Annotated in this window: 58 protein-coding genes and 2 tRNA genes (2 of these 60 only partly in view); 14 read left to right on the top strand and 46 right to left on the bottom strand. The window is 46.7% G+C overall.

All coding sequences use genetic code 11. The features are described 5' to 3' along the window. A protein-coding gene (locus tag EK374_RS03710) for a hypothetical protein (protein ID WP_127020250.1) crosses the window boundary here: on the bottom strand, positions 1–46 show its 5' end (the start). The gene continues 680 nt to the left of window position 1, outside the view; 46 of the gene's 726 nt are visible here — the first part of the coding sequence; it begins with the start codon at positions 44–46; the stop codon falls past the left edge of the window. Positions 47–400: 354 nt separating this feature from the next. Here EK374_RS03710 and EK374_RS03705 point away from each other — a divergent pair, with 354 nt between their 5' ends. Beyond that, on the top strand, positions 401–1,303 hold the full coding sequence (locus tag EK374_RS03705; protein ID WP_127020248.1) for a LysR family transcriptional regulator: 903 nt from the start codon (positions 401–403) through the stop codon (positions 1,301–1,303). An 81-nt stretch (positions 1,304–1,384) separates the two neighbouring features. Here the strand turns inward: EK374_RS03705 and EK374_RS03700 are convergent, their stop codons facing one another. The 3 genes from EK374_RS03700 to EK374_RS03690 all read right to left on the bottom strand — a co-directional run bounded on the left by EK374_RS03700 (position 1,385) and on the right by EK374_RS03690 (position 4,310). Then, positions 1,385–3,145: an amidohydrolase gene (locus EK374_RS03700; RefSeq protein ID WP_127020245.1), complete on the bottom strand. Its 1,761-nt coding sequence runs from the start codon at positions 3,143–3,145 to the stop codon at positions 1,385–1,387. A 28-nt stretch (positions 3,146–3,173) separates the two neighbouring features. Continuing rightward, positions 3,174–3,521 (bottom strand): c-type cytochrome, encoded by a 348-nt coding sequence (locus EK374_RS03695; protein WP_127020244.1) that lies wholly within the window; start codon positions 3,519–3,521, stop codon positions 3,174–3,176. Positions 3,522–3,590: 69 nt separating this feature from the next. Continuing rightward, entirely contained in the window at positions 3,591–4,310 is a 720-nt protein-coding gene (locus EK374_RS03690; protein ID WP_127020242.1) for a hydrolase, read from the bottom strand. Between the two features lie 264 nt (positions 4,311–4,574). Between EK374_RS03690 and EK374_RS03685 the strand changes: the two genes are divergently transcribed. After that, positions 4,575–5,492: an alpha/beta hydrolase family protein gene (locus EK374_RS03685; protein WP_127020240.1), complete on the top strand. Its 918-nt coding sequence runs from the start codon at positions 4,575–4,577 to the stop codon at positions 5,490–5,492. A gap of 147 nt (positions 5,493–5,639) precedes the next feature. On the opposite strand, the gene EK374_RS03680 is transcribed toward EK374_RS03685, so the two are convergent. The 8 genes from EK374_RS03680 to EK374_RS03645 all read right to left on the bottom strand — a co-directional run bounded on the left by EK374_RS03680 (position 5,640) and on the right by EK374_RS03645 (position 15,655). Then, entirely contained in the window at positions 5,640–7,442 is a 1,803-nt protein-coding gene (locus EK374_RS03680; protein WP_233280327.1) for an ABC transporter transmembrane domain-containing protein, read from the bottom strand. Positions 7,443–7,445: 3 nt separating this feature from the next. Continuing rightward, on the bottom strand, positions 7,446–7,844 hold the full coding sequence (locus EK374_RS03675) for an MAPEG family protein (protein ID WP_127020238.1): 399 nt from the start codon (positions 7,842–7,844) through the stop codon (positions 7,446–7,448). Between the two features lie 82 nt (positions 7,845–7,926). Beyond that, positions 7,927–8,214 (bottom strand): hypothetical protein, encoded by a 288-nt coding sequence (locus EK374_RS03670; protein ID WP_127020236.1) that lies wholly within the window; start codon positions 8,212–8,214, stop codon positions 7,927–7,929. Positions 8,215–8,221: 7 nt separating this feature from the next. Continuing rightward, positions 8,222–9,333, bottom strand: a protein-coding gene (locus tag EK374_RS03665; RefSeq protein WP_407691850.1) for an IS3 family transposase whose coding sequence is annotated in 2 segments (ribosomal slippage) — positions 8,222–9,072 and positions 9,072–9,333 — 1,113 coding nt in all. Because the reading frame shifts where the segments join, the coding sequence is not laid out codon by codon here. A 367-nt stretch (positions 9,334–9,700) separates the two neighbouring features. Next, a complete protein-coding gene (locus tag EK374_RS03660; protein WP_164731813.1) occupies positions 9,701–10,846 on the bottom strand; it encodes a tyrosine-protein phosphatase in 1,146 nt (381 codons plus the stop codon). Positions 10,847–10,865: 19 nt separating this feature from the next. Then, entirely contained in the window at positions 10,866–13,490 is a 2,625-nt protein-coding gene (locus EK374_RS03655) for a TonB-dependent receptor (protein WP_127020230.1), read from the bottom strand. A 91-nt stretch (positions 13,491–13,581) separates the two neighbouring features. After that, the gene (locus tag EK374_RS03650) at positions 13,582–14,778 is read right to left on the bottom strand and encodes a hypothetical protein (RefSeq protein ID WP_127020228.1); all 1,197 of its coding nucleotides are present in this window, start codon (positions 14,776–14,778) and stop codon (positions 13,582–13,584) included. Position 14,779: 1 nt separating this feature from the next. Next, complete coding sequence (locus EK374_RS03645; RefSeq protein WP_127020226.1) at positions 14,780–15,655, bottom strand: hypothetical protein; 876 nt, start codon at positions 15,653–15,655, stop codon at positions 14,780–14,782. Between the two features lie 160 nt (positions 15,656–15,815). On the opposite strand from EK374_RS03645, the gene EK374_RS03640 reads away from it, so the two are divergent. Further along, positions 15,816–16,697, top strand: a complete 882-nt coding sequence (locus tag EK374_RS03640; RefSeq protein WP_127020224.1) for a bile acid:sodium symporter family protein — start codon at positions 15,816–15,818, stop codon at positions 16,695–16,697. On the opposite strand, the gene glpK is transcribed toward EK374_RS03640, so the two are convergent. From glpK to EK374_RS03625, 3 genes are all read right to left on the bottom strand, one after another. Further along, the gene (glpK, locus tag EK374_RS03635) at positions 16,656–18,134 is read right to left on the bottom strand and encodes a glycerol kinase GlpK (protein WP_127020222.1); all 1,479 of its coding nucleotides are present in this window, start codon (positions 18,132–18,134) and stop codon (positions 16,656–16,658) included. The two genes, EK374_RS03640 and glpK, sit on opposite strands and share 42 nt — an antisense overlap. A gap of 319 nt (positions 18,135–18,453) precedes the next feature. Further along, positions 18,454–20,091, bottom strand: coding sequence for a chaperonin GroEL (gene groL / locus EK374_RS03630; RefSeq protein WP_127020220.1), 1,638 nt, complete (start codon positions 20,089–20,091; stop codon positions 18,454–18,456). Between the two features lie 47 nt (positions 20,092–20,138). Further along, complete coding sequence (locus EK374_RS03625; protein ID WP_053423916.1) at positions 20,139–20,429, bottom strand: co-chaperone GroES; 291 nt, start codon at positions 20,427–20,429, stop codon at positions 20,139–20,141. A 231-nt stretch (positions 20,430–20,660) separates the two neighbouring features. Between EK374_RS03625 and cutA the strand changes: the two genes are divergently transcribed. The 6 genes from cutA (at position 20,661) to prmA (ending at position 26,444) form a co-directional block, all read left to right on the top strand. Further along, positions 20,661–20,981 carry a divalent-cation tolerance protein CutA gene (cutA, locus tag EK374_RS03620; RefSeq protein ID WP_206099277.1) on the top strand — a complete coding sequence of 107 codons (321 nt, stop codon included), beginning with the start codon at positions 20,661–20,663 and terminating at the stop codon, positions 20,979–20,981. Then, positions 20,974–22,812: a protein-disulfide reductase DsbD gene (locus EK374_RS03615; RefSeq protein WP_127020218.1), complete on the top strand. Its 1,839-nt coding sequence runs from the start codon at positions 20,974–20,976 to the stop codon at positions 22,810–22,812. The genes cutA and EK374_RS03615 overlap by 8 nt, the downstream gene beginning before the upstream one ends. Positions 22,813–23,065: 253 nt before the next feature. Then, positions 23,066–23,524, top strand: a complete 459-nt coding sequence (aroQ, locus tag EK374_RS03610; protein WP_127020216.1) for a type II 3-dehydroquinate dehydratase — start codon at positions 23,066–23,068, stop codon at positions 23,522–23,524. A 15-nt stretch (positions 23,525–23,539) separates the two neighbouring features. Next, positions 23,540–23,995 carry an acetyl-CoA carboxylase biotin carboxyl carrier protein gene (gene accB / locus EK374_RS03605; protein WP_127020214.1) on the top strand — a complete coding sequence of 152 codons (456 nt, stop codon included), beginning with the start codon at positions 23,540–23,542 and terminating at the stop codon, positions 23,993–23,995. 16 nt (positions 23,996–24,011) lie between these two features. Continuing rightward, entirely contained in the window at positions 24,012–25,355 is a 1,344-nt protein-coding gene (gene accC, locus EK374_RS03600) for an acetyl-CoA carboxylase biotin carboxylase subunit (RefSeq protein ID WP_127020210.1), read from the top strand. A 204-nt stretch (positions 25,356–25,559) separates the two neighbouring features. Next, the gene (gene prmA, locus EK374_RS03595) at positions 25,560–26,444 is read left to right on the top strand and encodes a 50S ribosomal protein L11 methyltransferase (RefSeq protein ID WP_127020208.1); all 885 of its coding nucleotides are present in this window, start codon (positions 25,560–25,562) and stop codon (positions 26,442–26,444) included. Between the two features lie 67 nt (positions 26,445–26,511). On the opposite strand, the gene EK374_RS03590 is transcribed toward prmA, so the two are convergent. From EK374_RS03590 to EK374_RS03575, 5 genes are all read right to left on the bottom strand, one after another. Further along, entirely contained in the window at positions 26,512–26,721 is a 210-nt protein-coding gene (locus EK374_RS03590; RefSeq protein WP_127020206.1) for a PspC domain-containing protein, read from the bottom strand. Between the two features lie 721 nt (positions 26,722–27,442). Beyond that, complete coding sequence (locus EK374_RS20990) at positions 27,443–27,568, bottom strand: hypothetical protein (RefSeq protein WP_260394360.1); 126 nt, start codon at positions 27,566–27,568, stop codon at positions 27,443–27,445. 2 nt (positions 27,569–27,570) lie between these two features. Then, a complete protein-coding gene (locus tag EK374_RS03585; RefSeq protein WP_127020204.1) occupies positions 27,571–27,837 on the bottom strand; it encodes a hypothetical protein in 267 nt (88 codons plus the stop codon). Between the two features lie 194 nt (positions 27,838–28,031). Next, a complete protein-coding gene (gene dusA / locus EK374_RS03580; RefSeq protein ID WP_127020202.1) occupies positions 28,032–29,033 on the bottom strand; it encodes a tRNA dihydrouridine(20/20a) synthase DusA in 1,002 nt (333 codons plus the stop codon). A gap of 145 nt (positions 29,034–29,178) precedes the next feature. Continuing rightward, a complete protein-coding gene (locus EK374_RS03575) occupies positions 29,179–29,994 on the bottom strand; it encodes a glycosyltransferase family 32 protein (protein WP_127020200.1) in 816 nt (271 codons plus the stop codon). 306 nt (positions 29,995–30,300) lie between these two features. Here EK374_RS03575 and EK374_RS03570 point away from each other — a divergent pair, with 306 nt between their 5' ends. Then, the gene (locus tag EK374_RS03570) at positions 30,301–30,750 is read left to right on the top strand and encodes a transcriptional repressor (protein WP_127020198.1); all 450 of its coding nucleotides are present in this window, start codon (positions 30,301–30,303) and stop codon (positions 30,748–30,750) included. Positions 30,751–30,928: 178 nt separating this feature from the next. Then, complete coding sequence (locus EK374_RS03565) at positions 30,929–31,393, top strand: chemotaxis protein CheX (protein WP_127020196.1); 465 nt, start codon at positions 30,929–30,931, stop codon at positions 31,391–31,393. A 53-nt stretch (positions 31,394–31,446) separates the two neighbouring features. On the opposite strand, the gene alr is transcribed toward EK374_RS03565, so the two are convergent. From alr to rpsF, 6 genes are all read right to left on the bottom strand, one after another. After that, positions 31,447–32,532 (bottom strand): alanine racemase, encoded by a 1,086-nt coding sequence (gene alr, locus EK374_RS03560; RefSeq protein ID WP_127020194.1) that lies wholly within the window; start codon positions 32,530–32,532, stop codon positions 31,447–31,449. Continuing rightward, on the bottom strand, positions 32,532–33,923 hold the full coding sequence (dnaB, locus tag EK374_RS03555; RefSeq protein WP_127020192.1) for a replicative DNA helicase: 1,392 nt from the start codon (positions 33,921–33,923) through the stop codon (positions 32,532–32,534). The genes alr and dnaB overlap by 1 nt, the downstream gene beginning before the upstream one ends. A 190-nt stretch (positions 33,924–34,113) precedes the next feature. Continuing rightward, complete coding sequence (rplI, locus tag EK374_RS03550; protein WP_127020190.1) at positions 34,114–34,566, bottom strand: 50S ribosomal protein L9; 453 nt, start codon at positions 34,564–34,566, stop codon at positions 34,114–34,116. A 39-nt stretch (positions 34,567–34,605) separates the two neighbouring features. After that, a complete protein-coding gene (gene rpsR / locus EK374_RS03545) occupies positions 34,606–34,833 on the bottom strand; it encodes a 30S ribosomal protein S18 (RefSeq protein ID WP_008899548.1) in 228 nt (75 codons plus the stop codon). Positions 34,834–34,843: 10 nt separating this feature from the next. Next, the gene (gene priB, locus EK374_RS03540; RefSeq protein WP_127020188.1) at positions 34,844–35,149 is read right to left on the bottom strand and encodes a primosomal replication protein N; all 306 of its coding nucleotides are present in this window, start codon (positions 35,147–35,149) and stop codon (positions 34,844–34,846) included. Positions 35,150–35,156: 7 nt separating this feature from the next. Then, positions 35,157–35,534: a 30S ribosomal protein S6 gene (gene rpsF, locus EK374_RS03535; protein ID WP_046520104.1), complete on the bottom strand. Its 378-nt coding sequence runs from the start codon at positions 35,532–35,534 to the stop codon at positions 35,157–35,159. A gap of 232 nt (positions 35,535–35,766) precedes the next feature. Between rpsF and EK374_RS03530 the strand changes: the two genes are divergently transcribed. After that, a complete protein-coding gene (locus tag EK374_RS03530; protein ID WP_127020186.1) occupies positions 35,767–37,131 on the top strand; it encodes a class II fumarate hydratase in 1,365 nt (454 codons plus the stop codon). A 43-nt stretch (positions 37,132–37,174) separates the two neighbouring features. Here the strand turns inward: EK374_RS03530 and rlmB are convergent, their stop codons facing one another. The 15 genes from rlmB to tsaE form a co-directional block, all read right to left on the bottom strand. Beyond that, positions 37,175–37,909 carry a 23S rRNA (guanosine(2251)-2'-O)-methyltransferase RlmB gene (rlmB, locus tag EK374_RS03525; protein ID WP_127020184.1) on the bottom strand — a complete coding sequence of 245 codons (735 nt, stop codon included), beginning with the start codon at positions 37,907–37,909 and terminating at the stop codon, positions 37,175–37,177. 93 nt (positions 37,910–38,002) lie between these two features. Beyond that, on the bottom strand, positions 38,003–40,420 hold the full coding sequence (gene rnr, locus EK374_RS03520) for a ribonuclease R (protein WP_127020182.1): 2,418 nt from the start codon (positions 40,418–40,420) through the stop codon (positions 38,003–38,005). 57 nt (positions 40,421–40,477) lie between these two features. Then, a complete protein-coding gene (locus tag EK374_RS03515) occupies positions 40,478–41,110 on the bottom strand; it encodes a tetratricopeptide repeat protein (RefSeq protein WP_233280326.1) in 633 nt (210 codons plus the stop codon). Positions 41,111–41,167: 57 nt separating this feature from the next. Continuing rightward, positions 41,168–42,475 carry a S41 family peptidase gene (locus tag EK374_RS03510; RefSeq protein WP_164731812.1) on the bottom strand — a complete coding sequence of 436 codons (1,308 nt, stop codon included), beginning with the start codon at positions 42,473–42,475 and terminating at the stop codon, positions 41,168–41,170. Positions 42,476–42,558: 83 nt separating this feature from the next. Next, on the bottom strand, positions 42,559–43,857 hold the full coding sequence (locus tag EK374_RS03505) for an adenylosuccinate synthase (protein WP_127020178.1): 1,299 nt from the start codon (positions 43,855–43,857) through the stop codon (positions 42,559–42,561). Positions 43,858–43,990: 133 nt separating this feature from the next. Further along, positions 43,991–44,179 carry a DUF2065 domain-containing protein gene (locus tag EK374_RS03500; RefSeq protein ID WP_127020176.1) on the bottom strand — a complete coding sequence of 63 codons (189 nt, stop codon included), beginning with the start codon at positions 44,177–44,179 and terminating at the stop codon, positions 43,991–43,993. Continuing rightward, positions 44,180–45,343, bottom strand: a complete 1,164-nt coding sequence (locus tag EK374_RS03495) for an aminotransferase class V-fold PLP-dependent enzyme (RefSeq protein WP_127020174.1) — start codon at positions 45,341–45,343, stop codon at positions 44,180–44,182. 105 nt (positions 45,344–45,448) lie between these two features. Continuing rightward, positions 45,449–46,333 (bottom strand): protease modulator HflC, encoded by an 885-nt coding sequence (gene hflC, locus EK374_RS03490; protein WP_127020172.1) that lies wholly within the window; start codon positions 46,331–46,333, stop codon positions 45,449–45,451. A gap of 3 nt (positions 46,334–46,336) precedes the next feature. Continuing rightward, complete coding sequence (gene hflK, locus EK374_RS03485; RefSeq protein WP_127020170.1) at positions 46,337–47,497, bottom strand: FtsH protease activity modulator HflK; 1,161 nt, start codon at positions 47,495–47,497, stop codon at positions 46,337–46,339. A gap of 71 nt (positions 47,498–47,568) precedes the next feature. Further along, a complete protein-coding gene (gene hflX, locus EK374_RS03480) occupies positions 47,569–48,855 on the bottom strand; it encodes a ribosome rescue GTPase HflX (RefSeq protein ID WP_206099276.1) in 1,287 nt (428 codons plus the stop codon). Positions 48,856–48,871: 16 nt separating this feature from the next. Then, the gene (hfq, locus tag EK374_RS03475) at positions 48,872–49,129 is read right to left on the bottom strand and encodes an RNA chaperone Hfq (RefSeq protein ID WP_053423891.1); all 258 of its coding nucleotides are present in this window, start codon (positions 49,127–49,129) and stop codon (positions 48,872–48,874) included. Positions 49,130–49,225: 96 nt separating this feature from the next. Continuing rightward, positions 49,226–50,146 (bottom strand): tRNA (adenosine(37)-N6)-dimethylallyltransferase MiaA, encoded by a 921-nt coding sequence (gene miaA / locus EK374_RS03470; protein ID WP_127020168.1) that lies wholly within the window; start codon positions 50,144–50,146, stop codon positions 49,226–49,228. Then, positions 50,136–51,881 carry a DNA mismatch repair endonuclease MutL gene (gene mutL, locus EK374_RS03465; protein WP_127020166.1) on the bottom strand — a complete coding sequence of 582 codons (1,746 nt, stop codon included), beginning with the start codon at positions 51,879–51,881 and terminating at the stop codon, positions 50,136–50,138. Before mutL ends, miaA begins: the two co-directional genes overlap by 11 nt. Next, positions 51,881–53,335 carry an N-acetylmuramoyl-L-alanine amidase gene (locus EK374_RS03460; RefSeq protein WP_127020164.1) on the bottom strand — a complete coding sequence of 485 codons (1,455 nt, stop codon included), beginning with the start codon at positions 53,333–53,335 and terminating at the stop codon, positions 51,881–51,883. Before EK374_RS03460 ends, mutL begins: the two co-directional genes overlap by 1 nt. After that, positions 53,332–53,817, bottom strand: a complete 486-nt coding sequence (gene tsaE, locus EK374_RS03455) for a tRNA (adenosine(37)-N6)-threonylcarbamoyltransferase complex ATPase subunit type 1 TsaE (protein WP_127020162.1) — start codon at positions 53,815–53,817, stop codon at positions 53,332–53,334. The genes EK374_RS03460 and tsaE overlap by 4 nt, the downstream gene beginning before the upstream one ends. Positions 53,818–54,004: 187 nt before the next feature. On the opposite strand from tsaE, the gene queG reads away from it, so the two are divergent. Then, positions 54,005–55,171 (top strand): tRNA epoxyqueuosine(34) reductase QueG, encoded by a 1,167-nt coding sequence (queG, locus tag EK374_RS03450; protein ID WP_407691849.1) that lies wholly within the window; start codon positions 54,005–54,007, stop codon positions 55,169–55,171. Here queG and EK374_RS03445 read toward each other — a convergent pair. The 5 genes from EK374_RS03445 to orn all read right to left on the bottom strand — a co-directional run bounded on the left by EK374_RS03445 (position 55,140) and on the right by orn (position 56,895). Beyond that, positions 55,140–55,343, bottom strand: a complete 204-nt coding sequence (locus EK374_RS03445; protein ID WP_127020160.1) for a DUF1289 domain-containing protein — start codon at positions 55,341–55,343, stop codon at positions 55,140–55,142. The two genes, queG and EK374_RS03445, sit on opposite strands and share 32 nt — an antisense overlap. A 51-nt stretch (positions 55,344–55,394) precedes the next feature. Next, the gene (locus EK374_RS03440; RefSeq protein ID WP_127020158.1) at positions 55,395–55,889 is read right to left on the bottom strand and encodes a DUF4442 domain-containing protein; all 495 of its coding nucleotides are present in this window, start codon (positions 55,887–55,889) and stop codon (positions 55,395–55,397) included. A gap of 123 nt (positions 55,890–56,012) precedes the next feature. Continuing rightward, positions 56,013–56,088: transfer RNA gene (locus EK374_RS03435), tRNA-Gly, on the bottom strand. A gap of 51 nt (positions 56,089–56,139) precedes the next feature. Next, positions 56,140–56,215 (bottom strand) — tRNA-Gly (locus tag EK374_RS03430). A gap of 128 nt (positions 56,216–56,343) precedes the next feature. Then, positions 56,344–56,895 (bottom strand): oligoribonuclease, encoded by a 552-nt coding sequence (gene orn, locus EK374_RS03425; protein ID WP_127020156.1) that lies wholly within the window; start codon positions 56,893–56,895, stop codon positions 56,344–56,346. Between the two features lie 129 nt (positions 56,896–57,024). Here orn and rsgA point away from each other — a divergent pair, with 129 nt between their 5' ends. Further along, a protein-coding gene (rsgA, locus tag EK374_RS03420) for a small ribosomal subunit biogenesis GTPase RsgA (protein ID WP_127020154.1) crosses the window boundary here: on the top strand, positions 57,025–57,396 show its start. The gene runs 672 nt beyond the window's last position; only the first 372 of its 1,044 coding nucleotides appear in the window; the start codon lies at positions 57,025–57,027; its stop codon lies beyond the right edge, outside the window.

Raw genomic sequence — 57,396 nt, 5'->3', positions numbered from 1 at the left:
CAGGACTGGCACTTAAAGCCAACATCAATACTGCCGAAAATTTCATCACTACCCTCCAGTTGCCGCGCCATTGTAGGAGAACAACATCATTTTGCAACCATTCATATTGTCTGTTTCGCCTGACTGGCTGCTGAATTCAGGGAGAATGTGCAACTAAAATCTGCGCCGGAACTTCAGATTCATTATCCGGACAATAGTTTCAATACTTTTACCTGTTCAGCCTCCTGTACCCAACAACAATGGCAAAGGCCTAACATAATCAACGGATCACAGACAGGCCAATTCATGCCATGACCTGAGTGACAAATCGCTACAGGACTGTAAACTGTCTGACTGCTTGCCGTACTTTGATTTCATCTTACGGCTCTGATGACCTAGCGAAACACGGGATACGCACTACATGTTAAAAGTGACTCTGGAACAGTGGCGAATGTTTAAAGTGGTGGCCGATCATGGAGGCTTTAATCAGGCCGCTGCGGTGATCCATAAAAGCCAGTCCAGCATTCACACTGCGGTACAAAAAATTGAAGCGAGCTTAGGAGTGGCGTTATTTCGGGTAGAAGGCCGAAAAACCTTACTGACAGCAGAAGGCGAAATGATATTGCGCCGGGTCAATTATCTACTGGACGAAGCCTCGCGGGTTGAAGATATAGGCCTGACACTGGCCGAAGGCATAGAAACTAAATTACGCATCGCTGTGGATGAAATATTCCCGCAGCATTTATTGTACAAAGCGTTGGAAAACACCTCTGCGGCTTACCCTATGCTGCGGATTGAGTTGAGTGAGTCTATTTTATCCGGCGCTAAAGAGTTGCTGGAAAATTTTCAGGTGGATATTGCAGTCTCACCACTGACCATTAAAGACATTTTCAGTGAGGAGTTATGCCAGATAGAATTTATGGCAGTCGCCTGCCCCACTCACCCACTGTTTACCATAGAACGCGATTTAACTATTGAAGATTTAAAATCTTATCGGCAAATAGTAGTACGGGATTCAGCTATATCGCGGCGCAATGACGAAGGTTGGCTTGGTGCGAACCAACGCTGGACTGTCAGTCATATGCGCACTTCTATAGATATGATTAAAAAAGGGTTGGGTTTTGCCTGGTTGCCTTTATCTTCGATAGTAGACGATTTGGACAAAGGTTTACTGAAACCTTTACCGCTTTGTAACGGCCGAACCCGCAAAGTGAATCTGCATCTGTTGTTTTTAGACGCCGACAAGCTAGGCCCTGCCGCCCGCACTTTTTTAGGTGAATTGCGTTATCAGAGTATGGACTTGCCTACGTCAGAAGATATGTAAATCATTGATATTCAATTTAATTGTAGGGGCAGGGTTTATCCCTGCCCGCGAGGTCAATCCTAAGTCAACAATTCAGCAGCTTCACCGATGATTGATATTTACCGGCGACCAGGCTGGAGTAGCAGCCTCCGGCTTTTTATACAAAGCCGGATAAGCAGTTTGGCTGGCGTACTGCACTTCACCATCTACTACTGTCAGCTCTGCTTCTGTTAGCAATAACTTATCTTCTGCCACTTTTAAAATATCCTGATTCAACACTACAAAGTCTGCATACATCCCTGGCTGAATTTGGCCTTTCACCAGCTCTTCACCGGAAAAATAGGCACTGCCAGAGGTAAATACTTTTAAGGCTGTTAATCTGTCCAGCGTGTTTTCTTTACCGTATAAACGAGTACCACCTACAGTTTTACCTGACACAGCCCAATAATAGGTTGCCCAAGGGTTAAAGCTGGCAACACGGGTGCCGTCTGTACCAAAACCTACCGGAATACCCAGCTCCAGCATCTTTTTAAAAGGTGGGCTTTGTTCTGTTTTGGCTTTGCCATAACGCTGTAAAAAGTCTTCACCGGCAAAAGCCATCCTGCCCTGCACTGCAATAGCGCCACCTAAAGCTTTGACACGTTTCAGGTTTTTATCTGAAATAGTTTCAGCATGATCGATAATCCAACGCACTTTATTCAGCGGCTGAGTCTGGTTTATCGTTTCAAACACCGTCAGCATACGTTCAATCGACTCATCGTAGGTGGCGTGAATACGGAAAGGCCAGCCTTGCACTAAATGTAATCGTACTATTTGCTCTAACTCAGGATCGGCGTCCGCATCCAGTTCTGGTCGTGCCGACATAAAGTTTTCGTAATCCGAAGCTTTCCAGGCCAACAACTCACCGCCGCCTTCCACTACATACCCATTATCCAGATGCAAATGCAGGTTCTGGTTGTTTTTGTAGTTACTCATCCACTGGCTAAAGCTGCTCAGTTCCTTGCCCGGGGTTTGCGGAAACAAGTAGTTCGACACCCGGATTGGTAATTTACCTGTCACAGCCAATACGGTAGAAGCTTGATAGTTATCGGGAAAATCATGACCACCGCCGCCAGCGTCCACCACACTGGTTACACCTAAACTCAGCAGTTTGCTGTAAAACTGTTTACTGGAGTTCAGCTGGTCTTCCTGCGACAACTGCGGCAGCGCAGCTATGGTTTTGTACAAAATGGTTGGGTTAGGGTCGGCAATTAAGCGGCCTGTTAATTCACCCTGCGCGTCTTTTTCATAATAACTGTCTTTAGGCGCCACTGAATCTTTGCTGATCCCCAGCACTTGCATGGCTTTTTTATTCAGCACAGCACCAGAATACAAATGCAATACAAAAACCGGAGTATTGGGTGCTATTTCCGTCAGCTCAGCCGAGGTAGGTAAACGCTTTTCTTTAAACTGATAAGGACTGAATCCGCCTACAACTCTGGCCCACTGGCCTTCTGGTGTCACTTCAACATTCTTTTTCAGCAAAGCTAAAGCGTCTTTTAATGAGGTTAAGCCTTCCCAGCGGGTTTCTAAATTGTAAAAGCGACCACCACGCACCACATGCAGGTGAGAGTCGTTGATGCCAGGGATCACCCGGCGACCTTTTGCATCAATCAGCTGGGTGTTGGCTGTTTTTTGCGCCAGCAGGCTTTGGCTGTCTGTAGTTAATTGTTCAAAGCGGCCATTAGTCACAGAAAAAGCCGAGTATTCTTTGCCATCGAAGGTTTGAATTTTTGCGTTGTAGACTATTAAGTCTGCTGCCATCAGGCTGAATGACAAACCAGAGGCCACTGCCGCTGCTACGAGTTGTTTCACCAGTTTCATAAAATTTTCCTTTTAATTCAGTGTTCGATTACTGCTGAGCAGCGGCTTGTTTGCCACTTAGAGATGAAAAAAATACCGCCAGAGATTCAATATCCTGATCCGATAGCGCACTGGCATTGGCCTGCATGATAAAAGCCAAACCGCCTTTACGTTTACCGTCGCGATAGGCCTTTAAGGCGTACTGCAAATACTCTTTATTTTGTCCGGCCAGATTAGGGTTGGTGGCGACAGGCGCTATACCAAATTCACCATGACAACCTAAACACTGCTGGGATAACACCTGACCTTTGGCATACAACTGCTCGCTGTTGGCTGCAGAGTGTTGACTGAATGTAGCTGCGACTATCAGTAAAGCTAAAGCTGTTAAAGTTTTCATCTTCGCCTCCTCACTCTTTCGATAAAAAGGCCACGTATCGTGGCCTTGTGCTATCAAGTTGCTGACCTGTTATTGGCCTTCTTTGGCATGGAACATTTCAGTGGCATAAATCAAACCTAAGCCATAACCACCCGCATGTTCTTTGGCAATATCAGTCACAGCTTCGTAAGAGGCAGTGCGAGCCCAGTCACGTTGCAGCTCTAACATGTATTGCAACCAGGTCACAGGACGGGCACCGGCCTGGATCATGCGTTGTACGGCCATATCGTGAGCTTCTTTGCTGACGCCACCTGAGGCATCAGTGACAAAATACACTTCGTAACCTTCATCTATGGCCGACAACACAGGGCCTACACCACAGACTTCAGTCCACAAGGCAGAAATCACAATTTTGTTCTTTTTGAATTTCTTCACCAGGTCCGTCACTCGTTTGTCTTCCCAGGTATTCATGGTGGTGCGGTCTATCGGCGTTTGCTCAGGGAAGACCTTTTGTAATTCAGGAAAAATCGGACCGCTGAACGACTTAGCTGCCACTGTCGTCAGAATAGTTGGCACCTCAAAAGCTTTAGCCGCTTTGGCTAAACCAGTGACGTTATTACGCACTTCTTCCACTGTATGAGAGCGGGTGGCAAAAGCCATTTGTGGCTGGTGGTCGATCAAAATCAGCGTGTGGTTGGTTGGCGTTAACATCGTCTTACCAGGCTCACCCGCTAAAGCAGGAGCACTGATAGCAGCAAACAAAGAAACACCAGCGATAACAGATTGTAAGGTTTTGTTTAATTTGAACATTTTAAAATTCCTTCTGGATAATTGAGTTTTGGTTTTGTTAATGGACGACTGCGTAACCAGTCCATGAGTCATATAATAGAGAATTAAAAAAGAATGAAAATTAGTGAAAAACGCAACTTTCATTCTGTTTTTGGGAATTTTAAAATGAAAAAAATAAGCTACTGGCTAAAATTCAATTTGACGTCGCTTTCACATTTGCTGCTTTAAGCTCTGTGCCACAGATGCAGGAACTCCGTTTCCCTGACAGAAAAACAGGACAAAGTGATGGCACAAACAAAAGGAAAAAAGGCAATGTTGACTATGGGTGTTGTGGTCGCAGGAGTAGCTGCGCTTTGGTATGGCGTATTTGGCTTAAAACCTTATAGCTTAAGTGCTGAAGAGCTGACAGCACGTTATGCTTACCCTATGAAACAGCAGGTGCAACTGGCGCTCAAAGAACTAAGCCCACAAAGCTTCGAATTTACCTACCAAAGCTTTGATGGCATGACTGTCAATGGTCGTATCAGCTACCCGCAAGATCCAAAAACAATTCAAAGCCCTGTGCCAGTGCTGATTGGTGCTCATGCTATGGGCAGAAGTCAAATCCGCTGGTGGCAAGACAGTTATAAAGACAGAGCTACCTTTGAGCAAACCGACAAAATCACAGCTATGGCGCTGGAGAAGGGTTATGCAGTAGTCGCCATTGATGCCCGTCATCACGGTTTACGCAAAGATCCGAATTTAAGCATTGTTGATATTATTGATAATTTACATTGGTGGGGAGAGCGTGAGCCGTACGAAACCATGCTGGTGGATACTGTGCGGGATCATAGAGTGTCGCTGGATTGGTTGGTACAACAACCTATGCTTGATAAAAACAACATTAAACTGGCGGGTTACAGCATGGGCGCACAAATCAGCTTATTGTTGGCTGGAGTCGACTCTCGTATCCACAGCGTTGCTGCCATAGTACCGCCCCATATGAACAGCACTACCGCCTTGGTAGCGCCGCTTACTGTGATGGCAGGTCTGGCAGACAATCAGGTCTGGCTTTTCACTGCAGATGACGATGAATACGCCAGCATCAAACAGAATCAACAGCTGTTTGATGCGTTGCCAAACGCCGATAAAAAGCTATTCCGTTTCGACAGTGGCCATCTTTTGCCAGCAGATTATGTGACCAAACTAGAACCCTGGTTATAATACCCTTCGTACTTGGAGCTGCAGCTTTGTTGACTGCGCGCTTTAGCCCCAGTCACATAGGTAAACTATGCTCCTGAGGTCAAAGGCTCTTGTCGCCTCGCTGCAACTCCAATTACTTTGGGTATTCAGTTCGCTGAATAACAGCTTTTAATGGCTAAACTGCAGCGCCGCCAAACGGGCATACAACTCACTGCTTTGCAAAAGCTCTGTATGGGTGCCCTGAGCGACAATTCGCCCCGCTTCCAGCACCACAATACGGTCGGCGGCCAGTACTGTTGCCAGCCGGTGCGCTATCACTAAGGTCGTGCGGTTTTGTGCGGCGTTATCTAAAGCTTGCTGCACTTGCCGTTCGCTTTCAGCGTCTAAAGCACTGGTGGCTTCATCCAATAACAACACCGAAGGGTTACTTAAGATGGCTCTGGCAATGGAAATACGCTGGCGCTGACCACCGGATAAACGCACACCACGCTCGCCTAAATAAGTGTTGTAGCCTTCAGGTAAAGCCAGAATAAAGTCATGCGCTGCTGCCATTTTTGCTGCATCCTGCACCTCTTGCTCTGAAGCTTCAGGGCGGGCATAACGAATATTATCCAGCACAGAACCGGCAAATATCACAGTGTCCTGCAGCACTATGCCAAAAGGCTGGCGGGCATCTGTTAAACGTAGATCTTTTAAATCCATGCCGTTAAATTTCACCTGGCCTTGTTGTGGATCGTAAAAGCGCAGTAACAGCTGGAACAAGGTGGTTTTGCCAGCGCCTGAAGGGCCAACTAAAGCTATATGTTCACCGGGTTTAATCTGCAGTGAAAAGTCCTGCAAGGCCAAAGTATCAGGCCGCGATGGGTAGCTGAAATTCACGCCGCTAAACTCAATACCAATGCCTGCCAGATTATGTTCAGGCAACACAAAAGGCAGAGGATCTGCTCTTTCGATGACAGGAGACTGCACATTTAACAACTGCATTAAACGTTCGGCCGCACCAGCTGCACGTTGTAAATCGCCCCAAACTTCGGCAATAGCGCCAATAGCACCAGCTGTTAATACCGCATATAAAATAAACTGCGACAACTCGCCGCCTGTCATTTCATTGGCCAGCACCGCCTGAGCACCTAACCAAAGCACAAAAGAAATAGCACCAAACACCAGCACTATCGCCACTAAGGTCAGCATAGAGCGGGCGCGAATACGGGATAACGCTGTGGTAAAGGCATTTTCAACCGAGTCAGTAAAACGCAGCGTTTCACGCTGTTCCTGCCGGTACGACTGCACTGTAGGAATAGCATTTAACACTTCACCTGCGACAGCGCTGGCATCGGCAATACGGTCCTGACTGTCGCGTGACAGCTTACGTACTTTGCGGCCAAATAAGAAAATCGGCAAAATAACCAGCACTAAAGTCAGCAGAATATAAGCTGCTAATTTAATGCTGGTGACAAATAACATGACCAAACCGCCGAGCAACAAGAAGCTATTGCGTAAGCCCATCGACAAACTGGTGCCTACCACAGCCTGAATTAAGGTGGTATCAGTGGTTAAACGCGACAATACTTCGCCGGTTTTAGTCAGTTCAAAAAACTGCGGACTCATTTTCACCACGTGGGCATAGACAGCACTGCGTAAATCCGCAGTGACCCGCTCGCCCAGCCAGGACACATAATAAAACCGCAACGCAGTGGCCACAGCTAAGACGACAGAAAGGCCAAATAACGCCAGAAAGTATTTGTCGATATGACCAGCTTGATCGGTAGAAAACCCTGCATCAATCAAGTACCGAAAAGCCACAGGCAAGGTCAGAGTGGCCACAGCAGCTACTGTTAAAGCGATAAAAGTCAGCAACCAACGGCTGGCATAAGGCGTTAAAAACGGAATTAAGCTAAAAAGCGGACCAATTTTTTTGGCTGAAGCCTGAGTTTCATTTTCTACTTCGGTGGTCATAGCTGTGCTACTCATCGCTTATAATCCAGCCACTATGCGCATCACTACAGCCACAGAAGTACCAAGGATCAGCACTAAGGTGGCAAGAAAACTAATGATAAAACCAGGACCCCGACTTTTAGGCTCTTTGATATAACTGGCAGAATACAACACACGCCCTGCTAACCAGACGAAACCTAAAAGCCCGGCCCAGAGTGGGCTGACGTAGTCACTGAATAACCAAAGAGCAGGTAAAAATAGCACCAGTTGCTCCAGCGTATTCATCTGCACTCTGTACAAGACCTCAAAGCCCGCATGCCCAGTCGTAGCGGGGGCTGCCACACCATATTTCGTCCGCGCCATACCAACGGCCAGAAAGCTGTAGATAAATAATAAAAGGGCGAGCAAGGTGACGATAGCAGGAAGATGTAAAGCCATGATAAACCTTCATTAAGGTAAGGCGGATTGCCTTCGAAGGTTATGGGGCTGTTGAGTGATGAATTCAACAGCTTCCCCAGACTTAGTTCAGACGCTTTAACCTGAGCAGATCCCTGACCACTTCATAGCCAGGGAAACAGGCGGTGATCAACAGGCCATTAGTAAAGACTTTTTCCAGCTGTACAACTGTAAACAGGCTATTCAGCTCGGCTGGACCGGCCTGTAACAAAGGACCATTAAAAGCCAGCAGCACTAAAAACACTGTAAATGCAGCATTGACTAAAAGATTGCTCAGCAGCAGACGGCGGCTCCAGATGCGCTGCTGTAACTGCCATAGGCTCAGCAGTACAGACAGCACTATGGTAATCATCCCATTTTTAATGGACGCTTAAAGTAGAAGCCTGTGTTACTAAGTTGTCCTTGTACTTCGGTGGTATGCCACCCAAAGCTTTGTTTGGCCGTTCATTGTTATAAAACCACAGCCATTCTGTCGCATAGTCCTGAACTTCGGCAATACTGCTGAATAAATATTGGTTTAGCCAGTCGTAGCGAACTGTACGGTTATATCGCTCCACATAGGCATTTTGCTGCGGATTGCCTGGCTGAATATACTTCAGGGCCACTCCGTTTGATTCTGCCCAGTTTTTGAGGACAGAACCAATGTATTCAGGGCCGTTGTCGCTACGGATTTCCTTGGGTTTGCCTCGCCACTCAATGACTTGATTGAGCACTCTGACTACCCGTTCTGCCGGTAGCGAGAAGTCGACCTCAATGGCTAAGCCTTCCCGGTTAAAATCATCAATGATATTCAGCAGCCGGAAACTGCGGCCATCCTCGAGCTGGTCATGCATAAAATCCATCGACCAGCATTGGTTCTTCATCTCTGGCACCGCCAGCGGTTCAGGCTTTTCACGGGTGAGCCGTTTCTTGGGTTTTATCCTTAAGCTCAGCTCCAGCTCGCGGTAAATCCGCAGCACACGTTTATGGTTCCAGCCAAAGCGTTTCACATTACGCAGGTAATAGAAACACATGCCAAAGCCCCAACTCCGGTAAGTGGAGGTTAAGCGCAGCAGCCAGTCCGCAATTTCCGCGTTCTCATCCCTCAGACGGGCCTGATAGCGGTAGCAGGTTTCACTGATGCTAAACACCGCACAGGCCAATGTGACAGAAATGGATTTCTCGCGCACCGCCTTTTGCGCCAATTCCCGTCGGCGCGACGGCTTTACCACTTTTTTTCGATGGCCTCTTTGAGGATTTCGGCTTTGAGCCGTTCTTCGGCGTACATCTTTTTCAGCCGGGCATTTTCCGCCTCCAGCTCTTTAAGCCGGGCCATCATGGATGCATCCATGCCGCCAAATTTGGCGCGCCATTTGTAAAAGGTGGCCGAACTCATACCGTGCTCACGGCAGAGTTCGGGAACCGGAGCTCCAGCTTCCGCTTGTTTTAAAATTGCCAGGATTTGGCTGTCACTAAATTTTGATGTTTTCATGCAGAATCTCCTGCGTTTATATTACGAGAAAATTCTACTTTTAGCGTCAGTTAATTTAAGGGATGATTACCCAACGACCTCTCATTATCGTTAGCTTAATGACAAAGTTGAGCGGATTTACCAGCTCCAATGACAGAGTTGAGTGAATTTTTAAACGACGCCGAGTGTACATTTGAAGCTAAGTCTCTGAAAAATATAAACCTCAAATTCCAAAGTTGAGTGGTCCCTACACATTGTAAATAAAGAATTTTCAATCTGTGACTAGCGAAAAATAGCAGACAAAGAACAGCAAAAAGCAGAAGTTGAAAAGAAAAAAACAGTGGAACAGACTTTAGCAATTCTCTGCCAAAGTCTGTTTTTATAAGAGTTATGCCTCCAGATACATCTGGCGTAACTGTTGTAGTTTGCTCTGATCCAGCCCCAGTTTTTGCTGTAAATAGGCATCGACTGAGCCGTAATCTTTTTCCAGTTGATCAAACATGGCACGGATCAAAGCCGGATCTGTGCCCATCATTACCTGGATCACTTCTGGTTTCATCGACTGCATAAACTGATTATGTGGCGAGTCTTTTTTATCCCCTGCTTTGGCGCGTTTTTGCATTTCCCGCAAACCAAAGTTGTAGACCTTTTCCGACATAGCATAGTCGTCCACCACCAGTTGGCGAGGTACATTCAATGCCGACAAAATCAACGCCGACGCCATGCCTGTTCTGTCTTTCCCTGCAGAACAGTTCACCGCCAGCGGCGCTTTACCTGCCAGTAACTGTTCAAACATTTGTTTAAACTGCTCAGCAAAACGTTCAGGCCCTTGCCGGTAAAAACCAGAAAACACTTCGATGGCTTGCTCTCTGGAATTGATTTTGCCAAAAGCATGCATATTGCTGCCTGCCATCATCTCCTGCATTGAATAATCACGCATCAGCATTTGTGCTTCAGGTGCGAAGTTTTTGTATAGAGTAGGTTCAGTAGCCAGCTCTTCACGGGCACGAAAATCACAAAAAGTACGAATGTTCAAAGCACTCAGGTACTGATAATCGGCAGAAGTTAAATCTGTCATGGTGCCACTGCGAAACAACTTGCCCCACACCACTGTACCGCCACTCTGGCTTGGATAACCGCCCAAATCACGGAAATTCACCCCACCCTGCAGCGGTAATATCCGCTCAGCCACCCAATGTCCAGGTTGATCTTTTGGTTTTACATAGACATAAGGCCGGCTTTGGGTAGGCTGCTGGATCAGGTAACTATTTCCTTTTACATCAGACGCAATCTTTTTCATCACTTTTGTATCCGCTTTATCTGCTACAAAAATATCCACAACAGCAGCCTCTGCAGTCCAGTGCACCAGCAAAGCATCAGGTAACAACGCCTGAGTCTGGCGCACCAGGTAAACAGCAGGCGCAGACTGTTGCACTACTGACGGGGTGGTCGCTGCCGACAGGGGCAGAGCACAAGTAAATAATTGGCTCATCACCAATAGAGTAGCTAAAGCAGTTTTTTGTATATGTTTCATTGTCATTTGTCCTTATCTGTTAAAAGTTAGCCCGTACGCCCATCAGGAAACGGCGGCCATAACCTTCCACTTCCACTGGCTTGTTTTCGCTGCCCTGGAATCGTACGCCCAGTTCATCCGTCATATTGTTCAGGTCGGCATACACCGAAAAGGTGTCGTTCAGTTGGTAACGTACCGACAAATCCAGCCGCTCGCTGTCTTGCCAATACAGATCGCCACTGGAATCCGGCGAAATATCATCCAGCCATTGATCGCGCCATTGCCAGTTCAACCGTACAGACCAGCCATGGTTTTCATAAAATAACGAGGAGTTAATCACACGATCCGAGGTGCCGGGTAAAGCCACAGTGCGGCCGTCCGGTGTGGTAAATTCACTATCCAAAAAGGCCATATTAAATTGCAGACCAAAACCACGAATAGATTCGGGCAGGAAATCCCATTGTTGGATATAACTGAATTCCAGCCCTGTCAGCTTGCCGTTATCACCGTTTAATGTGGTGTTATAGTCATAACCAGAGCGGTCAAAACCCGGCGTATCAAAACGGTTGTCGCCCACTTCGGTGACCGAATCAAACAACACATTGTCCACTTTGCGCTGGAAGAAATTCACCGCAGCCAAAGCAGCATCAGCGAAATACCATTCCAATGAAGAATCCACCCCGACAGCGGTTTCGGCTTTTAGGTTCGGGTTACCACCTGATACCGCGTTATCTGTGTCATTAACTGAAGCACCTGAACGCAGCTGACTAAAATAAGGCCGGCTGGATCCTGTCACACCAGACAAACGGAACTTTAAATCTTCAGTCAGATCCACATTCCAATGCAGGCTGGGGAATAAATCGGTATTAGTTTGAGCTACATCCAATGGCGTAGCGCCGTCACTTTGTTTTAAATAGCCCTGGCTCAAAATATCGACCCGCTCTGCCCGCACACCCAGCAGGATCTGATGTTGATCCCAGGTCCAGGTATTCATCGCATACAAACTGGTGATTTCTTCCGTCACTTCGTACCAATTTTCAATAGCACTGAAACTGGCAGGGTCAATTAAACCTGCACCGATCAGAGCCGCCACTGCTGTATCGATTTGGCCACGAGCCGCGGCATTGTCAAAGTAGTTGGCGGTAAAGCCATAGTTTTGGTCCGAGTCCCACTGCTTATCGGTATTAAAAGCATCGGGAGTGAACTCAATACCGGCGGCTCCTGCCAGAGGACCCAGCATAATAAAAGGGCTGCTCATACCGGGCGAAGTGGCTTTGCGATCGTCGTACTGCGCCCCCAGTTGTAAGCGGGCGTCAGCGCCTGCCGATTGCCAGTTGTATGCGGCATCCGTTTTTAAGGTAAAAGCTTGTGTTTCCGCCTCTCCTTTGTAGTTAATCAGGCCATCAAAACCAAAGCCGGACTGATTCAGCACTGATGTTGCTTCACCGCGGGACAAACTGCCATCGGCGTTCGCGATGGTGCTGTACAACTGCACCTGAGGAATCAATGGGTTAGATAAGTCATAACTTAAGGAATGGAACTGGCGCGGGTCTGTCTGGCTACGTCTTAAAATCGGTAAGTCGGTTAAACTTTCTGTTTCGGTGTAATTTAAATCCCAGGCTAGCTCCCAGTCTGCCAACTCGTGCTGACCGGTCAGGGTATTTACAAAAGTAGAGTTCTCATACTGACCATCCTGAAACATGGCCGTAACAGGCACTGCGGTCAGTTCGCCACTTTGTCCACCTCTAGTGCCACGGCCTTTGCTTAAATCCAGTTGAAACTGGTTACGCAGCTCGTGATCAACAAACTCGGTGTATAAACTGGTCAGCGCAAATTTATGTTCTGGCTGCGGCGCAAATTCAAATTTAATGATGGCCGAGTTGGTTTCGCGCTCCAACTGATAACTACGAAAATCAAACAAAGTGGGGGTGCCACTACTATCATAAGAACGCTCGTTATTATCTGTGACTTGTTCCATCTTAAAACCGGACAAAGCGCCCATAACCCCAACTTCGCCATCAGACCAGGATAAACGGCCAGAGTAGCGTTGCTGATCGCCAGCACCTAATTCCAGCTGACCCAGACCTAAATCGATATCAGTATGAAATCCTGGCTTGGATAAAGGCGAGTAGGTTTTAATGTCCACCCGACCAGCCAAAGCTTCGGATGGCATATCAGGTGTCAGAGTTTTGGACACATCAACGGCACTCATCACAGCGGCAGGCACAGAGTCAAAACGGAACACCCGCTCTTCAGCCCCTAACACGTTGACGCCATCAAAAGACACTGCAGTCCAGCGCGCCGGAGCACCCCGCACCTGAATATAACGTTCCTGTCCCTGATCCCGCTGCACCGCCACAGCTGGTAAACGTGATAAAGCAGCGGCTGCCGTTTGATCCGGAAAACGGCCAATATCATCTGCTGCTATCACGTTCACCACATTGGTGGCTTCACGCTGCAACATAATGGATTCTTCCTGACTGTCGCGGATAGGGCTGGCTGTGACAGAAATACGTTCGATGCTTTTTTCTGCCGCTGTATTTGCTGCGGCATCGGCCAAAACTGCTGTTGAGGTGAACGCGCAACAACAAAGCGCAAGTACACTTAGTTTAAAAGGCAGACCGGAGCAATTCCCCTGTGCCGCCATTAATTCTGAGGTTTTCATTTTTATCCCTTCACACAATCTGACTGGCTGTTGATGGCCCCTGTATCTGAGGCAAGTTCAAGGTAGGTTTGGGTAATGAAAGATTTATGAATTAGATAACTACAGGCATTTCAGAGATGTCTCTGTCCGGTTCAGATGGGTTACTTTGCGCTAAAAGCAACAATTCCGGAGCTGTCATCAAACGGTAACTAAAGCGGCCGGTTCTTACACTTTTTTGACTGTCGAATAAATAAGGCTGAGCCAGTTCGGCACCAAGAACAGACACCAGTTCGTCTCTGATTTTGCTGCGGTTTTGATCCAGAGTTTTTGCTTTTAAGCCTTGCTCCTGTAAATCCTGAATGGCTTTTTTATGGCCCTGCCACTGCTCCATCAGCACAATAATGTCTTGTGCCAACAGTTGATCAGGCTTATTGCTGGCCGGATTTAACACCCAGCCTTCAGCCGTTTTCAGGCGTTGGCTTGCATACCAGTAGTAATACAACAACGGAGTGCGGGGTAATTCAATCTGTATCCCATGCACCACAATGCAGGAGTCTGACAACTGAAACTCTAATACGGCAGGCGCTTTGGCAATCTGAAAAGCTTTAGCGCAATCTGTCGGATAGATCTGCCAGCCAAGCTTCAGCCACTGTAAATCACAGTGCGGATCCCAATGTTCTGAACGACACAACGCCAGCGCCATCGCATCGGCAAAGCTAAAGCGCTGTTCCAATAACTGGTTTAAAAACAGCAAGCGCTGTTCAACGACAACGCCTTGCAGTGGCACAGTCAGCGCTAAAGCTTCAGCAATATCAGCACCTGATTGCACAGCTTTAGCGATAAATTTTTCACGCTGCATACTCACAGGAGCTGGCACGAACCAAAGCAACCCCACCAAAAGCAACATAACCAAAGTGGCAATCACAGCAATACCAGCGCTATTTACTGTACATTGCAGCTCAACACTGGCAAAACGCTGATGAGTGCCTGAGAGCCACTGCATAGCCTGACTGTCCTTTGGGGCTGCACCTTCGCCAATCTGGCTGAGAGTTGCACTGCAATGACTGATCAAAAGCGACGCAGGCTGAATGGGGATCAAGGCTAAATCGGCATTCAGCTGTTCCAGCAGATAAGGTACCGCCTTTTGCTGAAAACCATGATGATCTTCCAGTGCTTTATTCACCACCTCAGGCAGCTGATGTTTCAGCTCAGTTCCCAGCTTTTGCAAAGCCGTCAAATAGGCCAGAGCCACAAGTAGCAGCAGGCCAAGCCACAGACCTCCCGCCAGCAACCAATATGAGCTTGGCATCTTAAACTTCACAATGTAAGTCCACTTTGCTGGGTTTTAACATCTCATCCAGAGCCAGTAAGCTCTGCTGCAGCAGACAGCTTTTATCCTCGAGACTTTTATGCAAAAACCAGCTGCCGCCATTGCTATAACCGGGGATCAGCAGCCGCTGTTCTGGCAATACTTTGCTGCCTGACAGCGTATAAAGCAGCTCGTCTTTTGGCTGTTGTACCACTTGTTGGTTTTGGTCCAGCAGTACACTGGAATAGATAGTGATTTCACCTCGCTCAAAAGCAGCCAACAAGGTTGTCCAGTCATCATACTGCCGATAATCGATATCGGCCAACGTCAGGCCTTCCCGCTGCAACAAAGCCACAGGTAACTGAAAACCGCTGTAACTATTCACATCAGTGAGAAAACCAAAACGCTGCTGAGTTAAAAAAGCTTTATTCAACTGAAAAGACGGGCTTTTACTAACGAAATACACCGGATACTTAGGGAAAATAAGAATTTCGCTGTAATAGGCATGCAAGTTATGCAAAGCGCCGGCTAACACCTCACGTCTGGACCACAACAGCTGATACTGGCCTGAAATCAGCGCATCGGCTGTCAGTTCAGTACGTTTGGGCCAGCTGACTTTCACGCGGCCAAAGTGTGCAGCCAGCTCAGTTTTATCGCACAGTTGTTTACCCAGGCTAAAAGAGTTCACCGGAGAGCCTACGACTGACAACACTGGCCCTTCTGCTGCAGAATCAATCCGGCATTCCATACTGTTGTAGTCAGTTAATTGCAATCTGGGGGTTGGCCACAAGGCCAAAATAAGCAGACAGCAGAGTAAGACCAGAGCCACAAGGGCCAGTCCCAGATGGTACTGCCTGTTTGTCAGGTAAAATCTCACTGGTTGTTCTCCATGCTTTGGCAAAAGAGTAGCCAGCAGCTGTGACAACTGTATGACAATCAGATGACTAGGGATTAATTCGCCAGCACCAGCTGCTATTGCTCAACCTCAAGTTTCAAGCTAGGGTAATCTTCTTTATCTGTTTGAAGAATAATTAAAAATGTTTGAAGCGCTAACCCAGATTGGTTTACCCATAGCACTGATACTGATCATGACTGGCGTTGGCATGACGCTGCGGCCAGCTAATTTCACTGAAGTGGCCCGTCAGCCCAAAGCATTTTTTGTCGGAGCTTTAGCCCAGTTACTCCTATTGCCTGTTACCGCTTTGCTGGTGATTTATCTGTTTGATCTGCAAGCTGAACTGGCTGTGGGTTTGTTTATTCTGGCTTTGTGCCCTGGTGGCACTACCTCTAATCTTTATAGTTATTTGTGTAAAGCTGATGTGGGTTTGTCGGTCTCTTTAACTGCTCTGGTTGGTTTTATCACGCCATTTTCGTTGCCGCTGCTGGCGGCATGGTCGATAGAACACTTCCTTGGTGAAAACACCTCATTCCAATTACCGCTGGTAAAAACCTGGCTAACCTTGATGATTGTCAGTGTGTTACCTGTATTACTGGGCATGTGGTTTAACTTTAAATGGCCTGAACGCTCAGCTCGTATTCACCCCTTTATCAGCCGCTTTTCGGTGATTGTATTGGTGTTGCTGATCATCAGCATAGCGACCGATCTGGGCTCGGATCTTTGGCTATTTTTAGAAAAAACCGGACCAGCCACTTTAGCTTTAAATCTGCTAACTATGGTTGCAGGTTATTGGTTAGGTCGGTTTTTACTACAGCAGGAAAAACAAGCCAGAACCATTTGCCTTGAAGTTGGCCTGCAAAATGGCACGCTGGCTTTGATGATCACCACAGGTATTTTACAAAACACCGCTATGTCGATAGCCCCCAGCGTTTATAGCTTGTTGATGTTTATGACGGCTAGTTTGTTTACCGTGTGGGTGTTACGCAAGCACCGAAGCCAAAGCATTCTGCCAGCCACTTAGCAAATGCTGGCGTTTTTCCGCGGACATCTGTGGTAAAAACTCTTGGGCTTCAGCGCAAAACGCCACATCTGCCAGGCTTTCAAACCAGCCCAGCGCTACTCCGGCCAGTACCGAAGCGCCATATGCTGAAGCTTCGTTTTGACTGGGTTTAAGCACTGGCACATTCAGCACATCAGCCAGATGCTGACATAACCAGTTGTTCGCCACCATGCCACCATCAATTTTCAGTTGCTCTGCCTTGGCGCCGTCAGCCAGCATGGCGGCCAATAAATCTGCCGTTTGATAGACCACAGCTTCCAGGGAGGCTCGGGCAAGATGTGCTTTGCCCGTACCCAGTGTCATACCGACCAAAGCAGCCCGAGCTTCAGGTTGCCAGTGTGGAGCCCCTAAACCGGTAAAAGCCGGTACTAAATAGACACCACCGTTGTCCGGCAAACTTTGCGCCAAAGCCTCAGTGTCACTGGCTTGTTGAATAACACCCAGCTGATCCCGCAGCCATTTCACTGCAGCACCAGCGACAAAAATGGCGCCTTCCAGCGCATAACAAGTTTGGCCTTGTACAGTAAAAGCCACAGTGGTCAGTAATCTGTGTTTGGAAAATAACGGGCTGCAGCCGGTATTTAATAAGGCAAAACAGCCTGTACCGTAGGTGCTTTTTAACGAACCTGCACTAATACAACCCTGACCTAAAGCCGCAGCTTGTTGATCGCCCACCAGCGCCAGCACAGGCAAAGCCAAACCAAATAAGCGGGTATCACACAAACCATAATTATCAGCGCTTTGTCTGACCTGCGGCAGTATTTGCTCCGGCACATCAAACAACTGCAGCAATTCTTGATCCCAATTTAAGCTTTGAATATTCAGCAATAAAGTACGGCTGGCGTTGGTGGTGTCTGTGGCATGCACTTGCCCCGATGTGAGACGCCAGAGTAAAAAACTATCGATGGTGCCAAAGGCGAGTTCGTTATCGGCCAGCGCCTGCTGCACCTCGGTATTGTGGCGCAGTAACCACTGAATTTTGCTGGCGGAAAAATAAGGGTCCAGCAGCAAACCGGTTTTTTGCTGCACCCAATCTTCATGACCCTGCTCTTTCAGCTCTTGGCAATAATCCGCTGTACGCCTGTCCTGCCAGACAATAGCAGGGGAGAGCACTTTGTCTTTGGCCTTATGCCAAAGCACAGTAGTTTCGCGCTGATTGCTGATGCTCACACCCAGGACTTCAATGCCCAGCTGCACAGCCTGCGCCAATACCTGCCGACACACCTTGAGCACAGAGAGCCAAATCAGCTCTGGATCTTGTTCCACCCAACCCTGCGCCGGATAAACACAATCCAGCTCCTGCTGCGCTACAGCCAATACCTTGCCATCGCGGTTAAATAACAAAGCCCGGCTGGAAGAGGTGCCCTGATCTATAGATAAAATGGCTTGCTGGCGCATAAATGGCTCTTGGAATTGAAAAAACACTCAATGACCTTAGCCTATCTGGGCCTGATGCAGTTGGGAAGCTAGTCTACAGATCAATAGCTACAAAATTTCCGGAAATACAGACTTAGCAATGGATAAAGTTATGTAGTGGCGATTTTACTGAGCCAAAGTTTGGCAAGGCGCCGAACTTCAGTGCCTAAAGCGAGAATCAAATCAGCGAGCTAAACAACAGAACTTAACCACTCTTATTTTGTCACAGCCATCCAGCATTCAGAAACAGAAAACCCGGCATAAGCCGGGTTTTCCTTTTAAAAACAATGACGTAACCAAGTTACATCATGCCGCCCATGCCACCCATGCCGCCCATATCTGGCATTGCAGGAGCATCTTTCTTCGGCAGTTCTGTCACCATAGCTTCGGTGGTGATCATCAGAGAACCAACAGAAGCTGCGAACTGCAGAGCAGAACGGGTTACTTTAGTTGGATCCAGGATACCCATTTCCAGCATATCGCCGTACAGGCCGGTTGCAGCGTTATAACCGTAGTTGCCTGAACCGTTTTTCACGTTGTTCACTACAACAGATGGCTCTTCACCAGCGTTATCCACGATTTGACGCAGAGGGGCTTCCATCGCACGCAGTGCGATTTTGATACCGTGGTTCTGGTCTTCGTTGATGCCACGCAGTTCAGTCAGTTTGGCAGCTACACGTACTAAAGCCACACCACCGCCAGGTACTACGCCTTCTTCAACCGCAGCACGGGTTGCGTGCAGCGCGTCTTCTACGCGGTGTTTTTTCTCTTTCATTTCGATTTCAGTGGCAGCGCCTACTTTAATCACAGCAACACCACCAGCTAACTTAGCCAGGCGCTCTTGCAGTTTTTCTTTGTCGTAGTCTGAAGTGGCGTCTTCCACTTGTTGACGGATTTGCTTCACGCGACCGTCAATAGCGTCCTGCTCACCAGCACCATCGATGATAGTGGTGTTGTCTTTGGTGATCACCACACGTTTAGCAGTACCTAAATCTTCCAGCGTCGCTTTTTCCAGTTCCATGCCGATTTCTTCAGAAATCACTACACCACCAGTTAATACAGCGATGTCTTGCAGCATAGCTTTACGACGGTCACCGAAACCTGGCGCTTTGACCGCAGACACTTTGACGATACCGCGCATATTGTTCACAACCAGAGTGGCTAAAGCTTCGCCTTCTAAATCTTCAGCGATGATTAAAAGTGGTTTGCCAGACTTGGCCACGCCTTCTAATACCGGCAGTAATTCACGGATGTTGCTGATTTTTTTATCTACAGTCAGGATGAACGGGTTGTCCAGTTCAACCTGGCCAGCTTCCGGGTTGTTGATGAAGTACGGAGACAGGTAACCACGGTCAAACTGCATACCTTCAACCACAGCCAGCTCGTTGGCTAAGCCCTGGCCTTCTTCAACAGTGATCACGCCTTCTTTGCCTACTTTGTCCATGGCATTGGCAATGATTTGACCAATTTCATCGTCAGAGTTTGCAGAGATAGTACCAACCTGAGCTATAGCTTTGGTGTCGGCACAAGGCTGAGATAAAGCTTTTAATTCTTCAACAGCAGCGATCACGGCTTTGTCGATACCACGTTTTAAATCCATTGGATTCATACCGGCAGCAACAGCTTTTACGCCTTCGTTGATAATGTTTTGCGCTAACACAGTAGCAGTAGTAGTACCGTCACCTGCTTCGTCATTGGCTTTAGAAGCAACTTCTTTCACCATCTGTGCGCCCATGTTTTCGAACTTGTCTTCCAGCTCGATTTCTTTGGCCACAGACACACCGTCTTTGGTGATTAATGGTGCACCAAATGATTTGTCCAGAATGACGTTACGGCCTTTAGGGCCTAAAGTAACGCGCACTGCGTTTGCTAAAATGTTGACGCCTTTGAGCATCTTATTACGGGCTTCATCGCCAAAACGTACGTCTTTTGCAGCCATTTTAAAAATTCCTCTGAATACGTTAGAAAATAGAAAATTCGGTTAGATTATTCGGTGATGACGCCAAGGATGTTGTCTTCTTTGGTGATGACATATTCCTGGCCTTCAATTTTTTCAGTGCGTTCTACGTAAGCACCGAAGATCACTTTGTCGCCCACTTTGACATCTAAAGGACGAACAGTACCGTTTTCTAAAATGCGACCGTTGCCAACTGCAACCACTTCACCACGAGTAGATTTTTCAGCAGAAGCGCCAGTCAGCACAATACCACCAGCAGATTTGCTTTCAGCTTCCAAACGCTTGATGATGACGCGATCGTGTAATGGACGAATATTCATGCTTTTTTATCTCCTAAAAGCGATTTGAGTTTTAACATTGGGTGTTAAATTTGTTGTGCTTGCTATATGGGGCAATCTCCTTATGAACCCAAGGGCTATTTTTTAAAAATTTTGCGCTTTTTGGTGTTTCTGATTGTTTTTTGTGCAAACGCTGCGTTTTATGCAACAAAATTGGCTATGAGCAGGTCTTGACTGCTGTGGCTTTTAAGCAACACGAATGAGGGCATCCCTATGATGATGGAACTGATTTTATGCAATTGTCCTGATTTACAGGTGGCAGAGCGCATAACAAAGCACTTGTTGGAGCAGAAACTGGCGGCTTGTGTTAACGTTTTGCCCGCTGTGCAATCGCATTATGTCTGGCAAGGGGTGTTGGAACAAAGCACTGAAATTCCGTTGTTAATTAAAGCCAGAAAAGAAGATTTTATCGAAATTGAACAGGCTATTTGTGCTTTACACCCGTATCAGGTGCCTGAAATTATTGCCATTGCCGCACAACAAGTATTCGCCCCTTATTTACAGTGGGTTCAAGAGGTAACAAGTCGTGATTAAGAGTTTTTTATTTAGCCTGCTGCTGTGTTTGTCTTTTATAAGTCAGGCCCAAAGCACCAACGCACTGGCCGCCCTGCAGCAAGGTTCGCAGTTTCTGCCGGTAGAACAGGCTTTTGTGATGGATTTCCGCCAGCAGGAAAACAAGTTGCAGGTTAGCTTTACCATAGCGGACGGCTATTACCTGTATAAAGACAAGTTTAAGTTTGCTGGCGTTGATACCGCCTTTTCTCATCCGCAATATCCAAAAGGTGTGATGATCCACGACGAGTATTATCAAGATTCAGAAGTCTATTTCCATCAGGTGGTGCTGGATATTCCACTGAGCCAAATTGGCAAAGAAGCTATGCTCAAGCTGAGGTACCAGGGCTGTGCTGAAGCAGGTTTGTGTTACCCGGTGCAAACGCTGGAAATTCCTTTGATAGCGCCTGAAGGCGCGGCTTCAGAAAAAGCAACTACAACTAGCGCCAGCACTGCAGATACTGCAGCAGCTTTAGGTATAGTGGATAACTCTGCTGCGAATACTTCAACACCTTCTACAGCTCCTGTTTCAGAACAGCTGCAACTATTAGATAAACTACAAACCGACAGCACCCTCAAAGCTTTGTTTTTGTTTTTCCTGCTGGGTTTAGGTTTGGCCTTTACGCCTTGTGTTTTCCCTATGTATCCCATTTTAACCAGCATTATTGTAGGGCAAGGCCAGCAATTATCCGGTAAACGGGCTTTTAGTTTGTCTATGGCTTATGTGCAGGGTATGGCCATTAGCTACTCATTATTGGGTTTATTGGTCGCAAGCTTAGGTTTGCAGTTCCAGACCTACTTTCAGCACCCTATAGTCCTGGTTGCCATCAGCATTTTATTTGTCGCTTTGGCTTTGGCTATGTTTGGCGTCTTTACCTTAAGCCTGCCGGAGAAATGGCAAAACAAAGTAACTAGCTTAAGCAACAAACAACAAGGTGGCAGCATTAAAGGCGCGGCTTTGATGGGTTTGTTATCAGGTTTAGTCGCCTCTCCTTGCACTACGGCACCACTGACAGCTGCACTTTTGTATGTAGCTCAGTCTGGCGATTTAGCTTTGGGCGCTTTAACGCTCTATATCCTAAGCATGGGCATGGGTTTGCCTTTGCTGATTTTAGGCAGCACGGGCGGTAAGTTTTTACCAAAAGCCGGCGCCTGGATGGATGTAGTCAAAGCCAGTTTTGGTTTCCTGTTATTAGCAGTACCAGTCTGGTTACTCAGCCGTTTCCTGCCTGCTTATGTGGTAGTGATTGCCGCAACTTTAGTCTTGTTAATGCTGGCCGTGTATTTACACCGCTTATCGCAGCAGCTCTCTGCAGGCACCACAGGCCAAAGCGTCAGTTGGATGCTGGCTTTAGTGATAGTGCTGGGCACTACAGGTGCGAACTTATGGTATTGGTTGCCTGGCACTACTGTAGCTCCAGTAGCGGGTCAGGGTGTTGTCACTCAAAACACTGAATTTAAACTGGTAAAAACTTTAGATGAGCTGCAACAAGAAGTGAAAAAATCAGCCGATGCGGGCAAACCTGTGCTGGTCGATTTGTTCGCTGAGTGGTGTGTGGCCTGTAAAGAGTTTGAACACATCACTTTTGCCGATGGCGAAGTCAAAGGCTTAATGGCACAATTTACCTTAATTAAGGTGGATGTGACCCATGCGACCGATCAGGATCAGCAATTGTTGGATCATTTTCAGGTTTTAGGTTTGCCAACTTTGCTGTTATTTGACAAAAACGGCAGCGAATTAACGCAATCTCGCATCACTGGCTTTATGGGACCGAAAGATTTTAGTGCTCATTTAGGCCCAATACTGCAATAAAAATTTCTGCGCTACGCTCGGCAAAGTCAGACTGGCTCTGACTTTGCCTGAATTTCTCCACTTCAGTTTCAACTTCGCAAAAAAGTTCCCTTCTGCTGATAAGACCAGTATTTTGCTGCCATTTGCAACGATTTCACTATAATAAGCGGCAAATCTGCAGCGACAGCTAGACGCTGAACAAAAAAGATGCAATTGTTTTCTGTCTTCGGCAAGATAGTGAACAATAACTAAAATAACGGGAAATTCGCGCTATATGTCTACAAACTTACGTATTTTGCTGCTCAACGGCCCTAACTTAAATATGTTAGGCAAACGTGAGCCTCAAATTTATGGTGCCGCGACTTTACCGCAAATAGTGGATGGCTTAACTGCTCACGCCAAGGAACTGAATGTTACTTTGACTCATCTGCAATCCAATGCCGAATATGAGCTCATCAATGCGATTCAGCAAAGCTTAGGACAACAGGACTTTATTATTATCAACCCGGGCGCTTATACCCATACCAGCGTAGCCATTCGTGACGCACTGCTGGCCGTGGCTATCCCTTTTATTGAAGTGCATTTGTCCAATGTACATGCCCGTGAAGAATTCCGTCGTCACTCGTATTTATCCGATATCGCCAAAGGTGTGATTTGTGGTTTGGGGGCCAAAGGCTACCACTACGCACTGGAATCGGCGGTGTCGTCCTTATCAACCATTCCATCAAATTAATTAGGCAACTACGTCATGGATATCAGAAAAATTAAAAAATTGATCGAACTGCTGGAAGAGTCAGGCATTAACGAGCTTGAAATTACCGAAGGCGAAGAGTCCGTTCGTATCAGCCGCAATGGCCCGGTACAGCAATATGCGCCAATGCATTATGCTGCTGCGCCAATGCAACAAGCTCCTGCTGCAGCCCCAGCTGTTGCCGCGGCTCCTGCTGAAGCTGCCAAACCTGTCATCACAGGCCACCAGATGCGTTCTCCTATGGTAGGTTCGTTCTACCGCGCTGCGTCTCCAACTTCAAAAGCTTTTGTTGAAGTGGGCCAAAGCGTCAAAGTAGGCGACACCCTTTGTATTATCGAAGCGATGAAAATGATGAACCAGATCCAGTCTGACAAGGCCGGTGTGGTGACACAAATTCTGGTAGAAAACGGCGAGCCGGTTGAGTTTGACCAGCCATTATTTGTGATCGAATAAGTTAAAAGGCAGACTCATGCTAGAAAAAGTACTGATCGCCAACCGGGGTGAAATTGCACTGCGTATTTTACGTGCGTGTAAAGAACTCGGTATCAAAACGGTAGCTGTGCACTCCACAGTTGACCGTAATCTGAAACACGTGCTGCTGGCTGACGAGACCATTTGTATTGGTCCTGCGCCATCACCACAAAGTTACTTAAACATTCCTGCGCTAATTGCTGCAGCTGAAGTCACCAATGCCCAGGCTATTCACCCTGGTTATGGTTTCTTAGCTGAACGCGCTGACTTTGCTCAGCAAGTGGAAGAAAGTGGTCTGGTGTTTATCGGCCCACGTCCTGAGTCTATCCGTTTAATGGGTGACAAAGTTTCTGCCATTGAAGCCATGAAAAAAGCCGGTGTACCTTGTGTGCCAGGCTCTGACGGCGCTGTAGGCGACGACGATGAAGTCAACAAAGCCATAGCTAAACGTATCGGTTATCCGATTATTGTTAAAGCGGCCGGTGGCGGTGGTGGTCGTGGTATGCGTGTGGTTCGTAGCGAAGCTGAATTGGTCGAATCTATTGCGATGACCAAAAACGAAGCAGGCGCTGCTTTTGGTAATGACATGGTGTACATGGAGAAATTCCTGGAAAACCCACGTCATATCGAAATTCAGGTGTTGGCTGACGGTCAGGGCAATGCCATTCACTTAGGTGAACGTGATTGCTCTATGCAACGTCGTCACCAAAAAGTAGTGGAAGAAGCACCAGCTCCGGGTATTACTCAGGAACTGCGTGATTTTATCGGTGGTCGTTGTGTGCAGGCTTGTATCGACCTGAACTACCGTGGTGCTGGTACCTTCGAATTCCTGTTTGAAGACGGCGAGTTCTATTTCATTGAAATGAACACCCGTATTCAGGTAGAGCACCCTGTGACCGAAATGATCACTGGTGTCGACTTAATTAAAGAACAGCTGCGCATCGCCTCTGGCATGCCGCTGAGCATTAAACAGTCTGACATTGTGATCCGTGGTCATGCTGTGGAATGCCGTATCAACGCTGAAGATGCCAAGACCTTTATTCCGTCACCAGGCACCATCACCCGCTTCCACCCACCAGGTGGCAACGGTGTGCGTTGGGATTCGCATATCTATGCAGACTACACAGTGCCGCCAAACTACGATTCAATGGTCGGCAAGCTGATCACTTACGGTGAAAACCGTGATATCGCTATAGCCCGTATGCGTAACGCATTAAGCGAACTGCTGGTCGGTGGCATCAAAACCAATATCGAACTGCATAAGCTGATTATGACAGACGAGAATTTCAATAAAGGTGGAACTAACATCCACTATTTGGAACATAAACTCGGCCTGAAATAAATACCCTTCGTACTTGAAGCCGCAGCGTTGTTGACTGCGAGCCTGAACCCCACATGGGTTTGAACATGAGACGGGCGGGGACAAGCCCTGCCCCTACAAAGCCACCTTCCCGGTGGCTTTGCTTTTTGCACCACCTAAGCGCTGATTTTACGCCGCCAAACTGCTACAATCCGCGCCAAATTCCAGAAAGTGAAGAGCAACGCCATGCCATGGATCCAATTACGCGTAAACAGCACTGAGAAACAGGCCGAGCAGGTCAGCGATATGCTGATGAGCTGGGGCGCACAAGCTGTCAGTTTTGTAGACGCCAAAGACACCCCTATTTACGAACCTATGCCGGGTGAAGTCTTGTACTGGGAAAATACTGTGGTGGTGGGTCTGTTTGATGCTGAACATAAAATGGACAAAGTAGTTCGCCAGTTGGAAAAAGCTGCCATTTTCAAAAACGGTGTGCAATACAAACTGGAACAACTGGAAGACAAAGACTGGGAAAGAGAATGGATGGATAACTTCCACCCTATTCGTTTTGGCCAAAGATTATGGGTCTGCCCAAGCTGGCGCGACATTCCGGATCCAACAGCCGTCAATGTGATGCTCGACCCTGGCTTGGCTTTTGGTACCGGCACTCACCCAACTACGGCGCTTTGTATGGAATGGCTGGATGCGCAGGAATTGTCGCAAAGTTTAGTGGTCGATTTTGGTTGTGGCTCAGGCATTTTAGGTATTGCAGCATTAAAGCTAGGCGCTAAGCGTGTGGTCGGTATAGATATTGACCCTCAAGCTATTGAATCCAGTCTGGCCAACGCCACCCGTAACGGTGTAGAGCAACAAATTGAGCTGTATTTGCCGAAGGATCAACCTGCTTCATTACAAGCCGATGTAGTGGTGGCCAATATTCTGGCCGGCCCATTAGCTCAGCTTTCCGGCATTATCAGTGCTTACGTCAAACCTGGTGGCTTACTGGCGCTGTCCGGTATTCTGGAAAGTCAGGCTCAGTCGGTGATCGATGCTTACGCGGCAGAATTTGAGTTTGACCCGGTAGCAGTCAAAGAAGAATGGGTGCGCTTAACGGCGCGGAAGAAAGTTTAATACGGCCTACAGTAGCTTTAAACGCTATACAGGCGACCTGCCCGGTCGCCTGTCTCTAACAAACTCATTAGTACACCCAACGTTCTGGCAGTATTAACGCAGCTGCGATATAAGCTACCACTACAGCAACCGGAAAACAGAACGCCAGCAATACCACAACAGCGCGGACTAACCAGATGGGTTGCTCATAAAAAGCCGCAAAACCTGCGCACACACCTGAAATTTTACGTTTGGCCTTGTTCACAAACCAGGCGCTTTTGTCTCTACCTATACTCATGTTATTACTCCCCAACCTTATTAATTACCGCTTTATCCAGCATCCACATCAAACCAGCTAAAGCCCAGACCACGACTATGTTGATAATAATAAACGACATGTCCTGCTCCTCCTTAACCTGGTTAATTCATTCAGATTTCGTCTACGGCCCAGCTGCCAACTATGCCAAACCAAGCTAATACAACCATCAGTGCTGCTATTTCCATTTTGACTCTCCTAACCTTTGTTTATGTTTTTTTGCCTTTGCTGAAACTCATCAGCGCTTTGTTATTTAGACTTCGTCTGCAGCCCAGCTGCCAACAATGCCGAACCATGCTAATACAACCATCAGTGCTGCTATTTCCATTTTGACTCTCCTCAGTATTCGTTAGTGGTTTAATTCATCATCAGTTCATCTGTTGATATCTATACGTTGCAGCTGTTATGCCAACTTGAAAATAATTTATAATCCATTGTTTTATATGGATTTAATATGAAATTAAGCGATATCCCCCTATAGATTGAAATTTAACCAAAACATATAAATAGTGTTTTTAACCACTTTTTAGTTGATTTAAAAAAAGGCAAATATGACTAAATACAGCCATGCAAAGGCAGCAGAAATGCACTACAGAAGAGGTTGGAAATGGGCAGATACAAGGGATAGATAGATAGATAGATAGATAGATAGATACAAACAGGAAAGCGGAAAAGGACTTAAAAAAACAAAACCCGGTACTACTTAAAACCGGGTTGAAGAAGGAATATCGAACGGCGGTAATAACCAATGCCAGATCACAGACACCAGGCCAACACTAACTACGGGCAATAAAAACAGACCCAACAACCCTAATGTTAAGCTCAGCATCCTTAATCCACCTTAGCTACTGCAATCACTGGTTCTTTTTCAGTTTCAGCAGATTTCACTAAAGTGATTTCAAGCTCAGCTATCGCTTTTTGGCTTTGCTCCAGAATCGCAACTTTTAACTCAGCCATTTGTTGGCTCATCAATTCAGCAGCAAAGGTGCTGATAGTTTGTGTATTGACTGCAGGTAAGCTCAGTTCGTTGGCTTGTACTGATGGAGTAACAGCAAAAGCCGCAGCGGTAACAAGGACTAACGTTGCAAGTGTTTTCATGGTCGTGCTCCTTAATGAGTAGTGAAGTTCACTATGTCTATTTCAAGGTGCGTGCCATACTGGAGTTAATCTTTAAGATATTGATAAATATAGATTTAAAATAAAACACTCCTATTTATCAAAAACACACTAAAGGGTTAAAAACAAAAAAGTGGTGAAATTCACCACTTTTTTAAAGTTTGATATTCATACGACTATAGCTGTGGCACCTTTTTTAGCGCGTCCAACATGACTTGTGGACCACTGGTCGGCAGGTGACCAATTTCACTTAAATGCCGCCGCCATAAACGGGCGCCTGGTACCCCCTGAAATAACCCCAACATATGCCGTGCTATATGCCAAAAACGTGCGCCCTGCGCCATTTGCTGCTCTATATAAGGCAACATCAGTTCAACCACCTGATGTGGCGTTGGTACAGTACGGGGGTTGTTATAAATGGCGGCATCAATTTGCGCCAGCATCAATGGGTTGCTGTAAGCTTCGCGACCCACCATCACACCATCGACATGCTGTAAGTGCATTAAACAATCTTCTAGTGTTTTCACACCGCCATTAAGAGAGATATCTAACTGCGGGAAATCTTTTTTCAGCTGATACACCCGTTCGTAATCCAGTGGCGGAATTTCGCGGTTCTCTTTAGGGCTTAAACCACTTAGCCAGGCTTTTCGGGCATGAACAATAAACTGATTACAGCCAGATTCTGCAATAGTGCCGACAAAGTCTACTAAAAACTGATAGCTGTCCTGATCATCAATACCTATACGGCTTTTTACCGTGACAGGAATATCCACCACAGAGCGCATTTCTTGGATACAGGCAGCCACCAATTCAGGTTTGGCCATCAGGCAAGCGCCAAACATACCGTTTTGCACTCTGTCTGACGGGCACCCCACGTTGATATTAATAGCGTCGTAACCCCTTTCCTGACAAAGCTTAGCGCTATGCGCCATATCTTTAGGATCAGAACCACCCAACTGCACTACAACAGGATGCTCTTCTTCATTAAACGCCAGATAATCGCCCTGACCATAAATGATGGCGCCTGTGGTGACCATTTCGGTATAAAGCACAGCGTGCTCAGATAACAAGCGATGAAAATAGCGGCAATGCCTGTCCGTCCAATCCAGCATAGGGGCAATGGAGAAACGGTGATCCATAATTACAGGCTTTGAACGGGTAGTATTCGAACTGGTCATAAAACGGCTGCCATCTGGTTAATCTGCTGCTTCTACAACGCTGAATCCGGGTGATGAATACAGAGTGTAGAAAAATCGCGCGAGTATACACCAGACAGCCAAGCATTTCAGTGCAAAGGAATTACAAAACCAGCTTTGGCGTTGCTCAGGCCGCAGATTTAAGCAGTAATAAGCTATATCGCGAACTTAGCTCTAGCAAAGCTATTTTTCTTTCCCCCTTTTTTAACGGTAACTCTCCGGTGCGGACCTTATTACGCTTTAAGCGCAGCAACTGATAACCAGCCAGATAAACCAGTAGTTTTCTGCTGTATTCTTCAAACCAGGAGCCATTAAAATGATGGATACTAAAGTTTTCTTTACCTGCTTCCGGTGTGCAGAAGTAATGACTTGGATAAATCACTGCATCAGCAGAAAGCTTGTACAACTGGTCTCCGCGATAAGGTTTAAGCAAACCAAAGTCTCTGGCAAATAAATCGCTGATGAGCCCGGTATTGGGCGTTAAGTCCTCCGATCCATCTGCTTTATAAAAAGATTTTGCATCGTACGCACCAAGCAAATGTCCAATAATGGCATTAGCTGGCGCAGCTCCCATCATAGCGGTCACAGGGGCTGTTCGCCCTTTAAAATTCTCAAAACCAGTGACAAAATGGTGATGTCGGAATGGTTCCAAATCTGCGGTCAACTCTAAATCGGTATCAAAGTAAAAACCACCAAACTGATGCAAAGCATACAAACGCAGATAATCTGATACAAAAGCCCATTTTTTTGCGGCAAAAGCTTCATGAGCATAACGGTTGTTCAGGGCAGCAAGACGTTCATTATTCCATTCAATGATTTCATAATCAGGTAAAAACTTTTTCCAACTGGCAATACAGCGTAAAGCCAATTCTGTTTTTGGGGCGTGACCAACCCAGACGTAATGAATAACTTTTGGAATAACCATAGGATGCGGTTTCAACATGCAGATTTGCTCATTAGTTTATGCTTATACTCACAACTGACTGTAATTTTTTGTAACCCTTTGGTAACAATTAGAATTCAGAGGCGCGGCATGTTAGTTGCGTTCGCACAGGATAACAAGCGCTTAATTAACCATAAATTAACGTAGAATAAGAAGCCGCCGAAATACCGCTAAAATTTAGACAGGGCTTTTACAGCCTACTTACAACTTAACTTTGGTTTTGTATAAGGAATTCCCAATACAAGGGCTGGAGCAAACACACTTATGTGATAAACTGCCGCCATTGCTACCGGAGTGAGCTGCGTTATGTCGATTGAATCTTTGGTCACCAGAGCCCGCCATATTTGTGATGTCAATGGCGCGCGCTTTACCAGCATTCGTGAAAAGGTGTTCCGTTTATTGGCGGAAACTCACGGTGGTATTGGTGCCTATGAATTACTGGAACAGTTAAAAGCCAGCGAACCAGCGGCTAAACCTGCCACTATTTACCGGGCTTTGGACTTTCTGACCGAGCAGGGTTTTATTCATAAAATTGAATCGACCAATGCTTTCTTGCTCTGTCATCACTTTGAACAGCATCATCCGGCTCAGCTTTTGATCTGTGATCAGTGCGGTCATGTAGAAGAACTACATTCGTCGCCGCTGCAGCAGGAATTTGTTAAATTAGCCTCTGAAAAAGGCTTTTTAATTCAAAGACAAACTGTGGAAGCTCACGGAAGTTGCCAAAGCTGTCTGAAAAAAGCGTCAAACGATTGAATCCGCTTGACGCCTTCTGGTCACAGTGGCTATTTTAGTGACCAGAACTGAACAAATTTGTAAAGAACTTAGAAAAATTCATACCAAAACAATAAGCTAGACTTGTGTTCTATGACATAGCCACCTAATCTTGAAGTTGGCAATGCGATCAGGTCCAGACTCCGAACAGGCTAAATAAATGAATGTTGAGTATGTAAATCCGTTTCTCTCTTCGTTAGTCAATGTGTTAGGTACCATGGCAAATACTAAAATTGTGCCAGGACAGCCACGATTAAAGAAAGACGAACAGGCTCGCGGTGAAGTATCAGGTTTGATTGGTATGATAGGTCCTACCACCAAAGGGTCCTTCTCCGTCACTTTTGAAGAATCTTTAGCACTGGAAATCATGTCCAGAATGTTAGGCGAAAGACCTGACAAAATTAATGAAGAAGTCACCGATATGGTGGGTGAAATCACTAATATGGTCACTGGTGGTGCCAAACGTATTCTGGGTGAAAAAGGTCATGAGTTCAGTATGGCGACCCCTGTTGTCGTATCAGGTAAAGGCCACACCATCACTCATAAAACTACTGGTGCGAAAATTCTGATGCCTTTTGATTCAGACTTCGGCAAAGTATTTATTGAAGTCAGCTTCGACGAATAACCCGATCTGCACCAACCAAAAAAGCCGAAATTTTGAAGTCGGCTTTTTGCTATTTAGGATTCTGCAGTTAGATAGCGGAATTCGACCCTGCTGGTGATATTACAGAGCAACTCATAAGGAATAGTCTGCACCTGCTCTGCAATTTCTTCGACTGGCAAATCGGCGCCCCATAACACGACTTCGTCACCAATCTGCACGTCAGCATGACCAATGTCTACTGTGGTCATATCCATAGAGACCCGTCCAACTATTGGATAACGTTGGCCTTTAATCAGTACAGGACAGCCATTGCTGGCTGCCCTAGGGTAACCATCACCATAACCTACAGCGACCACAGCTAAACGGGTATCAGCTGGTGCAGTCCAGGTGCCACCGTACCCTACTTTGTCGCCTTGCTTTACATCACGCACAGCTATAACGCTGCTGCTAAAGCTCATCACAGCTTTTAATTGATGTTGCTCTGCTCTGCCCTGCTCCATAGGCGAAACACCGTATAAAGCTATACCAGGACGGATCCAATGACCATGGCTTTGTGGCCAGGCCAAAGTACCAGCGGAATTGGCCAGACAAAGCTCGCCTGACAAACCTTCGACTGTTTTCAGAAACAGATCAATTTGCTGTTGGGTACTGTCCAGTGTCGGCTCATCGGCACTGGCAAAATGGGTCATCAACCGCATAGGCTGAATTACATTCGGGCTTTGACACAACTGCCGGTAGGCATTTAAAAACTCGTGTGGCAATAAACCCAACCTATGCATGCCACTGTCCATTTTCAGCCAGACATGCACAGGGGAATCTAATTCTGCAGCCACTAAAGCCTCAACCTGACTTGGATGATGTACTACTATCTGAAGGTTACTGGCAACCACTTGTGGCAATTCGTCCGCATGGAAAAAACCTTCCAGCAGCACTATAGGTTTGACTATGCCACCGGCCCGCAGCATCAGGGCTTCGTCAATACGGGCCACACCAAAAGCACTGGCGTCTTTGAGTTGTTCAGCCACTTTCAATAAACCATGGCCATAAGCGTTGGCTTTTAACACTGCCAGCACTTTGCTATTCGGGGCAGCAGCGCGAACTTGTTGTAAATTATGCAATAAGGCCGCTAAATCAATACGGGCCTGTGGACGACGACTCATTAATACTCGTCCTCAAAACGGGCTGTGCCTGCGTAGTTGTCAAACCGTGAATAGCGACCATGGAAAGTCAGGCGAATACGACCTATAGGGCCGTTACGCTGCTTACCTATAATGACTTCGGCTGTGCCTTTGTCCGGGCTATCGTCGTGATAAACCTCGTCCCGGTAGATAAACATAATTAAGTCGGCATCCTGCTCGATAGAACCGGATTCACGTAAGTCGGAGTTTACAGGGCGCTTGTCAGCACGCTGTTCCAAACTACGGTTTAGCTGAGATAAGGCAATCACCGGCACTTTCAGCTCTTTGGCCAAAGCTTTGAGTGAGCGCGAAATTTCGGCAATTTCCAGGGTACGGTTATCCGACAACCCCGGTACCGTCATCAGCTGCAAATAGTCGACCATGATCATGCTCAAACCACCGTGTTCGCGGGCGATACGGCGGGCACGTGAGCGTACTTCGGTAGGAGTTAAACCAGAGGCATCGTCTATATACATTTTGCCTTTGCTGTTCAGAAGCTCAATGGCGGATGATAATCGCGCCCAATCTTCGTCATCCAACTGGCCTGTCCGCACTTTGGTCTGATCAATACGGCCTAAAGACGCCAGCATCCTCATCATAATTTGTTCGGATGGCATCTCTAAGCTGAAAATAAGTACCGGCTTGTCGCTGGTAATAGCAGCGTGTTCACACAGGTTCATCGCAAAAGTGGTTTTACCCATAGAAGGACGGGCCGCTACTATGATCAGATCCGACGGCTGCATACCGTTGGTCATTTTATCCAGATCCATATAACCGGTGGAAACACCAGTTAAGCCACCAGAGCTCGGATTACGGAACAGCTCGTCAATTTTATCTATAGTTTTCGACAAAATGCTGTTGATTGGCTCAGGGCCTTCATTGGCATTGGCCCGTTGCTCGGCAATTTTGAATACTTTAGTTTCGGCAAAATCTAACAATTCAGCGCTGTTGCGGCCTTGCGGGTCGTAACCAGCGTCAGCAATATCGTGCGCGACTGAAATCATATCCCGCACTACTGCGCGCTCACGCACTATTTCAGCATAAGCCAGAATATTGGCGGCACTTGGGGTGTTTTTAGCAATTTCACCTAAATAGGCAAAACCACCAACGTCCGCTAACTGCTGATTACGCTCTAAATCTTCGGATACCGTAATTAAATCAATAGGCTGGTTGGCCTCAGCTACACGAGACATCGCAGAAAAAATAAATCGGTGTGAGCGCAAATAAAAATCCTGCTCTACCACTTTTTCTGAGACTTTGTCCCAGGCTTCATTGTCCAGCATCAAACCACCCAACACGGATTGTTCGGCCTCAATTGAATGTGGCGGCATTTTCACCGCAGCGACTTGTTTATCTTTTTGCTTATTGTCCATAACACCAGAAGTTCTAGAAATTGCGACAGGCTAATACCCTGGGTATAACAGCTCTGCATGGGAGCGATAGCCTACCATTAAAGCATGGATGAAGCTGTGGAAAAATCAGTAAAGCAGAATATTTTTAACGGAAAATCAGGATGAAGCAGGAAGGGATTGGGCACACAAAACTGTGTGCCCAAAAGGCTTATTAAGCCTCAGCAACCACTACTACTTTGATAGTAGCTGTTACTTCTGCGTGTAACTGCAGTGCGATGTCGAATTCGCCAGTTTCACGGATAGTACCGTTAGGTAACTTCACTTCTGCTTTCGTTACTGCAACACCTGCAGCAGTGATAGCATCAGCGATATCACGTGTACCCACTGAACCGAACAACTTGCCTTCGTCACCAGCTTTAGAAGCAACTGTTACTTCAGCCAGTGCAGCGATCTTCTCAGCGCGAGCTTGAGAAGTTGCTAAAGTTTCAGCCAGTTTGGCTTCTAACTCAGCACGACGCAGTTCAAATTTTTCGATGTTAGCTTTGGTCGCTGGAACTGCTTTTCCTTGTGGGAATAAGAAGTTACGAGCATAACCAGATTTAACAGTTACGTTGTCGCCTAAACCACCAAGGTTAGCGACTTTGTCCAACAGAATAATTTCCATTGCAATACCCTCTCTGTATACGGTTTAACCAGTCGCTGCTTAGCTGTGTGAATCGCTGTATGGTAACAAGGCCAGGTAGCGGGCGCGTTTGATAGCGCGAGCTAATTGACGTTGATACTTAGCGCTGGTACCAGTGATACGGCTTGGGACAATTTTGCCACTTTCAGTGACATAATTTTTTAACGTAGCTGTATCTTTGTAATCGATCTCAATCACGCCTTCTGCAGAGAAACGGCAGAATTTACGGCGACGGAAATAACGAGCCATGAAATTTCTCCTAACTTAATATTTCAATCTGTTGGGCATGCAGCACCAGTTTAGACTGACCGCTGCGGCTCTGATGGCGGTTTAAAAAACCTGACACCCGAACTTTGTTTCCCAGTTTCAAATTGTGAGTTTGTTGCGCTAACCCGGCTCCGGCACAGACCACTTGTAGTCTGACATAAGCCTGACGGTTAAAACCGGCTTCCTGCTGCACCGATTGGTGCTCAATCACTAAATAACTGTGAGGAATACCGGCCGGACTTTCGCTGTGGTCGACCTGACGGCAGATAGTGCCAGTCACGACCAGGCTATTGTCCATCTGCAAATTACTCGTCGTTTGCTACCAGCTCATCTGAATCACGAGGAGCACGGTCACGACGTTCTTCACGTACCTTAGCCATTGGTGATGGCTCAGTCACAGCAGTGTTAGTGCGCATGATCAGGTTACGCAATACAGCGTCGTTGAAGCGGAAGTTAGTTTCCAGCTCGTCAATTACTGCCTGTGGCGCTTCTACGTTCATCAGAACATAGTGAGCTTTGTGCAGCTTTTCGATTGGATAAGCTAATTGACGACGGCCCCAGTCTTCTAAGCGGTGAATTGAACCACCAGCTTCTTTGATCGCGCCAGTGTAACGCTCGATCATTCCTGGAACTTGTTCACTTTGATCTGGGTGAACCATAAACACGATTTCGTAATGACGCATTGTAGCTCCTTACGGTTAGTTAGCCTCGGGTGAGCTCGACCAGACTCGCATAGAGGCAAGGAACGTTCTGGATGGTCGAAGGGGCGGTATTCTAGGTGTTTCTTGCTGTTAAAACAAGCAGAAACGCAGATTTTTATTGGGCTATCGCAGCAATTGAGCCGGGATATTGCTTTTTTTCTGAAAGGGCCCCATAACAAAAGCTATTGAACAAAAAACGGCCAAGGCGGTGACTATGAGTTTCAGAACAGAACGCGACAGCATGGGTGAGGTACAATTACCAGCAGAGGCTTTGTATCAGGCGCAAACACAACGTGCCTTGGATAACTTTCAAATCAGCGCTTTGACTATGCCGGCGGCTTTTATTAAAGCTGTGCTTAAGGTTAAGCAGGCCGCTGCTGCTGCTAATCTGGAGCTGAAGTTGCTGGAACCAGAGGTAGCTGCGGCTATTCATGCTGCAGCAGAGCAGCAACTGCTCGAACTGAATATGGCTAACTACCCTATCGACCTGTTTCAGACCGGCTCTGGCACCAGCACCAATATGAACGTCAATGAAGTACTGGCCACTTTAGCCAGTAAAAGTTCAGGCCTTCATATCAGCCCCAACGATCATATTAATCTCGGCCAAAGCAGCAATGATGTGATCCCAACCGCCATTCATTTAAGTGCAGCTGTAGCCAATCATCAGTTGATGGAGACGCTGGTCAGGCTAGAAGCAGCAATAGCCACTAAAGCTCAAGAGGTTGGTCATATCGTCAAAACAGGCCGCACTCATTTAATGGATGCGATGCCAGTGACTTTTGCTCAGGTGTTATCCGGCTGGCAGGCGCAAATTGCCCATGCCCGGCAGCAACTGGAATTTGCCCAGCAACAGGTCGTAGTCCTGGCTCAGGGCGGAACAGCAGTAGGAACAGGAGTGAACGCCCATCCGGAATTTGCCACCTTGTTTTGTCAGAAACTCAGTAGCCAAGCAGGTTTAAAATTTAAACCCAGTTCCAACTTCTTTTTCAGCTTGGGCTCGCAGGACTCTGTAGTGGCCTTATCTGGCGCAACCAAAGTGCTGGCTGTGGCTTTAATGAAAATAGCCAATGACTTACGCTGGATGAATTCAGGCCCGCTGGCAGGTTTAGGCGAAATTGCCCTGCCAGCTTTGCAACCAGGCTCTTCCATTATGCCGGGTAAAGTGAATCCGGTGATCCCTGAAGCTGTGGCCATGGTGGCGGCTCAGGTGATTGGCAACGATGCCACTATTACTGTGGCTGGCCAGTCGGGTAACTTTGAGCTGAATGTGATGTTGCCCGTCATAGCCCATAACATCTTACAAAGCCTGGAGCTGTTAAGTTCTGCAAGTGCGGCCTTAGGCGAAAAGGCCATAGCGGGTTTTACGGTGCAAACAGACAAGATAAACGAGGCATTGTCGCGTAATCCTATTCTGGTGACCGCACTCAATCCATTGATTGGCTATCTAAAAGCAGCAGATATTGCCAAGCAGGCGTACAAAGAAAAACGGCCTGTGATAGATGTGGCAGTAGAACAAACCAGTTACAGCAGAGCAGAGTTAGAGAAGTTGTTAGACCCAGCCCTTTTAAGCCAGGGTTAACAGCAGGCAAAGGGCAGAGCAAAAACTCTGCCCTTTCAGTTTTTTACTGACGCTGACGCACGGCTTCAAATAAACAGATACCGGTCGCGACCGATACGTTTAAGCTCGAGACTGAACCAAACATTGGGATTTTCATCAGCGAATCACAATGCTCTCGGGTCAGACGGCGTAAACCATCTCCTTCAGCGCCCATAGCTATGGCCAGAGGGCCACTCAGTTTCGTTTGATAAATAGTGGTGTCGGTTTCACCAGCAGCACCTACCACCCAAATACCAGCGTCTTTTAATTCACGAATAGTGCGGGCTAAGTTAGTCACCGTAATAAAAGGCACTACTTCAGCAGCACCACAAGCCACTTTACGCACCACAGGAGTCACTTTGACTGAACGGTCTTTAGGAGCGACCACTGCATGCACTCCAGCCGCATCAGCACTACGTAAAATAGCACCTAAGTTATGTGGGTCGGTAATGCCATCTAAAATCAGAATAAAAGGACTGGATTGCTCAGAGACAATACGGGCTAAATCCTGCTCGTTGCCTGTTTGCTGAGCGCGGGCTCTGGCCACCACGCCCTGATGCTGCGCACCATTAACCTTTTCATCCAAAGCTTTGCGGTTGCAGTACTGCACTGACACACCAAAATCACGGGCGAATTTCAGCAAAGGCTGTAAACGCTGATCGTCTTTGTCTTTTAAGATAAAAAGTTCAAGAACATCTTCCGGCGCTCGTTCAAATAACGCGCTTACCGCATGAATACCAAATACAAAATCTGCGCTCATCGCAACCTCAATTGAAAATGACCGAGCCCGGCAATACCGGGCTCTGGCTGAATTGTTGGCTAGTGTAGCAAAAACACCAGCCTATTGCTTTTGCTACTTACGCTTACGTGGTGCTTTACCAGGCCTTGGGCCTGCCGGGCTTTTTGTAGTGGGTTTGCGGGACGCTGTTTTTTTCGCTGCAGGCTTTTTACCCACTGGTTTCTTACCCGCTTTACCCGGAGCTGTTTGCTCAACACCAGCTTTACGTGCACCTTTTTTACGCATTGAGGCTTTTTCTTCCGCTGGTGTCATCGCTGCTTTTTTACTGGCGCTGATTTTACGATTGGACGTCGTGCGTTTTTCCATACCCACTATGCCCAAGTCAATTTTGCGAGCTTCCAGGTTCACCGCCAGCACTTTCACTTCAATCAGATCGCCCATACGGTATTGCACATTGCTGTGCTCACCGCGCAGCACCTGACGCTCGGTATCAAAGTGGTAATAGTCGTTCTGAAGCGAAGTGACATGCACTAAACCTTCGATAAACAGATCGGTGATCCGGACAAACAAACCGAAGTTAGTGACGGTAGAAACCACACCTTTAAAGCTGTCGCCTATATGGTCCTGCATGTACTCACATTTCAGCCAGTCCGCTACTTCACGGGTTGCATCGTCAGCACGGCGTTCCGTCATCGAACATTGTTCACCCAAAGGATGAATTTGTTTTTCAGTGTAACCTTTAGGCCCTGTCACTTTCTGGCCCTGAGTTTGCAAAATAGCTTTAATAGCGCGGTGCAACACCAGATCCGGATAACGACGAATAGGCGAAGTAAAGTGCGCATAAGCTTCTAACGCCAGACCAAAATGCCCCAGATTATCGCCTTGATACACAGCTTGCTTCATCGAGCGCAGCATAGTGGTTTCAATCAGTTCTTTATCCGGTCTATCCTGCAGTTTTTGTAAGGTCTGCATCAGGTCCAGTGGTGTGGGTTCCACTGGCAGATTGGCTTCAATACCTAATTCGGCCAGGAACCGTCTGAAGTTGGCAAAACGATCGCCATCCGGGCGCTCATGCACACGGAACAGAGCAAAAGCCTCATGTTTTTCAATCAGCTTAGCCGCAGAGACGTTGGCTAAAATCATACATTCTTCGATGATCTTATGTGCTTCGTTACGATGAATCGGCACTATCTGCTCAATTTTACGATGGCTGTTAAAGATAAAACGGGTTTCCACCGTCTCAAATTCAATAGCTCCACGCTCGGCCCGTACTTTCGCCATTTGTTTATACAGCGAATACAGGTTGTCGATATTGGTTAAGTTGGCTTCGTACTGCTGACGTAACTTCGGATCGCCTTCTAAAATGGCATGAACCTTGTTATACGTCAGACGGGCACTGGAGTGCATCACAGCTTCATAAAACTGGTAACCGTCCAGTTTGCCTTGTTTGCTGATATGCATTTCAGCAACAAAACACAGCCGGTCTGTATGCGGGTTCAGCGAACATAAACCGTTTGATAACACTTCAGGCAGCATAGGAACCACATGGTCTGGGAAATACACCGAGTTACCACGGTCCAGCGCTTCTTTATCTAAGGGTGTATCAGGCAGTACATAAGCGCTGACATCCGCAATCGCGACCCATAAATGCCAGCCGCCATCGGCTTTGCGCTCACAGTACACCGCATCATCAAAGTCACGGGCATCTTCACCATCTATAGTAATCAAACCCAGCTCTGTCAGATCAACACGGCCAGCTTTGGCTTCTTCCGGTACTTCAGTGCCATAACCTGCCACTTGCTGTTCAACAGCTTTAGAAAACTCGTGGGGTATCTGGTGGTTACGAATAGCGATTTCGATTTCCATACCAGGCGCCATATGTTCGCCCAGCACTTCAATCACTTTACCTACGGCGTTAACTCTTTTGCTTGGACGTTGACTGATCTCCACCAACACCACCTGACCATGACGGGCTGCGCCTTCTTCACCTGGTGGTATTACAATGTCCTGACTCAGACGTGGATCGTCTGGCACCACTACTCCTAAAGCGAAATCTTTAAAGTAGCGGCCAACTATAGGTTCACTGCGAGCTTCTAAAATGCGGACTATACGGGCTTCTATTTTGTCACGGCTGGCAAAATCGCTTTTCGATGCCAGAACCACGTCGCCATGTAGCAGACGTTTCATTTCAAAGTTAGGAATAAACCAGTCTGGGCCACCTTGTTCCAGCTTTAAGAAGCCAAAACCATCACGGTGCCCTAAGACTGTACCTTTGACTAAATCCAGGTCGTCGACCAGACCATAACGTTTGCTTTTGTTAAACAGCAACTGGCCGTCACGTTCCATGGCGCGCAGACGTTTTTTTAGCGCAAACAGCGCTTCATCGTCTGTCAGCTTTAATTCAGCGGCCAACTCTTCAAAGTAGGCAGGTTGTTGCCGCTGCTTTAAGTGTTCGAGGATAAATTCCCGGCTTGGGATGGGGTTTTCATATTTTTCTTGCTCACGCGCAAGATGCGGATCTTTGACCGTCATGTTTTCTCTTTTTCACTAATTCAGCCTGCAGTGTAGCAGTCGCAGGTGAATTTTTCACTACAATGGCCTTTTGGCCCTCGTTAGCACAGCACCCGGCATTTTCGTTGCCAGCTGAGCTAACAGCTGTTGCACCTCTTGGTGCGTTTTGGTGTCGGCGATCACAGAGTGATGTAGCCAACGGTAACAATCTTCCATATCTAAAGGACTGGCATCGCCTTTAATCAGCATTTGGGCAAAACGCATCTGCGCTTTTAAATTGCCTAAACCTGCAGCTTCACGCAGATATATCACAGCTTTGCTGTTGTCTTGCTGAACAAAACGGCCAATATGATAATAACGTCCGACTTGCTCCAGCGCTTCAGGTAAGCCTTGAGACGCGGCCTGCAGCATTAAATCCCAGCCGCGTTCGACATCTTTTTTCACACAAACACCAAAGGCCAGCATATCGCCATACAAAAACTGATAAGCCGGCACTTTCATTACATCGGCTCTGGCCTGGATATCACTGACCAGTTGGCATTCGTCTTTTTGCACTCGCTGTAAATGAATGTTTTGTTTAATTAATTCCAGCAGTTCATCCTGAGTATATAGCTGAACCACTGTCACTTCCCGGGCTTGAACACCCAAACAACAGAGCAGCAAAAAGTAGCTTAATACCAGAAATTTAACTTTGCACATCAATGAATACATCTTATCACCTTAGCAGCCAGAAATTTGTCGTTACACTGCAACTTAAAGGCCAGTATGTTATTGCTCAGAACCTATTTTACCTTTTAACCATAACGAAGCCCGGGTAATGTCGGCTGGATAGAGTTCATTGGCTAGGCAATTTCCTGAGTCGATATAACCCAGAGCAGTTTTAAGTAAAGAGTCACGTTTCTCCCCCCAATCTGCATCAACACTGTCCGTCACAGCGCACTCTACTGGCAAACCTGCAGAATAGTCGCCCTGATCTAATGCATTGAAGGTTTGAAAATTAACTACAGACACGATTTTGTCACAGATCTGCACTGGAGCCATACCAAAAGGCTTGCCGCAGGTTTTGGCTCCTATGACGACAACATCAACAAAAGGGCTGAGAGAGTTAATCACCAATTCACTGGCTGAGCAGGTCGCGGAAGATGTAAGCACCACGATCCTTTCCAAATCCAGCCCTCCAGATGCAGCCCCAAGGCTAAAATCCACGCTTTTGTTATCCGATGCATGTTTAGCGTTATATTTGTATTTCAGAAAAGTTTTATCTTTGACCAGATTCCAGGCTAATTGCGAGCTAAGCTGATTGGCCAACCGGATCAAACCACCACTGTTATATCTCAGATCTAGCACCAATTCCTGCACAGATTGTGAGGAAAAATCATTAAAAGCCGTAATTAATTCCTGCTCAGTCTGATTAATAAATGCATTTAAAACCAAATAGCCAGTTTTCCCCTTAGGGCTGTCGAAGACCTGGCGATGTAAAACTGAATTTGTTTTTACGCTGGTTTTTACCAGATACTGCGAGCGTAAACTGCCATCTTGCTGTTGCCATTGAAAAGTGCGCCCTATACCATCCTGATCTGGCCCATACATATCTTCATATGTGGCTGTACCTGCTTCTATTTCGGTTAACCACTCTGCAATGCTTTTATTTTCCACTGCAACAATTCTATCGCCTCTTTTCATTGCCCCTTTTGATGAAGGGCTATCATTGTATACATATTTCACCAGAAGACTTTGCTTGTCTCTGCTGATATAAGTGGAAAAACCAAAGCCATAGTAGGTCGCATTAACAAATCTGTCGTCGTATTCCTGCTTAGTCACAATGTAACTGAAACGATCTTGAGGTGGGGTAACAGCGGCAAGTAGATCTGATGAGCTAGTGTAGTTTTTATAATTAAGATTTGCGGGTAACGCAGTATTCCAATAGTACTTATCTTGTAAATATTCAAACAGTAATTGATTTTCCCTTTCTATCGAGCACTGTCCTGTTTCACCACCTATCACAGGCGGCTCATCTGAGCCTGAATCAGAACAACCACCCAATACAAACAATAAAACCAAATACGCTAATTTCATCTGTATATGCCTGTAAACCATGTATCAATAAGCATAAACAAAAAAACGCTGCACTAGGCAGCGTTTTTTTCTATTTCCCGTAATTAAACGGCAAATGGATGACGCAGCGTGATGGTCTGAATACGATCTGGGCCTGTTGAAATAATATCAATAGGTACGCCGGTGATCTGTTCCAGACGAGTGATGTAGTTGCGAGCTTCTACTGGCAGGTCTTCCAGCTTCTGTACACCAAAAGTACTTTGGGTCCAGCCCGGCATTTCTTCAAATACCGGAGTAACGATTTCATAACCTTCCGCTGCCATCGGCGGCACGTCAGTGATAGAACCGTCAGCGGCTTTATAACCGACACAAATTTTGACCACATCTAAGCCATCGAGAACGTCGAGCTTAGTTAAGCAGAATCCAGAGATACTGTTTAACTGCACAGCACGTTTCACTGCAACAGCATCAAACCAGCCACAACGGCGTTTACGGCCAGTGGTTGCGCCAAACTCATGGCCTTTGACACCTAAGTGTTCACCGACTTCACAGTCCAGTTCTGTTGGAAACGGGCCTGAACCAACACGAGTGGTGTAAGCTTTAACAATACCTAGCACATAGTCTAAGTAACGTGGGCCAAAACCAGCACCGGTAGCTACGCCGCCAGCTGTTGTGTTCGACGAAGTCACGTACGGGTAAGTACCGTGGTCAATGTCTAATAAAGTGCCCTGGGCACCTTCAAACATGATTTCTTTACCGGCTTTACGGGCTTTATCCAGTAAATCGGTCACGTCTACCACCATAGGCTTTAACACTTCAGCTATAGCTAAAGCGCTGTCTAAGGTGCTTTGGAAATCAATGGCATCCACTTTGTAGTACTGAGTTAAAGTGAAGTTGTGTAAATCCATCAGAACCTTCAACTTTTCAGCAAATAATTCAGGATTAAACAAATCACCTACACGCAGACCACGACGCGCTACTTTGTCTTCATAGGCTGGACCAATGCCACGACCTGTAGTACCAATTGGCTTATCGCCACGGGCTACTTCACGCGCTTTATCCAAAGCCACATGGAAAGGCAGGATTAACGGACAAGCCTCGCTCAACAACAGACGCTCTTTTACCGGAACACCTTTTTGTTCCAGCATCGCCATCTCTTTTAATAAAGCTTCAGGGGATAACACCACACCGTTACCTATCACACATTTTACGTTTGCACGCAGAATGCCTGACGGGATCAAATGCAATACCGTTTTTTCACCGTCGATAACTAAAGTATGACCCGCGTTATGGCCGCCTTGATAGCGCACCACATAGCTGGCTTTGTCAGTTAATAAGTCAACGATTTTACCTTTTCCTTCGTCACCCCATTGGGTTCCGAGTACGACAACGTTTTTGGCCATGGTTCCTACATCATGGAGAAAAATTAGGCGGGGATTCTACCAAATTAACAACCAAAGTTCAGCGCGATTAAGAAAAAAAAACCAGATATTTTCTTTCTGGTTCTTTTTCAATAACTAAGAGGGACAAAAATGGCTAAGAGGCAAAGAAAAATAGCAGTAAAACACCGGCTAAGACCAATATTCGCCCCACCTGCTGCATTTGGGCTGTGGGCTGTTCTGCGATTCTTTGCAGATAAGAGCGCCACTTATTTGGAAATAACATAGGGCCGAGGCCTTCAATGATCAGAACCAGCCCTAAAACCGCCCACCAGTAATCAGCCATTTAGCGAATATCCTTCAGGCAACTCAGGTCGTAATCTGCAGCATTGTGGTACAAAGCAAAACCAAAGCGTAGCCGGTCACCCCGATAATCCGTCATGATGCCCTGCTGTTTTAGCGCAGCGGCAATACGCGCCACGTCTTCTGCGGCAAAACGAAAAGTTAAAAACTGACCTTGTTGCTGGTTTTGATTGTCCAACAGATGAGTACGATTTAATAGCGGGTGCCGTATTTCATCTAATAGAGCGAGAAAGGCGTGCTGTAGGCTTTGGATATAGGCCTGCACTTTCTCGACGCTAAGTCCTTGCTGTTGATACAACTCAAACACAGCCAAGACTCTATACAAAGCAGAACAATCCATAGTGGCACCGGCAAAACGATAGCCGTTGTTGGCGTATTGCACCTGGCCTTGTTTGGCATTAGCCAGTTCACTAAATTCGGCAAACCAACCTGTGTAAATCGGCCTGTGCTCGCTGCCTTGTGGTACAGCCAGAAAACAACAACCTTCCCCACCCTGTGCATATTTATAGCTGCCCGCCAGATAAAAGATGCGCTGTGCTATCGCAGATAAATCAGTCGGCACCGCCATAAAACCATGATAACCATCGACCACGATCATGGCATCCGTGACTTTATCAAGCGCCTGTACCAATGCAGTTAAGTCTTTAATACCCACACCAGAGTTAAAAAACACCTGACTGAAAAACACCAGATCAACAGGCTGAGCTGCAACTGCAGCTTCTAATCGCTGTGGAAAGCTGGCAAAAGGTTCAGTTGGCACCCGAATCACATTGACTGTGGTTAACTCACAAAGACGGTTGATCTGACGATGAAAGCTATGGAATTCGCTGTCCGTGGTGACGACGGTTAAAGGTTTGGACCAGTCAAAGCAGCTTAATAAACGCATAACAAATTCGTGGGTATTAGGTGCAAATACAATTTGCCCGGCTTCAGGTAACTTTAAAATACGGGCTATATGGTGTTGTACTGCAGGCACTTTTTCACCGAATACCAAATCCCATTTATCATCCACCAGGCAAGCGGTATCGTCCCAGTAGGCCAATGTAGCGTCACGGGTTACATCAGGCCAATAGTGGTGGGAATGACAGGCAAAATGTTGTTTACCTGGGTTGGCTTTTAAGAAGTGCTGATAAAACTGCTGATACATAGGAAGATCCTTACGAAAGACACAGGCAGATTAACCGAAAGCTATAGGAACAGAAAAGGCCCTTGAGGGCCTTTTCTTATTGAACAAAACAGCACTGTTGTCAGCTTAGTTTTGCACTTTGTCTGACTTCATATATTTAAAGAAGTCGTTGTCAGGCTGAACTACCATCACGTCGTTTTTGTTCTGGAAGCTGTTTTTGTAGGCCTCTAAACTACGAACGAAACTATAGAATTCACCGTTTTTGCTGTAAACATCGGCGTAAACTTTAGCGGCAGCAGCATCACCTTCACCACGCACAGTACGAGAGTTACGCTCAGCATCGGCCACCATAATAGTGACCCGGGCATCGACGTCTGCTTTGATAATTTCTGATTGTTCCATACCACGGCTGCGGTGTTCTTTCGCCACAGCAGTACGTTCAGCACGCATACGCTGGAAAATTGAGTTACTGATTTCATCAGGTAAATTGATTTTCTTTACACGAACGTCAAGGATATCAATACCTAACTCTTTTGAACCAGCGGCCGCCTGTTCCATCGCACGTTGCATCAGTTGAGTACGCTCGCCTGATACAATTTCCTGAATGGTACGGCTACCAAACTCGGTACGTAAACCGTTGTTGATATACTGTTTTAACAGCACTTCGGCCTGAGATAAATTACCGCCTGTGGATAAAAAATACTTACCAAAGTCGGCAATGCGCCATTTCACATAGCTGTCGACCAATAAGTCTTTTTTCTCAGCCGTCACAAAACGATCAGATGAGGGGTCAGCTAAGGTCTGAATGCGGGCATCCAGCTTACGGACATTTTCAATTAGTGGCATTTTGAAATGCAGGCCAGGTTCAAACACCCGCACCTGTTCAGCATCATCACGCTGGATTTTACCAAAACGGATCACAATGCCGCGTTCGCCTTCCGGTACAACAAAAACGCAAGACACTGCAACAATACCCAGGATAGCAATTAAGGCTAATACTAAATTTTTCATCACTTAACCTCTGCCTGTTCTGGTGCTGTCTGTACGGCTTACTTCAGGGCGAACATCTGGTGTTCTTCCGTCTATAACATTAGTTCTGCCATTTGGGGCCAAAGGATTCATCGCAGGGGCTTTGTTATCACCACTGTTATTAATCATTTTGTCCAAAGGTAAATACATAATGTTGTTACCGTTTTTCACATCAACCAGTACTTTAGAGCTGTTGCCATACACCTGTTCCATAGTCTCTAAGTACATACGGTCACGAGTCACTTGTGGCGCAGCTAAATATTCAGGTAATAGTTTCTCAAAACGAGCCACTTCACCCTGAGCTTTTAATAGCGTTTGCTGTTTATAAGCCTCAGCTTCCTGCATCATACGATTGACCTGGCCACGGGCACGCGGCTCAATCTCGCGGGCATAAGCTTCAGCTTCACGGATGTAACGTTGTTCATCTTCCTGCGCTGCAATTGCATCATCAAAAGCTTCTTTCACTTCTTCTGGCGGACGGGCATCACGGAAGTTGACGTCCACTAACTCTAAGCCCATGGCATAAGGAGAGATAATTTGCTCTAACTCAGTTCTGGTGTTTTGACGGATCACTTCACGGCCTTTGGTCAGTACGTCATCCATAATGGAATGACCTACTACATAACGTAAGGCTGCGTCAGTGGCTTCACGCAAGCTGCTGTCGGCATCGACCACAGAGAATTTGTATGCACGCGCGTCAAACACACGGTACTGGATCTCAAAGGTCACACGAACCAGGTTTTGATCCTGAGTCAGCATAAAACCGTCAGTACGTAATGAGCGTACGCTGGTGACATCAACCGGAGTAACTGTATCAATGAAAGTCGGCTTCCAGTGAATGCCTGGCATCACTTCGGAGTGATACTGGCCAAAACGTAAGATCAAACCCCGTTCTGATTCTTTAATGGTGTAAAAACCACTAAAAGCCCAGACCAGCACTGCAACCAAAAGTATCAATACCAATGCGGCTGAGCCACCACTGTTATTGCTGTTGCTGCCGGTGTTTTTATTGCCACCAAAGATACCACCGAACTTTTTGCTTAAGTTGCGGAAGACTTCATCTAAATCGGGCGGGCCCTGATCACGACCGCCTTGTTTCCAAGGGTCGTTGTCTTTGCCATTATTGCCCGGCTCGTTCCAAGCCATGCTTCACTCCATCTCTAGTTGTGATATTAAAACTAATGTACCAAAAAAAGCTGAGTACTGACGATAAAAAACTAAGCGCTGACTATATAGTTTTGTAACAGACCGTCACTTTGTTTCAGTAAACGTGCCCATTCAGCTTTTGATAAGGCGATTCTGACCTGAGTTTCTCCCAAATCAGTAAAAGATTCTGTCTGAACCGCTGAGAGTTCATGTAAACGAGCCCGCCACATAGCAGCGCCAGCAGGCAGTTTTAAATCCAGCTGTGTAAAGTCATCCGCCAATCGTTCACGGATCACCTGTAGCAATAAGTCTATACCTACACCTTGCCTCGCAGAAATATACACTGCAATGGGTTCAGCCTGTTCATTGTATTCTATACGGGCTTCTTGCTCAGTCTGGTCAATTTTATTAAACACCAGTAACTGGGGCACCTGATCAGCGTCAATTTCATGCAATACCAGTTGCACCTGTTTGATATTATCCGCCATCCGTTGGTCTGCCACATCGATCACATGCAACTGTAAGTCGGCATCGCGGCTTTCCTGCAAAGTTGACTTAAAGGCTGCGACTAAGTCATGAGGTAAATGCCTGATAAAACCAACGGTATCGGCAAAAATAATGGAACCAAACTCGGGTAATTTCACTTGTCGCAGCGTAGGGTCTAAAGTCGCAAACAGCTGGTCGGCTGCATACACATCCGCACTGGTCAGGCGATTAAATAAGGTAGATTTACCAGCATTGGTGTAGCCCACTAAGGACACCACTGGAATTTCAGCACGTTTCCTGGCTTTACGGCCTTGCTCACGCTGCTTACTGACTTTATCCAGCTTCAACAACAAAGCCGTAATTTTATCGCGCAGCAAACGTCTGTCGGTTTCGAGGCGGGTTTCGCCCGGTCCTCTCATACCAATGCCGCCTTTTTGCCGCTCAGCATTGTCCCAGCCACGAACTAAACGTGACGACAAGTGCTTCAGCTGTGCCAACTCTACCTGCAACTTACCTTCGTAGCTGCGGGCACGCTGGGCAAAAATATCCAGGATCAGAGTGGTACGATCAATAACCCGGCACTGACAAAGCAGTTCCAGGTTACGGGTTTGAGCCGGGGTTAAAGCGTGATTAAAAATAATCAGATCGACCTGAAGCTCAGCGACAGCTTGCGCTAGTTCTGCCGCTTTGCCACTGCCAAGAAAAAACTTAGCATCGATAGTACTACGGTTGGCAGTCATCACAGCACGTGATTCAACTCCAGCCGACGACACAAGCATCTCCAGTTCCTGCAAATCTTCACTGGCACTGTCTTGTGAAAGATAGATATGCACAAGGATCGCTTGCTCGGCCACCATTTCGCTGTCAAACAAGCTTAAGAATTCCCGGTTATTCCATCTCGTCCATTTCGCCTGTACCAGTACCATGGCTAGCCATAGTATTGACAGCACGAGCTGGGACTACAGTAGAAATGGCATGTTTATACACCATTTGGCTGACTGTGTTTTTCAGAAGGATCACAAATTGATCAAATGACTCGATTTGTCCCTGCAATTTAATACCGTTCACCAGATAAATAGACACTGGGATACGCTCGCGTCTTAAAGTATTTAAAAACGGGTCTTGTAACGATTGGCCCTTTGCCATTTTCGCTTTCCTTATTTCTAATTATGTTTCTCTATATATGGATTATTATATTATTTTCAAGTCGTTAAATAACAACTTTTTTTCAATTATCTTTTACTAGCTTAGCGAAGTTAAAATGGCTTGCAAGTTTTCGGCCTGTTTGTCTTCAGTTTTTAACCAATTTAATTCAGGCCAACTGCGTAACCAGGTCAGTTGCCGTTTCGCCAGTTGACGAGTGGCGGCAATACCCTGATCAATCATTTCCTGCTCAGACAGCTGTCCTTGCAGGTGTAGCCACATCTGACGGTAGCCCACACAACGCATCGAAGGTAAATCCAAATGCAGATCTGCTCGTTGCATCAGATTTTTTACTTCATCGGCAAAACCACAATCTAACATTTGCCGGAATCTGACAGCTATACGCTGGTGAAGTTCAGACCGATCTGTTGGATTGATAGCAAATTGTTGCAGCGGGTATGGAAAAGGCTCGCCTTTGTGTTCTGTCAGTTCAGTTAAACTTTTACCGGTTAACCGGTACACTTCTATCGCCCTGTTAACCCGCTGTGGATCATTAGGGTGAATACGAGCCGCCGATACCGGGTCAAAGTTTGCCAATTGCTGGTGTAAATAACCCCAACCATGTTCTGCCGCTTCAGCTTCGATCTGCTGTCGTATTTCTGGATCTGCTTCAGGTAAAGGTGATATCCCCTGCAACAGCGTGCGGAAATACAACATAGTGCCGCCTACCAGAATAGCGGTTTTCCCCCTGCTGTGGATATCAGCAATAAGTCGTAACGCATCAGTGCGAAAATCCGCGGCTGAATACGCTGAAGCAGGATCAAGAATATCAATTAAGTGATGAGGTGCATCCAGAAGCTCTGCCGCTGTTGGCTTGGCGGTACCGATATCCATGCCTTTATAGATTAAGGCGCTATCAACGCTAATCAGCTCTGCGGGGATGCTTTTATACAGATCAATAGCCAAGGACGTTTTACCGCTGGCTGTAGGCCCCATTAAAAAAATAACTTTAGGATCCATCTGAGTCCTGTAATAACTGAATAGAAGCTGTTAAATCCAGCGGCACGGCGTGCCAATGTGGCCCCTGTTTACTTAACAATGGAAAATGTTTCACTAAAGCAGATGCCTGCAGCACAGCAGAGCCTAATAACTGCTGCAGCAATAAGCTTAGCAGTTGTGTGTCCTGCTGCTGTAACCAGCCTTGCCACCAAAGCGGCAGCCACTGAGCAACCGCACTTTGTCGAAGCCAGGCCGGCACTGCTCTGACAATCAAAGTTTGATTACTGACTAAAAAGTCAAAGCCGAGGTGGCTTAATAAATCCGCTTTGCTGAGCAAATACTCTTGTTCTGTCTGTTGCAACGTTAACCGAACCGGCATTAATAAAGGTAAAGGCTCTGCACCTTGTTCAAGCCATAATCTGGCGGCGCTGGCTGCAAGATCGACTATCCAGACTTGATCTGAGCCAGAGCTTAGCAAATAACGATTCTGGCTGATTAAAGCATCATGTTGGGCAACAGAAACTGATTGCTCCACTCGCTGAGTTTTTGCAGCAAAAACCGGCCAGCTTTGTGCTGCAGGTTGTGCCACAGCAGGCCGATAAGGCTGGCCAGCATAAGCCGAAGGTCTGGCAGCATAAGCTGGAGCAGAGGCTGAATGCTGAGTATGGCCTGACGCAGGTTTTAACGCTGGGGCTGCCGGCATAGAAAAGACTGGAGGTTCTGGTGGTGCCACAACCTCAATACTCTGTTGCTGCGGTTCTAACTGCAATAGTGCATTAGTTAATGCCGACGCGACAAAATCATGTACTAAACGGGCCTGATGAAACCGTACTTCGTGTTTGGCCGGATGCACGTTGACATCAACCTGACGTGGATTAATGTCCAGATAGAGTACAAAAGCGGGTTGCTGTTCAGCACTGAGCATAGAGCCATAAGCCTGACGTATCGCATGATTCAGTAATTTATCTTTCATCATACGGCCGTTGACATAGCTGTACTGACACTGCAGTTGCTCTTTACAGGCTGAGGGTTGCAACACCCAGCCCCAAAGCTTTAAATCATCGTACGCTACTTCGACAAAAGCGGCCTGCTGCAGAAAATTTTTGCCACACAAAGCGGCTACGCGTTTTTGCTGAGCTTCACGACTATCGGCTTTTTTCAGTTGTCGTACTGTCTGGCCGTTATGAATTAAAGTCCAGCTGACGTCAAAACGGCTTAATGCCAGGCGTTTCACCAACTCGTCTATATGAGCAAATTCGGTTTTATCACTGCGCAAAAACTTACGTCGCGCCGGGGTATTAAAAAACAGGTCCAGCACTTCAATGCTGCTGCCATCCGGATGAGCTGCAGGTTTAATTTGCACCTGCATATCCCGACCTTCGGCATAGGCTTGCCAGGCTTTATCCTGAGCTGCAGGTTTTGAGGTTAAAGTCAGACGCGAGACCGAACTGATAGAAGCTAAAGCTTCGCCCCTAAAACCAAGGCTTACAATTTGTTCTAAATCATCCAGGGAACTGATTTTACTGGTGGCATGCCGACTTAAAGCCAGGCCTAATTCAGCTTCAGCTATACCAGAACCATTGTCACGAATAAGGATTTTTTTACTGCCACCACGCTCAATCTCAATCAGAATTTGATCGGCACCGGCATCCAGGCTGTTTTCAACCAGCTCTTTGACGACAGAGGCAGGACGTTCTACCACTTCGCCTGCAGCAATCTGGTTTGCCAGTTGAGGAGGTAAAATTTGAATAGGCATCAGGGGATCCTAAGCACCTGGCCAATCAGAATGTTGTCGCTTTTCAGATTATTGTGTCTGCGAAGTTCAGCCATGCTGACACCATAGTGTTTCGCCACTCTGGATAAAGACTCACCACGTTTCACTTTATGAGTGCGGGTACTGCTGCTGGTACTTGCCACAGCAGTGGATCGGTTTTGTGAGGTAGGCATCACAGTAGGCACTGAGCGACCATTATTTTTATGGGCGGCAAAAAGCGAATCAGCTGGAGGTGATTTTTCAAAATAGCGTTTTATAGCTCTGAACATGGCCAACGCCAGTTTGTGCTGATGGCCTGAATCTTTCAGTAAACGTTCTTCGTTGTAGTTGGAGATAAAACCTGTTTCAAACAAAATAGACGGAATATCGGGCGCTTTTAACACAGCTAAGCTGGCAGCTTGTGGTTCTTTTTTATGCAAATGCGCTATAGGTGCCACTTCACGTAACACTTCTTTGGCTACTTCAAAACCTGTCACCATCGAGTGGTTCATCGACAAATCCAACACAGTTTGCGCCAGATATCGTTCGTTGGCCGAATCTTTGATGATCTCGCCTACACCACCTAATAGCTCCGAATGTTGCTCTGTTTGTTCCAGCATCCGGCCCACTTCAGTGGTAGCACGACGCATCGATAACACCCAGACTGAAGCGCCATGAGCTTTGCGGTTTTGTACTGCGTCTGCATGCACAGAAATAAGTAAGTCAGCTTGTTTCTGCCTTGCAATTTCAGGTCTTTTATTCGGATGAATATAGTAATCACCAGTGCGGGTCAGCACAGCTTTTAAACCTGGCTGCTTATTGATCATGTCCGCTAGTTGGCGTGATATAGACAGAGTAATATTTTTTTCATAAGTACCTTTAGGCCCCACTGCACCAGGGTCCTGGCCACCATGACCGGCATCAATGGCGATAATAATGTCACGGCCAACTGCTCTTGTATTGACTGTACTCAGAGGTTCAGACCTTACCGGCTGAGAGGCCGCCGAAACTGACGAGGATGGTGTGACGGAAGTCACTGGTGCGCCCTGACCGGCAGACGAGGCTCGGCCTTGCGCTTTTAAATCCACCACCAGCCTATGACCATAAGGTGGTGACGGCGGCAAAGAAAAAATACTGTCATTAACCGGAAAAGACAATTCTATCACTACAGCTGTAGCTGCACTGGGGGTACGGCTGGCATACACCCTTTTCACTAAGGGCGAGTCCCCGCTAACAGCGCCAATATTTAAACTGGTTACACCGGCAAGTTCGATTTCAAGTCGGCTTGGATTACTTAAGCGTTTTACTTTATGTGAAGGCGCATTCGCTAAATCCAGCACCAGTCGGGTGTTATCAGGCGCATGCCAAATACGCACACCTTTGACACTGTTCACAGCCCAGCTTTGGCTGGAAACAAGTAACAGCATCAGAGCCACAACCCGAAGTGTCAGACTCATTGAGCCTGCTCCCAGGCGTGCACTATAGCGTCCATCCACGACACTGCTTCTGGTTGGTTCGCCGTGACGCGCAACTGACGCTGGTTTTGATCGATCTGTAACTGCAGATCCAGATCAGCATCCGCCAACAAACCATAACCACGTTCAGGCCATTCAATCAGACATAAGTTGCCTTTGGAGAAATAGTCCCGAATACCCATAAACTCAAGTTCTTCAGGGTCGCGCAGCCGGTACAAATCAAAATGAAATACTTGCTGCTCGCCGATACTGTATGGCTCAACCAAAGTGTAAGTCGGGCTTTTTACATTACCCTGATGCCCCATAGCCTGAAGCAGGCCACGACTGAAGGTCGTTTTACCTGCACCTAAATCGCCCTGTAAATACAGCACAGCACCACTGCGTAAATGCGGTGCAAATAAGGCGGCCAAGACCAAAGTAGCGGTTTCGTCCACTAAATGAAAAATGTAGCTTTGAGCTGTCATCTGTACCTAAGCTGAGTCTTCTCAGTCATATCTGTTTTTAAGCGCACGTATTGTTCGTGAATTGGCCGCTATGCTAACAAAAACAGCGCGGAGCAGCCAGTTTCTTCTGCAATAGTATACGCAACGGACCAAGCAAAAATCAGATCGGCTTTTATGTTAAAGTGTGCGGCGAGAAACAGTGGATTTTATGATGATCAGTGACACCGTCAATAGCGCAAGCGGCCCTATTAGTTGGCAGTATCTTGCAGAGCAAATTAAAGTCTGGGGCCAACAACTTGGCTTCCAGCAGATAGGCATTACCGATACAGATTTAACATCGGAAGAAGCTAAATTGCAGCAATGGCTGGATGCAGGTTTCCATGGCGAAATGGAGTATATGGCCGCTCATGGCATGAAAAGAGCGCGCGCTGCCGAATTACACCCAGGCACAATCCGGGTGATCAGCGCGCGGATGGATTACTTGCCGGAGCATGCGCAGTTTGCAGCTAATCTGGCCGATCCTTCGATGGCTTATATCAGTCGTTATGCGCTGGGGCGGGATTACCATAAGCTCATTCGCAACCGCTTAAAACAGTTAGGTGAACGGATAGAAAAAGAGTTAGGTGTTTTAGGTTTCCGGCCTTTTGTTGATTCAGCACCTATTCTGGAACGGCCGCTTGCGGTTAAAGCAGGTTTAGGCTGGCAAGGAAAACACAGTCTGGTATTAAATCAGGAAGCGGGTTCCTGGTTTTTTCTCGGCGAATTGCTGGTTGATATTCCTTTGCCTGTTGATCCTGTTCATACCGGCGATTGTGGTACCTGTGTTGCATGTATCACTATCTGTCCTACTCAGGCCATAGTTGCACCTTACACAGTGGATGCCAGACGCTGTATTTCTTATCTGACTATTGAGCTACAAGGTGCTATTCCTGAAGAATTCCGGCCTTTGCTTGGTAACCGTATTTATGGTTGTGATGATTGTCAGCTGGTTTGCCCTGTGAACAGAGCCGCCGACACCACAAAAGAACAAGATTTTCAGCGCAGACCACAGTGGCTGCATAAATCCCTGCTGGATTTATGGCAATGGAGCGAAGCTGAATTTTTAAAATACACTGAAGGTTCAGCGATTCGCCGTATAGGCTATCAACGCTGGCAACGCAATATTGCCGTAGCCTTGGGCAATGCGCCTTTTGATGTGGCCATTATTGAAGCCTTGCAACAGCAACTGCCGTTAAGTGAGCCGTTAGTACAGGAACATATTCAGTGGGCTTTAGGACAGCAGCAGAAAAAAGGCCTGCTGCAGCAGAATTTATTAAGTCGCCAGACCGACAGATTAGTCAGGGTTATTCAGAAGGGGTTGCCTCGGGATGCCTGATATCAAATTGTGGTTGAGCTATAAGTCGCTGCTGAGCCTGCTGTAAAATCTCCAGCTTTTGTTTTTTATCAGCCGTATGCCAGTCTTTAATCTCCTGCAAAGTACGACCACAACCTAAACAAACATCGCAGTGGTTTAAACAACAAATTCTGTTACAAGGGGATGCAGGCATAGAAGTCTCCGGTACTGGGTTAATCATAGCCTGTAACAAACCATCCAAGCTTTATTTTCTCTGCTTCGGCACCCAGGCCCAGACAAACTCTGCGATCACAGGTTCAACATTCAGTTCGTCGGTGATCTTTACCAAAATCGTGATATCGCCTTTTTCGGTATCACGAATAAACTGAATTTGCTCATCCGTCAGCGACGTCGTAGCGACCAATTTACCAGTGGCTCTTTTGACATAATTCAGCTGCATCGACTTTAGCAGCGGAATACGGTCGTCTGCCACATGCAAACCCACTAAAAAACCACTGGCCGATTCACCCAGCAAGGCCATTGCAGCCGCATGCACAGACCCTATATGGTTTTGCACCTTGGTTTTATTGGCCAAGCTTAACTTTGCCTGCTGAAAATTTAATACATCGACTTTGACCGAAGCTGTGCCTGCAAATTTCACAGCTTTACCAAATAACAAGCTCAATAAAGGCGAACGGAGCCAAGGCGAGTAGTTATTGATTTTGGCAACATAACGGCCAAGTTTATTGATGGCTTTCATACTGGTCTTACCTCATGACTTATTTTGGCAAAGATAGCAGTAATAAAATCAGGCAGCAAGTTGGGTTCAAGGCAAAAGAGTAAGTTTTGGATTTAAGATGAAAATAGAAAAGGGAGTAAAATTTGGAGCGGGCAACGAGGCTCGAACTCGTGACCTCGACCTTGGCAAGGTCGCGCTCTACCAACTGAGCTATGCCCGCATGGGTGTGTACTTATTTTTTCAAATTGGTATTGGTGGTCCAATTTGAATTTGGAGCGGGCAACGAGGCTCGAACTCGTGACCTCGACCTTGGCAAGGTCGCGCTCTACCAACTGAGCTATGCCCGCATCCTGCTCTTAGTAAACATGGTTCTTTATCTTGGTTATAAAGAAGATTACTAAAAACGCCGCTTCAATTGAATTTTCGTTCGAAGCGGCGCGCATTTTACAAAATTCTCTGACCTTTGCAAGAGATTTTATTCAGGAATTTTGAAAAAATGTTTTTTATAAACTGCTAATTCAGCAATAGATTCCCGAATATCATCCAGAGCTAAATGACTTGATGACTTTTTAACCAGCTTAGTCACTTCCGGGTACCATCTTCTGGCCAACTCTTTTACAGTGCTGACATCCAGATTACGGTAGTGGAAAAAGGCTTCGAATTCAGGCGCATATTTGACTAAAAAGCGTCGGTCCTGACCAATGCTGTTGCCACACATAGGTGATTTACCTGCAGGCACGTAGTCAGACAGGAAGCGGATGGTCTGAGCCATAGCGTCGGCTAACTCAACTTCACTTTCCAGGCAACGTTTGGTTAAACCACTTTTACCATGAGTTTCAGTACACCATGCATCCATAGCATCTAAAACTTCTTTTGGTGTTTTAATGGCAAACACCGGGCCTTCAGCAAGAATATTTAACTGGCTGTCGGTTACTATGGTGGCCATTTCTAAAATCACTTCTTTTTCCGGATCCAGACCTGTCATTTCCAGATCGATCCACACCAGATTATTGTCGTTGCTCGCCATGCTTCTTACCTTTGATTATTTGCAGCCAGTTTTGCTGCTTTGTAACTTGCCCGAATAGCGGTATCATACTATGCCTTAAGCAAAGTAAAAACCGCCGCAGTCAGGCGACAGTAAAGGCACAAGGCCACAGTGACCAAAAAAAAGCACCTCAATCAACGCCAGCATCAACGTATAGCCGCCAATCAGGATCGTCGTTTAGCCCGGGCTCAGAATAAAACCAACAAAAAAGAGCTGGATTCTGACTTACTGGCTGAAGCCGAACATGGCTTAGTGATCAGTCGTTTTGGTCAACATGCCGATATTGAAGATAGCGCAGGCCAGATTTTTCGCTGCAATATCCGTCGCACTATCAACTCACTGGTCACAGGTGACAAAGTCGTGTTTCGTCGCACCAAAGTGCCTGGCGGTGGACCAGAAGGCGTAGTTGAAGCTGTAGCTGAACGTGAGTCCGTGTTACTGCGTCCCGACTTTTATGATGGTTTAAAACCTGTAGCGGCCAAT

Origin of the sequence: Rheinheimera mangrovi, from assembly GCF_003990335.1 — a bacterium.
In the GTDB taxonomy this organism is placed as follows: Bacteria; Pseudomonadota; Gammaproteobacteria; order Enterobacterales; family Alteromonadaceae; genus Pararheinheimera; species Pararheinheimera mangrovi.
Note: the sequence above shows the minus strand (reverse complement) of the source record. Positions and strands in the feature narration are given on the sequence as shown.

Excerpts from the sequence above, each read along its gene's own strand:
- EK374_RS03705 (WP_127020248.1), top strand. The coding sequence starts at position 401 with ATGTTAAAAGTGACTCTGGAACAGTGGCGAATGTTTAAAGTGGTGGCC.
- EK374_RS03700 (WP_127020245.1), bottom strand. The coding sequence starts at position 3,145 with ATGAAACTGGTGAAACAACTCGTAGCAGCGGCAGTGGCCTCTGGTTTG.
- EK374_RS03695 (WP_127020244.1), bottom strand. The coding sequence starts at position 3,521 with ATGAAAACTTTAACAGCTTTAGCTTTACTGATAGTCGCAGCTACATTC.
- EK374_RS03690 (WP_127020242.1), bottom strand. The coding sequence starts at position 4,310 with ATGTTCAAATTAAACAAAACCTTACAATCTGTTATCGCTGGTGTTTCT.
- EK374_RS03685 (WP_127020240.1), top strand. The coding sequence starts at position 4,575 with ATGGCACAAACAAAAGGAAAAAAGGCAATGTTGACTATGGGTGTTGTG.
- EK374_RS03680 (WP_233280327.1), bottom strand. The coding sequence starts at position 7,442 with ATGAGTAGCACAGCTATGACCACCGAAGTAGAAAATGAAACTCAGGCT.
- EK374_RS03675 (WP_127020238.1), bottom strand. The coding sequence starts at position 7,844 with ATGGCTTTACATCTTCCTGCTATCGTCACCTTGCTCGCCCTTTTATTA.
- EK374_RS03670 (WP_127020236.1), bottom strand. The coding sequence starts at position 8,214 with ATGATTACCATAGTGCTGTCTGTACTGCTGAGCCTATGGCAGTTACAG.
- EK374_RS03660 (WP_164731813.1), bottom strand. The coding sequence starts at position 10,846 with ATGAAACATATACAAAAAACTGCTTTAGCTACTCTATTGGTGATGAGC.
- EK374_RS03655 (WP_127020230.1), bottom strand. The coding sequence starts at position 13,490 with ATGAAAACCTCAGAATTAATGGCGGCACAGGGGAATTGCTCCGGTCTG.
- EK374_RS03650 (WP_127020228.1), bottom strand. The coding sequence starts at position 14,778 with ATGCCAAGCTCATATTGGTTGCTGGCGGGAGGTCTGTGGCTTGGCCTG.
- EK374_RS03640 (WP_127020224.1), top strand. The coding sequence starts at position 15,816 with ATGTTTGAAGCGCTAACCCAGATTGGTTTACCCATAGCACTGATACTG.
- glpK (WP_127020222.1), bottom strand. The coding sequence starts at position 18,134 with ATGCGCCAGCAAGCCATTTTATCTATAGATCAGGGCACCTCTTCCAGC.
- groL (WP_127020220.1), bottom strand. The coding sequence starts at position 20,091 with ATGGCTGCAAAAGACGTACGTTTTGGCGATGAAGCCCGTAATAAGATG.
- EK374_RS03625 (WP_053423916.1), bottom strand. The coding sequence starts at position 20,429 with ATGAATATTCGTCCATTACACGATCGCGTCATCATCAAGCGTTTGGAA.
- cutA (WP_206099277.1), top strand. The coding sequence starts at position 20,661 with ATGATGATGGAACTGATTTTATGCAATTGTCCTGATTTACAGGTGGCA.
- aroQ (WP_127020216.1), top strand. The coding sequence starts at position 23,066 with ATGTCTACAAACTTACGTATTTTGCTGCTCAACGGCCCTAACTTAAAT.
- accB (WP_127020214.1), top strand. The coding sequence starts at position 23,540 with ATGGATATCAGAAAAATTAAAAAATTGATCGAACTGCTGGAAGAGTCA.
- accC (WP_127020210.1), top strand. The coding sequence starts at position 24,012 with ATGCTAGAAAAAGTACTGATCGCCAACCGGGGTGAAATTGCACTGCGT.
- prmA (WP_127020208.1), top strand. The coding sequence starts at position 25,560 with ATGCCATGGATCCAATTACGCGTAAACAGCACTGAGAAACAGGCCGAG.
- EK374_RS03590 (WP_127020206.1), bottom strand. The coding sequence starts at position 26,721 with ATGAGTATAGGTAGAGACAAAAGCGCCTGGTTTGTGAACAAGGCCAAA.
- EK374_RS20990 (WP_260394360.1), bottom strand. The coding sequence starts at position 27,568 with ATGCTGAGCTTAACATTAGGGTTGTTGGGTCTGTTTTTATTGCCCGTA.
- EK374_RS03585 (WP_127020204.1), bottom strand. The coding sequence starts at position 27,837 with ATGAAAACACTTGCAACGTTAGTCCTTGTTACCGCTGCGGCTTTTGCT.
- dusA (WP_127020202.1), bottom strand. The coding sequence starts at position 29,033 with ATGACCAGTTCGAATACTACCCGTTCAAAGCCTGTAATTATGGATCAC.
- EK374_RS03575 (WP_127020200.1), bottom strand. The coding sequence starts at position 29,994 with ATGTTGAAACCGCATCCTATGGTTATTCCAAAAGTTATTCATTACGTC.
- EK374_RS03570 (WP_127020198.1), top strand. The coding sequence starts at position 30,301 with ATGTCGATTGAATCTTTGGTCACCAGAGCCCGCCATATTTGTGATGTC.
- EK374_RS03565 (WP_127020196.1), top strand. The coding sequence starts at position 30,929 with ATGAATGTTGAGTATGTAAATCCGTTTCTCTCTTCGTTAGTCAATGTG.
- alr (WP_127020194.1), bottom strand. The coding sequence starts at position 32,532 with ATGAGTCGTCGTCCACAGGCCCGTATTGATTTAGCGGCCTTATTGCAT.
- dnaB (WP_127020192.1), bottom strand. The coding sequence starts at position 33,923 with ATGGACAATAAGCAAAAAGATAAACAAGTCGCTGCGGTGAAAATGCCG.
- rplI (WP_127020190.1), bottom strand. The coding sequence starts at position 34,566 with ATGGAAATTATTCTGTTGGACAAAGTCGCTAACCTTGGTGGTTTAGGC.
- rpsR (WP_008899548.1), bottom strand. The coding sequence starts at position 34,833 with ATGGCTCGTTATTTCCGTCGCCGTAAATTCTGCCGTTTCTCTGCAGAA.
- priB (WP_127020188.1), bottom strand. The coding sequence starts at position 35,149 with ATGGACAATAGCCTGGTCGTGACTGGCACTATCTGCCGTCAGGTCGAC.
- rpsF (WP_046520104.1), bottom strand. The coding sequence starts at position 35,534 with ATGCGTCATTACGAAATCGTGTTTATGGTTCACCCAGATCAAAGTGAA.
- EK374_RS03530 (WP_127020186.1), top strand. The coding sequence starts at position 35,767 with ATGAGTTTCAGAACAGAACGCGACAGCATGGGTGAGGTACAATTACCA.
- rlmB (WP_127020184.1), bottom strand. The coding sequence starts at position 37,909 with ATGAGCGCAGATTTTGTATTTGGTATTCATGCGGTAAGCGCGTTATTT.
- rnr (WP_127020182.1), bottom strand. The coding sequence starts at position 40,420 with ATGACGGTCAAAGATCCGCATCTTGCGCGTGAGCAAGAAAAATATGAA.
- EK374_RS03515 (WP_233280326.1), bottom strand. The coding sequence starts at position 41,110 with ATGTATTCATTGATGTGCAAAGTTAAATTTCTGGTATTAAGCTACTTT.
- EK374_RS03510 (WP_164731812.1), bottom strand. The coding sequence starts at position 42,475 with ATGAAATTAGCGTATTTGGTTTTATTGTTTGTATTGGGTGGTTGTTCT.
- EK374_RS03505 (WP_127020178.1), bottom strand. The coding sequence starts at position 43,857 with ATGGCCAAAAACGTTGTCGTACTCGGAACCCAATGGGGTGACGAAGGA.
- EK374_RS03500 (WP_127020176.1), bottom strand. The coding sequence starts at position 44,179 with ATGGCTGATTACTGGTGGGCGGTTTTAGGGCTGGTTCTGATCATTGAA.
- EK374_RS03495 (WP_127020174.1), bottom strand. The coding sequence starts at position 45,343 with ATGTATCAGCAGTTTTATCAGCACTTCTTAAAAGCCAACCCAGGTAAA.
- hflC (WP_127020172.1), bottom strand. The coding sequence starts at position 46,333 with ATGAAAAATTTAGTATTAGCCTTAATTGCTATCCTGGGTATTGTTGCA.
- hflK (WP_127020170.1), bottom strand. The coding sequence starts at position 47,497 with ATGGCTTGGAACGAGCCGGGCAATAATGGCAAAGACAACGACCCTTGG.
- hfq (WP_053423891.1), bottom strand. The coding sequence starts at position 49,129 with ATGGCAAAGGGCCAATCGTTACAAGACCCGTTTTTAAATACTTTAAGA.
- miaA (WP_127020168.1), bottom strand. The coding sequence starts at position 50,146 with ATGGATCCTAAAGTTATTTTTTTAATGGGGCCTACAGCCAGCGGTAAA.
- mutL (WP_127020166.1), bottom strand. The coding sequence starts at position 51,881 with ATGCCTATTCAAATTTTACCTCCTCAACTGGCAAACCAGATTGCTGCA.
- EK374_RS03460 (WP_127020164.1), bottom strand. The coding sequence starts at position 53,335 with ATGAGTCTGACACTTCGGGTTGTGGCTCTGATGCTGTTACTTGTTTCC.
- tsaE (WP_127020162.1), bottom strand. The coding sequence starts at position 53,817 with ATGACAGCTCAAAGCTACATTTTTCATTTAGTGGACGAAACCGCTACT.
- queG (WP_407691849.1), top strand. The coding sequence starts at position 54,005 with ATGATGATCAGTGACACCGTCAATAGCGCAAGCGGCCCTATTAGTTGG.
- EK374_RS03445 (WP_127020160.1), bottom strand. The coding sequence starts at position 55,343 with ATGCCTGCATCCCCTTGTAACAGAATTTGTTGTTTAAACCACTGCGAT.
- EK374_RS03440 (WP_127020158.1), bottom strand. The coding sequence starts at position 55,889 with ATGAAAGCCATCAATAAACTTGGCCGTTATGTTGCCAAAATCAATAAC.
- orn (WP_127020156.1), bottom strand. The coding sequence starts at position 56,895 with ATGGCGAGCAACGACAATAATCTGGTGTGGATCGATCTGGAAATGACA.